The sequence below is a fragment of the Ligilactobacillus animalis genome (genome assembly GCF_009933595.1).
In the GTDB taxonomy this organism is placed as follows: domain Bacteria; phylum Bacillota; class Bacilli; order Lactobacillales; family Lactobacillaceae; genus Ligilactobacillus; species Ligilactobacillus animalis.
In genome coordinates, this window is sequence record NZ_CP047141.1 from 1863700 (window position 1) to 1906794 (window position 43095).

The following is a 43095-nucleotide window of genomic DNA, read 5'->3' on the forward strand; positions in this document are numbered from 1 at the left end:
CCGAGATCTTATCAGCTTTACCTTCGTGATATTCCTTCATCCCCATGATCGTCTCAAGAGCGTCACTGTAGTATTCAGATGTACTATCTTTATTAGCGATGATCTCATAGACAAATGCCATATCTCGGGCTGTCACTGGCTTGCCATCAGACCAGCGAGTTTTCGGTCCGATCGTGATCAAAGCTGTTTTACTACCGCGGTCAAATGAAACATCGGCTAACCCGCCTTTGACATACTTACCATTTTTATCTTTTCTGAACAATCCCGATTGGCCTAATTCTGCCAACCTATTTGTTTCAGAATCGGTCCCCAATTCTTGGATAAAGATGCCTTTAAAGTTCGTATTTGAAGGATAGCCGACTTTTAGCGTGCCACCTTTTAGTTCCTTTTTATGATTAACATGCGTTTGTTTCAACGTGACATCTTTGGCTAAGACAGTACTGGTCGGAACAGCTAGTGTTCCAGCTAAAACTGTTAATAAAGCTATTGTTTGCGTGAATAAATGTCTTCTCCCCATTTTAAATTCCTCCTCGCTTATCCTAAGCGCTGGCGTGCATCAAACGCACGTCGAATAACATTTCCAACATAACTAATGCCCACACACAACAACAATATCAACAACGATGCCGGCATCCAGACCCAAGGCGCCCCGATCATGACATCCGGATCTTGAGCTAATCCGATCATCAAACCTAAACTTGGCACTGATTCCGGCAAACCAAACCCTAAGAAACTTAAACCAACTTCGATCCCGATATTTGATGTCAAGCTCAAGATCAGATCAACAATGATAAGTGAACTGATATTTGGCAAAATATCGGTCAACATGATCTTCCAAGCATTACTCCCTGAAGTCACAGCCGCATAAACATATTCTTTATGCGCTTCAGCTAGCGTCTTAGAGCGGATCAACCTTGCCGTACCGACCCATAAAAAAGCCGAAACGACTAAAATAAAGTCCAACATATTATAATTTGGAATGATCGACACGATCACGATAACTAACATCAGCATCGGTAACAGCATCATAAAATCCAAAAAGCGCATCATGATATTATCGACGAGCCCACCGTAATAACCTGCGACCAAGCCAAAAACGATCCCGATCACTTCAACGATCAATGTGACCGCTAAACCAATATCTAATGAATTACGTGCTCCCAACACTAAATACTTCAAAACATCACGTCCACCTTGGTCGGTCCCCAACAAATGCCCACCTTTTCCGGGGTGGCCGTAGCCGTTTATGATGTCCACATGCATTACTTACTTAGTATTCAAAAAAGCTGCATAAATATAAATAAACAAAATCAGTGCTAACAGTAAAAACAAGAAAAATGTTGCTCCCTTGTCCTGTTTAAATTCGCGCACGATCATTGAGAAATTAGACGTATTCTTTTTCATAATCCTTCCCCCATTATTCGATCCGGACCCGTGGATCGACCAAACTCAAAATGATATCTGACAATAACGAGCCGATCAAAGTCATCGTGCCATATAACAGGACTAAGGCGGTGATCACTGAATAATCGCGGTTTAAGATCGAGTTCATAAATAATAGCCCCATGCCTGGATAGTTAAAGATCTGTTCGATAAAGATCGAGCCTCCCAGCAGACCTGTGATCGAATATCCTAAGAAAGCAGCGATCGGCAATAATGAATTTCTAAAGATATGATGGGTGAAGATCGTCTTTTCTGGTACACCTTTGGCCCGAGCTGTCTTGACATAATCTTGATTCTTATTGTCGATCACCTCACTCCGCAAATATTGCACGACCGCGGTCACACTAAGAACGGCCATCAAGCAAGCCGGTAAGATCATATGATCCAAACGACTCAAAATATAACCTAGCGTCCCGGTAACATCGACTGAGACGGAACCAGAAGTCGGAAACCAGCGTAATTTATACCCAAATAACCAAACCCCTAACAGGTAAAAGACAAAGGACGGGATCGCATATGCAACAAAGGTGTAGATCATGATCCCCTTATCCAATCTCGAATTCTCATACCGCCCTGCGATCAACCCCAATGGAATAGCTAATGAATAACTCAAGATCAAAGTCAATAAATGTAACCAGATCGTATTGCCCATCCGCGATAAGATCAGACTTCCAACGGGTGTCTTAAACTGATAACTCATCCCTAGATCCCCATGGACCATCCGAACGATCCAGTGTCAGTATTGCAGATACCACGGATCATAGACCCCAGCTTTAACACGCAAAGCTTCGATCTGGGCGGGTGAAGTCTGCGGTGTGATCATCCCCGTAAATGGATCTCCAGGCATTAATTTTGCGATCAAAAAAATCACGATACTCAGCAAGACTAATTCTGGGATCATCAGCAAAACACGTCTCAAAATAATTTTCCACATATATCGATTCCCCTTTCAGTGCTCATTCTTTTCTCAAAGCAACAGAATGTGTCCGCGTTACCTCTTCTAACGGATAGACCCGACCATTTTTATCATAATAATCCTCTTTTTGAGCATTATATTCGGCTTCGAGTGCTTGACGCTTTTTGCGATGACTTTCCCGATTTTCTACATCTGTCTGCGGAATAGCAGCCAAAAGACGTTTTGTATAAATATGCAGTGGATCTTGATAAATATCCTCACGTGTCCCAATTTCAACAAAGCGTCCTCGATGCATGATCGCCAAATTGTCACACATGTGATGGACGACCCCTAGATCATGTGAAATAAACAGAAAGGCTACACCATACTTTTTTTGGATCGCCTTCATGTAATTCAAGACTTGAGCCTGTACCGACAGATCCAAAGCCGAGACTGGTTCATCAGCAATGATCAATTTGGGTTTAGTCGCCACGGCTCGCGCAACTCCGATCCGTTGCCGTTGTCCCCCAGAAAATTGATGGGGATACTTATACAGTGATTCCTCATCCAAGCCCACAGTTTGTAGTAATTCAAGTACCAGCTGTTTTAAATCTTTACGTGACAATTTTTCAAAATTTCTGAGTGGCTCACCGATGATATCGATGACCTTTTTCTTTGGATTTAGACTGGAAAGTGAATCTTGAAAGATCATCTGTACGTCTTTGTTGTACTTTAGTTTCTTTTTGACCCGCTTGTCAGTCACATCTTTTCCACGGTAAGTGATCGTCCCCGAAGTCGCTTCGACCAAGCCAACAAGTGCTTGCCCGATCGTTGATTTCCCCGAGCCTGATTCACCGATCACACCGTAACTTTACCCCTTTTGGATCGTAAATGAGACCCCATCGACCGCATGGACATAATCTGTTACATGATTGAAAAAACCTGATCGTACGGGATAATGGACCCGCAAATTCTCTACTTTTAGCAATTCATCACCCATTATCAGCGCCCCCTACTTTAGTTTCATCGGGAAATTTGAAATCCCGCCAACAAATACATCTGACGTAATGGCCGACCGCAACTTGGTGCATTTGCGGTTCACTTTCATGTTCCCAGGTATCTAGCCATGGGACACACGTTTAGCAAAACGACAACCGCTATGTTCCATATTCTTCAAAGATGGCACCATCCCCTCGATCACGTATAATTCTTCTTGATCGCTGTCCGCTTGTGGCATTGAGCGTAAGAGTGATCGTGTATATGGATGTTTGGGATCGGTAAAAATTTGCTTAGCCGACCCTAACTCAACGACCTGCCCCGCATACATCACAGCAACTCGGTCGGCCATCTCTGCCACGACCCCTAGATCATGGGTGATCAAAATGATGCCCGCATGATTTTCAGCTTGGATCGCTAGCAATAAATCCAAGATCTGAGCTTGGATCGTAACATCTAAGGCTGTGGTCGGTTCATCAGCAATGATCAGATCGGGCTTGCAGGCGATCGCGATCGCAATAACGACACGTTGGCGCATCCCACCTGATAACTCATGTGGATATTGCCGTACCACTAGCTCGGGATGTTCTAGACCTACTTGCTGTAGTAATTCAAGCACACGAGCATGTTTTTGCTCATCTGTCATCTTAGTATGGAGGTCCAAGCTTTCTTTGATCTGATCTTCCACACGCATCAACGGATTAAGTGCAGAGAGCGGATCTTGAAAGATCATTCCGATCTGTTTGCCACGGATCTGTTCTAGTTGTTGGCGCCTCGTGCCGACCAATTCGGTCCCACGATATTTGATACTTCCAGTCACTTTGGCTTGCTTCTCATTGTGTAGACCCATAATACTCGTGGCTAAAGTACTCTTACCACAGCCAGATTCACCAACGATCGCTAGAACTTCATTTTCATTTACTTCTAAGCAAACATCATCAAGTGCGTTGTAAAATTGGCCCTCAACTTTGAATGCGGTACTGACATTTTTGATTTCCAGTAACAATATCTCGCCCCCCTAATTTAGCGTGAGCGAATTTTTTACCAATTATATTTATAATTTTTACTTTTGTCAACAACTAATTTACTAAAAGTTTTCACTTTTTAAAACCGCTATTTTTAGGGTCATAATTGCAATATGAAATAAAATTATCAAATCAAAACTAAAAACATTTACTTATCCCTTTATTATCTAGCACTAGCAACGAACATTAGAAAAAAATTATTTGAAAATGTTATTTCTATAAACTCATTTTTGGTGCTAACTTATTTTCTTCAAAAAAAGTGTTGACATTACCAAAAAAAGGTTGTAAATTTAGTTCAACAATAAATATCAGCGAACGCAATGAGAAAGACAAGTAATCGTATGTGCGCCTAAAAGCGAGCTCTGGTCGGTGAAAGAGAGCAGGTCAGCCTTACGATGAAAAATCACTTTCGAGCGTTGTATCGAACGAACTTCTAGTAGATACTCTGGGTACACCCATTACAGTGTTAGCATATCGCCCTTTATTCTAGGCACGGGCCGTATGTGAAAGGTGAACGTAGCGAGGCGTTCATGAAGCAAGGTGGTACCACGCTCTACAGGCGTCCTTGGACTAAGCAATTAGTCTAAGGACGCTTTTTCTTTTAGTTCTGATATTTTGTGCAACTAAAAAAGGAGAGTATGGATTATGAATAACACAGAAAAAAAGATGACATTTAAAGATTATGCTGTCGTCAGCTCATTACTATTTGGCCTGTTCTTTGGGGCTGGGAACTTGATCTTCCCCTTACATTTAGGTCAATTAGCCGGACATAACTGGGGACCAGCAGCCCTTGGATTTTTAGTTACTGGGGTCTTATTACCACTATTATCAGTTTTGGCCATCGCGATCACTCGGGCTAAAGGTGTCTATGATGTTGGTTTACCGCTTGGGACTGGCTTTGCATTGACATTTATGGTCTTGATCCACGCTACGATCGGACCACTCTTTGGAACACCACGGACGGCAACTGTTGCTTATACAGTTGGTTTGAAACCATTTTTAGGGGCTGATAACAGCTGGGGCTTGCTCTTATTTTCTGCTTTATTTTTCGGCGCTGCTTTTGTATTTTCTTACCGTGAAAACAACATCTTGTCTAATGTCGGTAAGGTTTTGAATCCTTTGTTCCTAGCACTTTTGACCTTAGTTTTTGTGGTAGCTTTTGCAAATCCATTAGGTTCGACTACAAGTGCACCTGTTACAGAAGCATACTCTAACTTCTCAAATGCTTTAACAAACGGCTTTTTGGAAGGTTACAACACGATGGATGCTTTAGCCGGTTTAGCCTTTGGGGTCACAGTGGTCACAGCTATCCAACAGATGGGGCAAAAAGATCCCAAGAGCGTTTCACTCGTTACGGCTAAATCAGGTTTCTTCTCCATGGGGGCAGTTGCTTTGATCTACTTGCTCTTGATCTTATTAGGTGCAATGTCTCTAGGACAATTCAAGTTATCGCCTGAAGGGGGCACAGCCTTTACTCAAATCGTCAATGCTTACGCTGGTCCAGTGGGTCAAGCTGTTTTAGCCGCACTTTTGACAGTGACCTGTTTAACGACTGCAGTTGGCTTAGTTGCTGCTTTTGCGCAAGATTTTCATAATCATTTTCCAAAGGTCAGCTACCATGTTTGGTTATTCTTAAGTTGCTTATCTTCATTCTTAACAGCTAACTTTGGGCTCGAAACGATCATCGCTTGGTCAACCCCAATGTTGATGTTCCTCTACCCACTCTCAATGGTTTTGATCTTACTCTCAGTTTTCTCACCACTTTTCAAACGAGAAGGGGTCGTTTATCTTACAGTCGTTGTTTGTACCGTTGTTCCAGCCTTCTTTGATATGATCGTTGCTTTTCCAAAAGTAGTCAGCCAAAGCCAAGTTGGGCTAGTCGTGGCTGATATGCGTTCATACCTACCGCTCGCAAGCATCGGAATGTCATGGGCGGTCCCAGCACTCGTCGGCCTTGTCGTGGGACTTGTTCTCCACTTCGTTCGCCGCGGTAGCTTACCTGAATTATCTGAAGAATAATTCCACCTTGCTTTAAGTGCCTCCACTATATAGATACGCAAAAACTCCTGCAATTATTTTTTATTGCAGGAGTTTTTTACATTATTTAAAACTAAGACCTAATAAACTGATGATCACAAAAGTCATCCCACTGGCGATCACAGGTCCAGCTGCGACCCCACGCAAGAAAACTACACCTAAGATAGTCCCAAAGACTAAGGCAACAGTAACTTGTGGAGTAGCCGCCAACTGATCAACGCCATACCGGGATAAGATCGCAACTAAGATACCACACCCGACTGCGATCCAGCCAGCCGGCATCTTAAAAGCATCTAGCAGATCGCGAAATGTGATCTGACCAGTCGCGATCGGGATCAAGATCGCAACTGAAATGATCGTGACCCCCCAATTGATCCCCCTTGCTTGGATCACTGGGAACCACTTTTCAGATAACGCCGGGATCAATTTGATCGCCATAACTACAAGTGTTGCAATGATCAAAGAATTGTTCTTACCAAAAAAAGAAACTGCCAGGATCAGCAGCAAAAATAACCATGTTTCCATAAATAAAATACCCCTTCTCTTTTTACAATACCTAAATCATAACAAATTTAGCCATAAAAAGCAGGGATATCATAATTTTTATTGAACTCACCTAGTATTCCGGTTTAGAAAAATACTTTACGAATACTATGTTAACTATACCTTCTATAAAAATTTCCATATATTTATTTTCCAAGCCAAGTTTTTGCCGTCATAAGATCATTGATTTTTGACCATATGCTTCTAGATCTTGAAAAATCGTCAATTTGCTTCAATAACCGTTCACTTTTAGGAGAAATTCTATTTTTTTCTGCCAAACTAGCTGTCATCAAATTCTGATAAACAACTCTTGCCTCAGTATAAATATGAACTTAACCTCCAAATTTCCGATCAGCAATACCTAACATAAAGATTTAGACGTTTACCATATTAAGACGATTCTAGCCGCTATCTATGAATTTGAACGCGGTCACTATTCTGCAGCTAAAGAACAAGCCAGTGTGGTTTGGCAAAGTCTGAAAAAAATCGATACTTGGACAAAATTTGACTTATTTTTGCTCAACAATATTCTCTATTTCTTTGATTTAGACACTGCTGCCTCAATTGCTCAAATGGCACTCCAAGCGATCAATACTAACTATCCTCACTTACTGCACTTAAAGTTCGCTCTTATCGAAAATTGTAGTCTTTTACTCATCACAAATAATGACTTTCCCCAAGCAAAGCTCTGGATAGAAAAGGGGAGCCCTCTGTATAAAGAACTATTTCAATTCGACTCTTTGAATACTGCCTATGCCTTCTTAGCACTTTGTGAACAAGATTTTTCTACCGCTGAAAAATATCGTGATATTCTCCAACAGATGGGCGATCCCAGTGGGGCCCAAGACATCACAAAGGAGATCGAGCGCATCCGCTCATTAGAAATTTAAACCAAAAAAGACGAATAACTCAGCAGGAACATTCTCCCGGAGTTATCCGTCTTTTCGCTTAATCTTTCACTTTAGCGATCTTGCCTTGTTCGATATACACCGCTAAGATCGACAAGTCAGCAGGATTGACACCACTGATCCGACTTGCTTGCGCCAAGGTCTCAGGCTGGATCTTGACTAATTTTTGTTTAGCTTCAGTAGCTAAGCCTTCGATCGCCATATAATCAATATTTTCTGGAATCTTCTTAGCTTCCATCCGCTTTAATTTTTCAACTTTCTCATAGGCTTTCTTGATGTAGCCTTCATATTTGTATTGGATCTCGATCTGCTCGATCACTCGCCGATCAAGGGCTTCTGGTGCAGCTGGAATAAATTGCATCAGATCGGCATAGGTCACATACGGACGACGCAAGAAATCACTTGCTAAGACCCCATCTTTCAAAGGACGATCGCCATGAGCTTCTAAATATGCATCTACTTCTGGTGATGGCTTGATGCGGATCTTGGATAACCGTTCTTTTTCAGCAGCGATCTCAGCTTTCTTAGCTTCAAAAGCTGCCAAACGTTCATCTGATATCAAGCCAATCTCGTGACCAAGTTCTGTTAAACGTAGATCGGCATTATCATGACGCAAGATCAAGCGATATTCTGCTCGACTCGTCAACAAACGGTATGGTTCATTTGTCCCCTTAGTTACTAAGTCATCGATCATGACCCCAATATAAGCATCACTACGCTTCAAGACGATCTCTTCTTTGCCTAAAGCATGACGACCCGCATTGATACCGGCGATCAACCCTTGGCCAGCCGCTTCTTCGTAACCTGAAGTCCCGTTAGTTTGTCCAGCAGTGTATAGCCCTTTGATCAACTTGGTCTCAAGGGTCGGACGTAACTGATATGGTGAAACGATATCGTATTCGATCGCATAACCAGGGCGCATCATCTCAGCTTGCTCTAAGCCTGGGATCGAATGGACCATTTGTTGTTGTACATCTTCTGGTAAAGAAGTTGACAGCCCTTGGATATAGTATTCATCGGTATCACGGCCTTCTGGTTCGATAAATAACTGATGGCGCGGTTTATCAGAAAAACGGACGATCTTGTCTTCGATCGAAGGACAATAGCGAGGGCCGACCCCTTCGATCACACCAGAAAACATCGGTGCCCGGTCGAGATTATCACGAATGATCTTGTGTGTCATCTCTTGTGTATAAGTCAACCAACAAGATAGCTGTTGTTTTACATCTAAATAGTTGGCATCGTCACTTTCATAACTGAATAGATGAGGCTCTACATCACCCGGTTGTTCCTCTGTCTTAGCATAATCGATCGTATTACCATCTACTCGTGGTGGTGTACCAGTCTTGAAACGCTTGAGTTCAAAGCCTAAACGTTCTAGATTTTTAGATAATTCGATCGCAGCTTGCGTATTGTTAGGGCCGGAAGAATACATCAATTCACCAATGATGATCTTACCGCGAGCTGAAGTCCCAGTTGTTAAGACAACTGCCTTCGCACCATAACAAGCTCCCGTGTTAGTCACAACCCCCTTGACTTCACCATCTTCAACGATCAGATCATCGACGATCCCTTGGCGTAAAGTCAAATGTGGTTGATTTTCCAACGTATGCTTCATTTCGATCGAATAGCGACTCTTATCTGCTTGAGCCCGTAAAGCTCGAACAGCTGGGCCTTTACCGGTGTTTAGCATCCGCATCTGCACGTAAGTTTTGTCAATATTTTTACCCATTTCACCGCCGAGTGCATCGACTTCACGCACAACGATCCCCTTAGCTGGACCACCGATCGAAGGATTACATGGCATAAATGCCACCATTTCTAAGTTGATCGTGATCAAAAGGGTCTCATTACCCATCCGTGCTGAAGCTAAAGCTGCCTCACAACCCGCATGGCCAGCACCTACTACGATCACATCATAATCTTTTGCCTTGTATTTTTCTCCAAATTGCATAAATACTCCCTTATTTTCCTAAACAGAATTGACTGAATAACTGATCTAATAACTCATCTTGGTAACTATCACCTGTGATCTCACCCAATAGTTCCCAAGCACGGGTCATATCGATCTGAACTAGATCAACTGGCAATTCTTGATCCAAACCAGTTAAAACTGATTCCAAAGCGGCCTTAGCTTGTTCTAACAAAGCAATATGGCGTGCATTGGTCACTAAAACTGTCGCCTGTGAATTTTCGATCCCGCCATAGAAAAGCGCAGCGATATGCTCTTCTAATTCGCTGATCCCTTCATTTTTTAGCACTGAGGTCTTGAGAACTTCAGCTTTATCAACGTATTGATATAATTCATTGAGATCGAGTTTTGGTTCGAGATCCGTCTTATTCAAGACAATGATCCGTTTTTTAGCTTGCGTCAGTTGCAATAACTCGATATCTTCAGTAGTCAAAGGCTCACTGGCATTTAACAATAACATCACCAGATCAGAGCGGTCGATCGCTTGTCGTGAACGCTCGACCCCGATTTTTTCGACCATATCATCGGTTTCGCGGATCCCGGCTGTATCGACCAATTTTAATGGTACACCGCGAACATTGACGTATTCTTCGATCACATCTCGCGTCGTCCCAGCAATATCCGTCACGATCGCCTTATCTTCATGTAACAAATGATTCAATAAGCTGGATTTCCCAACATTAGGCCGGCCAACCAAAGCAGTCGCTAACCCTTCACGCAAGATCTTGCCTTGGCGCGCGGTAACTAAAAGTTGTTCGATCTTTGCACGAACATCGATCGCTTTTTTACGCAACAGCTTAGAAGTCATCTCTTCCACATCATCATATTCAGGATAGTCAATATTGACTTCGACTTGAGCCAGTACATCCAAGATCTCTTGCCGTAAATTCTTGATCAATTGCGAAAGATTTCCATCAAGCTGGTTCAACGCAGCTTTCATCGAGCGGTCGGTCTTAGCGCGGATCAGATCCATCACTGATTCAGCTTGCGCCAAGTCGATCCGCCCATGTAAGAAAGCACGCTTAGTAAATTCACCCGGTTCAGCTAACCGCGCACCATTGGTCAATAAGACTTGTAAGATCTTATTGGTGGGCACGATCCCACCGTGGCAGTTGATCTCGATCGTATCTTCACGCGTAAACGTCTTAGGTGCTCGCAAAACAGAGACCATTACTTCATCGATTATTTCCCGGGTTTTAGGATCGATAAAATGACCATAATTGATCGTATGACTAGAAACTTTAGTCAGATCCTTGCCTTTAAATACTTGGTTAGCGATCGTCACTGCATCATCGCCACTCAAACGCACGATCGAGATCGCCCCTTCTCCAGGTGGGGTAGCGATCGCCGCGATCGTATCAAATTCAGTCACTGTATTTGCCATTATTTCCCTCCGTAAAATTTATCTTTAAGCATAAAAAAAGCGCCTACTCCACACAAAATAAACTTGTCCCCAAGACAAGCTTCTCATGTGGATAAAGCACTTTGACTACTTTATCAATTAAGATAAGAATGATTATCTATAATATAATGTTAAACTTTTGATTTGTCAATCAGAAAACACAGTGCTCCCCCAAGCGGGTCATCCGCTAGGCACTGCTTTGAGATGCACGACTATATACACGGATCAGCGCCGCGGAAATTCTTCAAAAAAGCCATAGAATTGGGATTTATCGCTATAATCAGCCCGATAGCGACTATTTAGCCCCGCTTTTTTGGCAACATCACTTAGCTCGACTAGAAGTTTCCCGTCCTGCCCTAAAAAGCGACTTTTGTTGTTAAAACCAACTGCATAAATGTATTTAACAAGCCGATCCACCAAATATTCTGGATATTCTTCTTGATCGATCTTCTTATAGACTTGTGCCAACACATCTAAAATATCCAATAACCGCGCACTTTGTTCTGGACGTTCAGCTAAGCTATTATACAATTCATGGATCACTTCTTTTACATGCCCCACATCAACTTTTTGGCCCATTTTACTCACCTTGTCTAGTTATTTGCTAAATATTCATCTAATTCTGCTAGATAAAAAGCTTTTTGTTGTTCGCTGATCCAGGAAGCGGCAAAGGAATTCTTAGCTAAGGCCACGATCTGTTCTTTAGTTAAGTCATACTTTTGAGCTAGTGCGTAGTAGTTATCACCAATATAGCCTCCAAAATAGGCCGGATCATCAGAATGGATCGAAACTTTAACGCCTTTTGCTAACAATTCGAGCACTTCTTTGCCCTTCATATCAGACGCGATAAAGTCATTTGAGAGTGGACATGAAGTAAAACCAACCCCTTGTTTAGCGGCAAATTCAACTAGATCTGGATCCTCAACAATATTAGTTCCGTGATCGATCCGTTCAACGCCGATAACCTCTAACAATTCACGAATATGCTCTAATGAGTTGACTTGATCGACATCGGCGTGGGCTGTAACGTGTAAGCCATGCTCTTGAGCGGTACAGAACTGATTGAAAAACTTCATCGGTGGGTTATTGTGTTCATCTGAATCGAGGCCGACCCCAATAAATTTATCCTTGTAAGGTAAGGCCTCAAGTAAAATCTTACGCGCCGATTCCCGGGACAGATCGCGCAAGAAACACATGATCAAACGCGCATCAATGTTTAACGCCCGTGCATCTACAGTTGCGCGATATAAACCATTGATGACTGTTTCAAATTTGACGCCACGACTAGTATGCGCTTGGGGATCAAAGAAGATTTCAGCATGTCGCACATTATTTTTAGCCGCTTTTTTGAGGTAGGCCATTGCCAATTCATAGAAATCCTCTTCGTGCACTAAAACTTCCATTGCTGGATAGTAGACCGCTAAAAATGACGCAAGATCATCATACTTTAAATTCTCCTCTACTTCAGCGATCGTCTTTTGACCGATATCAATGTTATTTTTCTGAGCTAATTTGAGTTTTAGTTCGGGTTCTAAGGTCCCTTCGATATGCACATGCAATTCAGCTTTGGGTAAGTTATGCGTAAAATCACGGGTCACTTCAGTCATGATACAGCCTCCATCGTTCGTTTTTGGTAAAATTTTATCTAATATAATACCATCAACAAGACAAAAGTCAACTAAATTCCGAATGAAAATTCATTCACTAAAGCAACGCATAACAAATAAGACAGCTTTCACCAAAAATGCCCATTCTGGTGAAGGCTGTCTTATCCGTACGGCGCTGACCGCTTTGGATCACACTCTAATCAAAGCGAAGGTGGACTGAACGCCCACTGATCTCAGCTAACCGCAATAATTCATCTGTTGTCGGCAAAGCTTCACCGGCTTCGATCGTTTTTAGCCGTTCCCAGCTAAAGCCTGCTTTATATGCAAAATGTGGCTGATCTAGCCCCATTTCTTGCCGTAATTTTCGGACTGCAAATTGATAATCTACTTGTAGATTACGAACTCGGTAGGCTTGTTTTTGTTCAGGGGTCAATTCGATCATTTTAGCATTGAAATTAGTATGTTGATCGCCCTGTTCCTCGGTGGTAAAAGCTTGTAACTGGCGCTTTTTTTGCGCTGCTTTGGCTAAGATCGCCTGTTTACTGGCAGCCATTTCGCGGATAAAGCCAGCTACATCCGGTAAAGTACCTACCATCAACTCGTTTGCTCGTTTGCCCACTGCATCACTTCATTTCCCTATTTTCACTTAATTATAGCAAAAATAACCCGGAAAATTGCTTAAATCGTCAGATCTTCACCATTTGAAGCAATAACTTTTTGATACCAGTAAAATGAATCTTTGGGGATCCGCTTCAAGCTACCATTACCAAAATCATCACGATCGACATAGACAAAGCCATAGCGCTTCTTCATCTCACCCGTCCCATTGGACACAAGGTCGATACAGCCCCACATCGTGTAGCCCATAAGATCGACGCCATCTAGCTCGACCGCATCTTTCATCGACCGGATGTTTGCATTTAAATATTTGATCCGATAATCATCGTGAACTTTACCATCACTTGTGAGCTCATCACTCCAACCAAGGCCATTTTCCACGACCCAAAGTGGTTTGTGGTATCGATCCCACAAAACGTTCAAAGCTAGTCGCAAACAATCAGGATCAGTGGCCCAGCCCCAAGCATTGGTCTCTAAGTAAGGATTTTTGATCCCATTGATCCCTAAATTCCCACTATCAACAGCTTCTTGTTCATGCGTCGTCAAGACATTTGAACCATAACAAGAAAAGCTCACAAAATCGACCGGATAGTCTTTGAGCAAAGCATGATCTTCTGGCGCAATATCAAGCTTGATACCTTCACGTTCATATTCTTTTAATTTATAGTCAGGATAGCGGCCACCGGCTTGAACATCAGCATAGAAAAGCATCTTTTGGTTGTATTCCATAACTTTGATCTGATCGGCGGGATCACAAGTATACGGATATACCGGCTGATAAGCTAACATCATGCCGACCTGCATATTTTCATCGATCTCATGGGCTAGCTTGACTGCCAAAGCACTAGCGACAAATTGATCATGCGCAGCTTGCGCCCGGCTTTGCAAACTCGAATCCAACAAGCCTGCTCCCATATATGGGGCTAGATCAACGGCATTGATCTCATTAAAGGTCAACCAATACTTCACTTTGCCTTTATAGTGTGTGAAGACAGTTCGCACATAATTTTCAAAGAACTTGATCAACTTGCGATTTTTCCAGCCACCATAGTCATTGATCAGACCAAGAGGCGTCTCGTAGTGCGAAAGAGTTACCAGCGGTTCCATCCCATACTGTTTGCATAGGTCAAAGATCTTATCATAAAAGACTAGCCCAGCTTCATTTGGCGTTTCTTCATCGCCATTTGGAAAGATCCGTGACCAATTGAGTGAGAGCCGATAACACTTAAATCCCATCTCTGCCATCAATTTAAGGTCTTCTTCATAGTGATGATAAAAATCTGTCGCTGTATGACTTGGATAGTAATACCCGTCGACTAACGCTGGTTTTGCACCTACTGGCAGTTCAAAATCGCTCCCCCATTCAAGTGGAGTTGCTCCCGTCGTGCCGTCAGATCTTTTCCACGTAACTTTACGTGGTTCAGTTGCTGAGCCGTTCGTTAAAACATCGACCGCATTTAGACCTTTACCATCTTCAGCAAAGCCACCTTCATATTGGTTGGCAGCCGTTGCGCCACCCCACAAAAAATCTTTCTTAAAAGCCAATCAGCTCACCCTTTCCTGTCTAAACCGTCAACTCTACCTGTTCTAACAGTTCAAACGTATCATTTTCTTTATCGAAGCCATATTTAAAGATCGCCCCATTTGGGATATTGGAGAGCTCGAGCTGGTCATCCCAGCGTTTGATAAATTGTAAACACGCATTAGCATGTGTGACTGCCAAAACGGTGTGACCGCTGGAACGGTGCATCAATTCAGTACAGGTCGTAACGATCCGATCTTGAACTTCAAAATCACTTTCGCCACCGTACTTAACAAAAAGATCACCATACGGGCGCAAGTGTTGTAGGTAATTATGCTCACCTTCAAGCAGACCGAAGTTTTGTTCCTTCAATCCCTTTAGACGCATATATGGTAATGACGTAACTTGACGCAAAGTATCACAACAGCGCTCAGAAGCTGAACAATAAGTCGCCGAAAGATCGACTTCTTTAAAATATTCGCTTGCTCGCTTGGCCTGCTTGATACCGTTTTCAGTAAGTGGTGAATCACTCCAACCTTCGATCTTACCCAATTGGTTGAATAATGTTTCACCATGTCGCATTAAATACAATGTTTGTTTCATAAGCCCTCCATAAAGTATACTCTTTTAAAAATATGACTTTACTTAATTAGTATAACGCTTTCTTTCTGACTAAGCAAAGAACAACTGCTACAATAATTCCTGATTATCATTATCCGTTTTTTTACTTAAATTAATAATAAAGCAGTGCTAAGAAAACCTTAAGATTTCTTAGCACTGCACTAGAATCGAAACGTGTTCGGCAAAGCAGCTCCTAGGAAATAACAATGTCCCAGCCATGAGGCAAAATACGCCTCATGGCTGGGATACCGTTATTTCTACGGCGCTAAACGCTTTGCCTCACACTCTGCCTTAGAATGCACCGCCGGTTCCGCCGCCACCGCCACCGGAACTACCACCGGAGAAACCACCTGAACTACCACTAGACGATGAATCAACATTGGCTGCCGCAATACTTTGTTCAAAACTTGAGGTGAAACTGTCATTCCAACTACCTGCAAAATACAATGCATAGTAAATACCAAAACCAGTCTCTAATTCAGCTACACTAAACTCGGCTTTCAAGGCCTTGATGACCTTCTTCGCTAATCCAAATGCAACTGCATACGGCATGATCTGCTCCCATAAAACAATGTCGCCTACTTCGCGCAGATCAAAACGCCCAACATCTTTTAACATCGATCTGAAACACCGTAATTCATAGATCTCTCTGTCTCCCGTTGGCGTATAACCCGAGTGCGTCATCAAATACTTGGCACTCAATAAAATGATCACGATCCCTAAACCTAAACAGACCCATCTGATCGTTCCACTAAAGATAACTCCCAATAACAATAAGATCCCTAAGTTGACAAAAGCACCTAGCATAACAGTAATACACCAAGTATGCGTCTTTTTATCGATATAGTTATAGGCATCAGCTTGACGTTTTACCCGCTTAGCCCATTGCTCAAATTTTTTACTAAGCGCCTTGGCTTTACTGCGCTTGTTTTTTACCTGCTTAAGGGTCTTTAGATCAAATTCAGTCCCATTTCCGATATTCTTAAAGAGAAAACGCAATAAGCTATCTTCTAAAATTGCCTTATCCTTCAACTTGATCACATAATTTTCTTTGCCTGAAGCTTCAACGATCTCCAACTTTCCTTGACCCGCAAGCTCCAATAAATGTGCACTGAATGCTTGATTATTCGGCTGCATTTGGTTTAATACCGCAAAAGCTACTTCAGGCGCATACTTAGGGATCTCATAACTATGCTTAAGTGGCGGTAATTTGGTCTTTTTATTTCCCGGGTTTGCCACCAAGATCCCGATAAAGCATAGTGAAAGGGTGAACACAAGCCCACTGAAAATATTTTTGATGATTCGTGCCTTTTTTTCCTCAGCTTTACGTTTTTGATTAGCTTCATTAGCCAACTTAGCCTCGGCTTGCTGGACCCTTTCTTTTGCCTTTTCGTTAGACACTTGCGGATTAATAGGTGTGACCGAGGTCGGGAAAAGCATATGTGTCTCCAACATCTCATCGGTATCAAGTTCATCAAGTGTCAGCGTCACTTTACCCTGCTTGCGATCAACATCGGTATAGCCGGTCAAAGGACCATGCGTCCAAGCTTGCAGATCATTGATCGGAGCTTGGGGCAATTGCACCGTCACCTTGACATTATGCAAGCGCACATCCCAACCAGCACCGAGGATCTTCCAATTCAACTCAGCCGTATCTTGATAGTTCGTGATCAAGCCACTCAAAACATAGTGATAGTTCACCGTCAACTTATCATCACTGACTTTATGATAGACTTTGAGCTTTAAATTATCTGCCGTCTTTGTTTGCGTAAATGTATTGTTCTCCCCTGTTGAGCTCTCAGTCAACTGAGTCGTTTGACCATTCTGGGTGATCGAGACCTCAATTCCACTGACATCAGTAACTTTAGTCAGGTTTTGGTCGTAATATACCCCATTAAAATCGCCATCAAATTCATAGGTTATTCGTTGGGTAAAAAATATTTCGCCACCTTCACGTACAATTGCCGTTGCATCATAGTCAGTTATTTGATAATCACCATCTGCTAAAGCCGTACTACTCGCAGTGAAGAATAAGCCTAGACCAACCAACAGACTTACGATCAATTTACCTATCCTGTTCATTTTCATTGCCCCCTTTGCCTGATACTGTCTCTTCTTAATTATCTCAAAATTGTTAACTTAAGACAAAGATTAGCATTAGATCTATAATTATAGGTATACAGATGAAATATTTTTGGGTAACTTAAATTTTTTGTTTACAAATTTAAATTCTACGGTAGAATATAGTTTAGAATCATTCTAAAAAAAGAGGTTATCAATTATGGATAGTAAATTGACTTTAGCTCAGCGCGTCAATATTTTACGTGCGAGTGTCATGGGTGCAAATGATGGGATCATCTCAGTTGCTGGGATCGTTGTCGGGGTAGCTGGGGCTTCTGCCAGTAACTATGGGATCTTTATCTCAGGGATCGCCGGAATGCTAGCGGGGACCGTTTCGATGGCAATGGGCGAATATGTTTCAGTTAGTACGCAAAAAGACTCTGAAAAGCAAGCCGTCGCTGAGGAAAAAGCACGCTTAAAATTGAACTATGAGCATGAATTTGAAATGGTCAAACAAAAATATTTAGCTCAAGGGATCAGACCCGATCTAGCACAAAAAGCAACGGAAGAAATGATGCAAAAAGATCCACTCGTGACCACAGTTCGCGAACGCTATGGCTTAAATATCAATGAGATCATCGACCCGTATGCCGCAGCGATCGCTTCAATGGTCTCATTTCCAACTGGTTCATTATTGCCGATGCTTGCGATCACGCTGTTTCCCGAAAAGATCAAGATCATTGCGACCTTCATCGCTGTTTTGATCGCTTTAGCTTTGACTGGCTGGGGCGCAGCTATTTTAAGTAAGGCTGATAAAAAGCAAGGTATCATCCGCAACGTCATCTCGGGGACACTGACGATGGCAGTTACATATTTGATCGGGAAAATTATTGGGGGGTAGACGCAGATGAAAAAGACAAGTTCAATGAGTGAACGGCTCAATACCTTACGGGCTGGGGTCTTAGGCTCAAATGATGGGATCTTGACCGTGGTCGGCGTATTGTTCAGTGTGGCGGTGGCAACGACTGATCAATTTACGATCTTTATCGCGGGGCTTTCTGATCTACTAGCCTGTGCTTTTTCGATGGCAGCTGGCGAGTACGCTTCGGTCAGCACGCAAAAAGATGCCGAAAAAGCGGCAGTCGCTAAAGAAAAGCAATTATTAAAGACTGATTTTTCAAGTGAATTAGCAACTGTCAAAATGTTTTACGTTGAACGGGGCGTAAGCGAACAAACTGCTGCTTTGATCGCCCAAGATCTGATGTCAAAAAAGCCACTTGAGACCATCATCAGCATCAAATACAACCTAAATCTCGGGCAATATATGAATCCGTGGAATGCGGCTCTCTCGTCTTTAGTCTCGGCTTCGATCGGTGGGATCTTCCCGTTAGCAGCCATGACTTTGAGTCCAGTTCAATATCAATGGCCGGCCACGATCTTAGCGGTCTGTGTCTCAGTCGCACTGACCGGCTATTTAAGTGCTAAATTGGGCAATGGCATGGTCAAGACTGCTATCCTACGCAACTTGATAGTAGGGATCATCACTATGATCATCCACTACACCGTCGGGATCATGCTATAAATACACAGTGCGAAGAATTGCGCTTAGCTCCGTAGAAATAACTGCAGCGCAACTTTGAGGCGCTTTTTGCCTCGGAGTTGTGATGGGGTTATTTCCTAGGAGCTGCAATTCGCAGCACGACTTCACAGTGCAAAGAAGTACAAATAAAGAATAAGCGATAAAGCAAACGCGGGCCCCACCAAGATATGGTGGAGCCCGCGTTATTCATACGGCACTAACCGCATTATCACATACTTATTAGTCCACTTGATATTTCTGTAAAAATTGCTGTTCACTGACAACACGATGGTCGGTCACATCTAAATAGTCACCTTAGTCGGCCATGACATACATCGTATAACCGCAAAAGCCACCACCTAAAGTCCCGATCATCTCCAACTTTAGGTTTACCATAGTCGAAGTATCTAGCGCTGGCATCACGATGCGTAAACGCTTACCGACCCAAGTCAAATAATGCTTAGCAAAAGCTTCTTTGACCCATTGGGGCTGTTCATTAGTCCGACTTACTTGCCAAACTTCCACTGTTTTTCCGTGTAATTTAGCTTGCATTTTGCTCACTTCCCAGCTCTAGTATACGCCAAAAATAATTATTTGTTTAAAAAAATTTGGTCCCTAATGTTATTCATTGTATCTTTCCCAGTTCATCGATCAAGTGCTTGACTTGCTTGAGCGAACGACGTGGAAAATACTCGAACTCACCGTTAACAAACAGGATCTTTCTTTCCTTAAGATCGATCGACTTGATATTTTTGGCGTTGACGATACACGATTGTGAGATCGGATGTAAAAACTCGGATTGCTCGACTAGCTCCTTTAAATTGCCATTAAATTCAGCGATCCCATCAACTTTATAGAGGCGTAGTCGATGTGGGCGCTCAGTCGTTACGATGCAGACGACATCATCAATATTTTCGTTATATATCTTGTGGCCGATCTTATAGGTAAAGGTGTATTTTTGTGCTGTATGACTTGTAGCGATATTTTCTAAAGCTAAGGCCAAGGCCTCTGTTATTCGACCTTGAAATTCCGAGCGCGTCGAATCTTTGATGATATAATCCAAAGCACCGATCCGCCGATGGAAAGTCATTAGTGCCAATTCATCATGCGTTGTTACAAAAATGATCTGCGCTTTAGGATCTTGTCGTTTGATCGCTTCGGCTAGATCCAAACCTGTCCTATCATACTGTTTAGGCGAAAGTTCGATATCTAAAAAATAGATTCCTCCCGTCACTTGATGGTCGGTGACCGCTTGTAGCGTCGCAGCATATGAGGTGTAGTACCCTAAAAATCCTAGTTTCCCCTGTCGCTCATCATCTTGGATCACGATCGCCCGCTCAAGCATCTCGGCTAGGCCTTGGACTTGCGCTAATTCATCATCACATACGAGCACTTGATGTTTCATCTCTCTCACCTTTCTTCCAAAACGACCTTCATCTCAAAGGTAAATTCATGCTTGGCTGACGTATACTCGATAAAAATATTGTTGTAGTCTGATACGATCTCACGCACAATCGTAAGTCCCACCCCATAATGTCCGGCTTTAGTCGAATAGCCCGCATTTTCGATCTGAGCTAATTCAACTTTTTCATGTCGGCAACGATTTTTCAGCATGATCTCTAACACGCCCTCTGTCTGATAGAGTGCCATTTGGACATAAGCACTTGCCCCTAAAAGACGACTTTCTTCGATCGCATTATCTAAAACGATCCCGATGATCCGCACTAGATCAAAGGTATCTAAATGCGCAGGCGTCTTGATCTCTTGCCGACATTCAAAATCGACTTTGATATCATAGCTGAATAAAATGTTTAACTTATTGATAAAGATACTCTTTAACTGTAGATCTTTGATATTATCTACATCATTAAAACGCCACAAAAGTTTATCCGTAAAATTTTTTTGCGAATATTTAGCTAACTGCTGTAAAGCTTGTGCACTCTTGCCCGCCCGAATGCTTTCTTCTAGACTGAGCAACATATTTTGATAATCATGCTTGAATTTGCGCAACTTACGCTGATTTAGCTCTAATTCACGCATATAGGCTTCCAGATCGCGCCGCTGTTCTTCGAGGTCTTTTTTATGCTGATACTGTTTGATCAAAGAGTAAATGATCCCGACAAAAATCAACTGGATCACGGTAAAACCAAATAAGATCCCCGTCACAAACTTACTTTAACTCACATCCCGGATAAAAAGAAACGAGTTCAAAGCAAGCCCCATGTAGCAAATAAGCAAAAAGAAGGGTTTTCCGGTCTCGCTATCCAGCTCACTATCAACTTTAAGATGCACTCCTATGTAAACAAAGATCGCACCACACAACGCCTCAACTGCTAAATGCCCTAAAGCAAAATAAATTGCAGAATAATAACGCCAGAGAATATCACTTGCTAAAACTGCAATGAATGTTAGGCAATTTGCCAGCACTAATCGCCCTAGTAGTGCATAATTACGTGGTTTGGTCCGATAAAAGAAGTAAAATGCGAGCATTTCTAACGCCAAGGAACAGTATTTCCCAACGATCCCCGCTTGATCTAAACTGACCAGGAGTGGCAAAGTAACTGCGATAAAAAGCACCGTCTGTGACCGACTCTTGTTAGGCTTGATCAAAAGGTAGATCGCACTATATTCAATAATCGTTGCGATCAGGCTAAAGCCCCATCGATACAGCATATCCGATCCCTTCTATCATCAAAATTCTTGATTTCATCTTAACATAAGACAATATTTGGACTATACTCAAATACTCGAAAAAAGTTGCCATACTAATACATTTCAGTTGAGCTCGTCTTTGCTTCCCGAATATGAGTAAAAATAGCCCAGTTATGATACTTTCAGTTAGCACCAGCATATTGATGCTATCCTTTATTAGGAAGGATCGAAGGTGCTCAATATGAAAAAATATTATTTCTTTGCTTCATTACTAAGTTTAATACTCTTAGCTTTTTTGACGTTGACGATGACAAAAGTAATTTTTCGTTTATCCTTTATCATCAATTCTCTGTTATTAGTTATTTGGGCCCTCGCTGTTATTCTATTTCATCGGACACTAGTGAGGCTCAAGAAGTTGCTTGCATCTAAAATTTTTTATCTTTTAGGCTATTTCTACGTCATGGTACAAGTTCTCTTAGCAATAGCGCTTGGCGCTTGGCGTTTATCGACTAGTAACTACCCCAAGGGATATAGTTACCGAAATTTGCTATTCGCTTCTATTATTGATCCTCGTCGGAATCATGATATACCTAATTATTCGAGCTATTTGGGTCTATAAGGGGAAAAGCCCTATTAAAAAAGCACAGGCTAGCCTATGCTCTTGTTAGATCAATAATCATGGCACAAAATACGACCAATACAAATGAAATGCCCATTTCAAGATTGATCCAAAATAATAAGATAGCTACAAATATTGCTACTAATACTTTAAGATTCAGAATATATTTATCCATCCAATACCACAGAGTCCAAAATATTCCTACCCCTGTTCCTACCGTGAACCAAAAAAATTCTGCGATCGAATCCAAGATCCCCTGCACGCTACTCACCCCATAATAACTATAATAATTCCAAAACTATTTTATGCTAAAAACTCAAAAAATAGTGCAAACACTCATAAGTGGTCCTTTGGCTAACATATTTATTCGATCTGTTGCCAAAAAGTCTTGCGATAGTACCCATGACACCAAATCGTTACCCCTAAAATAACGAGCGGTATTACAGTATTTGTTACCCAAGCAGGTAATACCGTAGCCAAGAAAATAGCGATTCCCATAATGATCCCTTCAACTAATAATAATACTGCCCCTTGCAAAAATAGTACGATCTGTCCGCCACCGCGTGTAAAAAGTTGTGAGATGTCGACCCATTCTAGATATCGTTTTCGCTAATCTCTAACGAAAAAATATATGGTACATACATAAGTTGCACTTAGGATCCCTATCAAAAAATATACCCACCCCCACCACGGAAAATGAGTGATTATCCCTAAACTAACAGCTACTACAAATGATAGACTCATTTGTAGCCAACAGACGATCTTAAACTTATTCTTGAGATATCGTTTCAAACTAAGTGGTAGACTCTCAATAAAATATAGATTTTCACGATCTAGTGAGATGATGATCGCTCCTAATGAAGTTATTCCATACATTAATGGTGTTAAACATACGCCCACTAGTAAAAAGATCCCATAGTATCTCCCCGTAATATTTTGTAGCGCCAGGTTTTGTCCCCATAAGCCAGGTAACATAAACATTAGTGGGATCATCAAACTCCCCAAGATCACCTGCAATAATAAAGTGGGATCACTCAATAATCTTATATTGTAATGCTGTAAAACCCGATCCAAATTATTAAACTCATGGTGCTTTTTGACGACTTTAGTAACTTTATCACTCATCAATTGAGCATTTAGATCCCTCAAGAAGAGCTTACTCAAGCCCCAGCCCAAGATTCCGATAACACCTAATATCTCTAGTAAACTAAAGATCACCGCTTGCCAACTTGGCATCACGATCAATTTGTAAAATGGTAATGCTATCGCTATCACTTTGACATGTTCAGCTACTTTAAAGACATCTTTGAAAAGAGCATAGCTAAATACGATTATCACCATTGAAAATCCCAACAAGACAAAAGTAATGATCTTTTTGTGGTGCTGAAAGAATTTACTTCTAGTCAAAGAAAAGACGAGTAAATTTCCCAAAAGGCACAACAAAATAACTAATAAAAGATACGCTAAACTCGCAGCCAAGACTCTTAACCAAAAGAAGCCTTGTGCTTGCCAAGCAGTCAATAACATCATGACATAAAGTGGCAAAGTTACTGGTAGTGTCGACCAAAATACCGTCAGCATTTTTGCCAAAAAAAGCTCACTCATCTTAAATGGTAACGGCAAATAAGCATTCAGATCGCGACTATCAAAAAAGATGTTGTAAATAAACATTATTTCCTGGGAAATAGTGACCACTCCAAACCACACGACCATCAGCGTAAATAGTCCCGGCGATCGTATAAAGTCACTTGCTAAAAATATCTACCCAAAGACGACAGCTAATAGGGCCCCACTACCTAGATCCATCAATAAAAACTTCTTGATCAGTTGGTCCCCACTCTTGTGATTCTTCCGCTCTCTTAGCGTCAGTTCAGGTTGACGGTAGATCAGACTTACCTTGATCAAAGCCCATAACCGATGCAGATCGATCATCTCATTCACCCTCTTTCCGGCCGGCTAACTCTAGATAGATCTGTTCTAAAGATTTCCCTGGTTCTTTGGCTAACAGTTCCGCCACGGTACCATTGTAGATCAGTGAACCCTTCTTCAAGATCGCTAGTTCATCACACAATTGTTGAGCCGTATCTAAGATATGTGTTGAAAAGATCACCGTCTTTCCCTTCGCAACGTGCTTTTTCATCATCTCTTTTAGATCATAAGCAGCTTGCGGGTCTAGTCCTTGTAGTGGTTCATCTAAGACCCAGATATCTGGCTCAGATAATAAAGCTCCCACGATGATTGCTTTTTGGCGCATCCCGTGTGAATAGCTCTCCATGACTTCATCTTGGCGTTCTAAGATCCCAAATGAGCCAGCTAATTCTTTGATCCTAGTAGCCTTTTCACTTGCCTTGATCTCATAAGCAGCCGCTAGCGTGTCCCAGTATTCAGCTGCCGTTAGCTGTAAAAAGATATCGGGTGAATCGGGAACATAGCCGATCATTTTCTTGACCAAAAAGCGTTGCTCGGCCAAATCTTTCCCATCAACTATGATCTGCCCCGCATCTGGATTTAAGATCGAGACTAAGCTCTTTATGGTCGTTGATTTTCCCGCTCCATTATGGCCTAAAAAGTCAAAGATCTTTCCCGCTGGGATCACCAAGTTCAAATTATTCAAAGCGATCACATTATCATATTTTTTAGTTACACCTTTGAATTCGATCATCTGTACCACCTCACTGTAAGTATAACTTATCTTTGGCGCAGAAATGGTATTTATCAGATGTGGTCTTTTTTATGACAAATATGTACACGCAAAAAAAAAGCAGCACATGTAGTACTGCCCAGATCGAAGACAAACCTTATTTTATTTAATGAGTGTTTGTCTTTTTTTATGTATATTGATATTATCTGCCCGATGTGTCCACAATGAAAAACCAACAATAATTCCCAACACAATGATCCCGACAAGCGCAAATTTTGCTTTTAGACCCTTTTCTTTTCCATTGTTATTCCTCCCTAACACTTCAAATCCTAAAGTATCGGTGATTTAAATTCCACCATCAACGATAGAGCATTTTACATCTTTGTCCAACACCTTAAATTCTTTCTTACGTATCTTTTAGCTCCTTTCTATAATCCGATCATGCTATCAAAAAAGTTGAAAAAGTATCTCCAAACAGTAAATGGTCCTATTTTTCAGTAAGTGGTCATTTTTCAAAAAAATTATTTTTTAGGGTTACATATCAGCAACTCATTTCGTTATTAGTAGTGTAAGGGCGATCGACTTACAGAATAAATCTAAGGAGGACTAACCAATGACTGAAGCAATCTGGGACAAAAATGCAATTCGCGTAAAACTTGTAAAAAAGGACGGGACAACACGACAACGTTCCTTTAACAATGTGATCCAAGGTGCAACTCCCGATCAACTCCATCAATTTGGACAACTCATCGCTATGTTGACTGGCGAACAGCTAAAAGAAGTTTATGTCATGACCACAAGCCACACTAATTAAGCACGGAGGTAACACATTATGAAAAAATTAGATCTCATCTTCTTATCCACTGCTAAGCATGCGACACACCACATGCAGCTAAACTTTGTCGATACCGATCTTGACACGGAAAAGGTCAAACAAGCGATGCAACAACTCGCTGATCTGAAGTTATTTGTCGACAAGGATAAGAATCCCATGTATGAGGTTCCCATGGGCGCACGGTATGTCACGACCACTGATCACGTTTTATTCGATAATAAACCCGCAAAATAACCCGGGTTAAAAGCCTTATGCCCCGTTAACACCAAAGCACGACCGAGTTGACCTCGGTCGTGCTTTTTACTTTGTCTGTTCGCTTTGAAAGCCCCGTTCAAAGCCATGTGTTATGTCATCTAAATGCAAGAGTCCAGATAGAAAAAGGGCCCCAACGACCAACAATAATAATACGCCACCTAAAATAGTTAGCTTATGTTTTTTCATTTTTATCGCCCTCTCGTACAACAAAGAAGATATATTGCTATTTTTGGTTCTGCGCCTCTCTCATACCATCTCTGATTCCTTGCATAAAGCCATCCCCGTTATCGTTACCACTCAAAGCCAGATAAGCAACTAGACCTAATACTACGAGTACACTACACAAGATGACCACATTACGTTTTTTATGCTTTTTCATCACGATCCTCCTAAATTTCTTAATTTTCACAATATTAAGATAACGCAAAAATGGGGCAAACCGCGAAAATCGTCGTATTTGGGTGTTCTTGTATCCAATTTGAGTAAAATAAAATATATAGGTCTAAATCTACAAGTTAAATTTATCATTAACTGCATAATATAATTCTTTTCTTGGTTCGCTATATGCTTTATTTCTATTAAGCACAAGCAAATTGTATATTTTTCCACTGACCTTAATTCAAAAACTAGCTAAGATGTTTCCTGCATTCTCTAGTCTAGGATAAAACATTTACACTACTCAACAACAACCTACCAAAATTCCAAACTTGTTATGTAAAGCAACATGAAAAAACTAGTATCGTATGTAACATTCTCTATTTTGAAAAAATCCTGCTACCAGTAGGCAAAATCCTGTAACCCAATTGATTTTAGTTAGTAAGGAGTTTATCTTTAGGTGCAAGGAAAGATCGCTCTTTCCTAAAAAACATTGGAGGTATGGTATATGAAAAATTTAGCAGAATATACAGCTTTACCCGAAAATGAACTCGAATCAATTTCAGGTGGGGCAACAATTTCCCCTAAGATCCGCGGTGATTGGGTTGTGGGGTCTGTGGGATTTGCAACAGAATTCGCTGTTGCTTACTATTATGAACATCGAAAGGAGAAGAAACGATATGGTAAGTAAATTAAATTTTCCAATTTTATCAATCGCTGAACTTCAAACCTCGATTGGCGGTTCCAGACCAATCTCCGATGAAGAGAATTCCGAAAATGCAGGAACTTTCTTTACTGCCTTAGGTGCTGGTGCATTTCTTGGTTCACTCGCTGCAGATGCCAATTATACTCCTAAAAAAAGACGTAAAAAGCGACGTTAAATCGCTAATTTTTAGGTAAAGGTCGGTGAATATACATGTTGGTTTTAAAAAAAGTTACTACTTCTGTATGGATCAAAAGTGGCGATTATGCTTGCTTATCACTTGTTAGCTTTTTAGCTAGATTAAACACATTTTCATCTTGGTTAGAACCTGGCTTACTAGTTCTTGTTTTTAGCGGTTTATCCAGCCTAGAATGTAAAAACAATAAATTATTTTTTTCGCAGCTCGAATTCTTAGAAGGGATCATCCTCGCGACTGCCGTCTATGCCATGTGTTTTTATTACCTAGCCGACAGAGAAGTTATGGTACTTTTTGCCTTTGTGATCACTTGCCGGCTATTCGATAAACTCGCTAAGCTCAAATAGTTCGCATAAGCAGTCCCTAAAATTATTTTGATGAGGGTCGGTGAATAGCAATGTCAGTTTTGAAAAAAGCCAGCATCTCTTGGTGGGGCAAAGCTAACTGCTATGTCTGCTTAACGTTCATTAGCACTTGGGCTAGCCTTGATCCAGTCTCATCTTGGCTATCTCCAGTCCTATCAACGCTTACCATCAGTATGCTGTGTGGTCTAGAGTATAGGCAACATAAGTGGACCTTCGCATGGCCAAAGTTTTTCAAAGGATGTATTCTGGCCTTTGCGATCTATGCTATGCTCACATTCTATGCAAGAGATCAACTGGTCTTTATGAGCTGTGTCTTCATTGCCACACTCCAACTGCTCAGTCACCCCGATCAATAGCTCCACACAATAATAGCCAAGAAAAGATCGTAGTTGTTCTTTTTCTTAGCTATTATTGTGTTAAGAATTGAGTGGTTTACGCAAAACGTTCGGCTAGTATCTTGAATTTTTGCCGTGAGACTGGGCATTTCAGTCCGTTAACAAATGTCGCAGTCGCGTTCAACTTATCTAACATGTAGACATTTCCCGGGTTAAGAAGATAACTCTGATGACTTCGCCAGAGACGCGGATTTTCTTTTTCCAAAACATGCAAATTCTTAGGTACTTGGATCGTTTGTTTATCTACGAGCCACAAAACAGCAGCATGCGTGTTAGAGCACTGCGACTCCACATAACAGATCTATTCAAGTTCGACCTTGATGATCTTTCCCCGACATTTAAAACAAAGATCCGTAGATTTTTCAAGCTCCTGCAAGGCGGCCATCAATTCTTGATACCACGTTTGGGCATAACAAAAAATAACTGCAGTTGCCTGTAATTGATAGCGATACATCCAAAAGCAAAGCTCTTTTTGATCAACTAAGAAAATAAATTTCTGACCTGGATTCAACTGCTGGCGCAACTTACAGGTCGCCAAAGTCTGTTGGCACAACTTCTGGGTCAAAACTACGATCCAGACTTGAGCTGACATCTTCTCTAACGCCTGAAGTTCGTCACAACAAGGAACCTTCGACAGATAATCCTTTAATTTAGCATTTGCATCTAACGACAATGCTGGCACAAAATACATAACCTCCATTTTTCATTCCCCCTTTAGCGTAATTTTAACGCAAAATCATCCCCGTGGGTAAAAATGTTTTGAATGAATTTTTCTAAGCCGCTGAAAAATACCGCTTCAAACCTAATTTCCACTGCCACCGTGAAACAATGTACAAAAACAACGTCAGTCCAGCTAATAGAGATAAACTTGTTAGTCCAGCATGCCTTTTGAGCAATAAAATCGGCAAATTGGTCACTGTAAGGATGGGAATGAGCCAAGTAAAAATGATCTGCAGGCTCACTGGGAAAAATGCGCGGGGACGACTAAAGATCCCGACTAGATCTTCAACTATCCCACTCAAGGCGCTGGTCCGCACGATCCAAAAGGCACAGCCGATACACAATTGATTCAATAAAAAAACGACACAAACACCTAATAAACACGCTAAAAAATACCATACTAACTCGAAAAACGCTGGCTGATACTTGCTCAAAAATAAACTTGCGATCACTAAGGAAAAGCCCAGGTCAAAAAGACTGGGAATATCAAACCCTCCAAACGCTGTAAGCCAATAAGGGTCTACCGGTCTAAGTAATATCTGGTCTAATGCCCCAGTTAAGATCTTTTCGCTCAACTGCTCATGCCCCAAAACAAAGAAGAAATTATACCACGCCATGATCAGCGAAGCGGTCGTCACCAACAACAGATAATCGGTGCGATCCCAGCCCTTGACCGTAACATCACTTGAAAAGTAAATATATCCCGTCAACAATTCGATCCCATAAAATACTAATGCTAAAGCTAGCGTTAAACATCCCGTCGCACGGTAGATCATGAATTGTTTCCAACTTCTACTCCAAACACATTGCAAGATCCGCATCAACTCTCGACCCCCTCATACCGCTTTGTTCCCCGTAAAAAAGTGAACTTATAGATCATGGTCAGTAACATGATCCACCCAAGCACAGCTAAAAAGTAAGGCTATGTCACAACAAACAGTTGATAAATAGCCATTTTTATAGGGGAGTATCAGAACTCCCCTACAAACTGTTATTTGCAGTTATCTATACTCATTTGGAATTTCGATATGAAGTGTCTCACACAATAACTTCACATCATGTGCATCATTTTCATCAAACTCGTATCCCAGATGGAACATTACTTGACTATATGGTTCAATACAGGAAACCTCTATTTCCTCAATTCTTCCTTTACCCGAAAAAGTTTCTACCGGAAAACAATCCCCATCATAAAGAATTTCACCTTCGTCCGTATATTCAAAACAATGCAAATCAATAATTCTGTTTTTCAAATCTTCCCATACAGTATGGTTCAATGTTGTATATTCCATCTTAATCTCATAAAAGCCATTAGCTTTCATTATTTCTATAAAGTTCTGATAATCGTTCTTTTCTACAAAAATGTCAATATCATTATGGGCTCTTGACTGATATCCAAGAAGAGCATCTACACCCCAGCCACCATCAAGAAAGACTTTAATCTCCGCATCTATTGCAAATTGAAGAATCTGTTTTACATCTGTTATATTGACCATCTTATCATCTCCACAAATTCTAATTAGGCGACCAGAGGAACTGCTGGTCTGTTTGATAAATCTCTGCATTTAGCAGTTTTCAATGTTGCCAAAACGAAAGTTAAGAAGATGTTCCTTTTCTCCATGTCGCTTTCTTTGGCGTAATTTACAAGGTTATTCCACACAAGATAGTTGTTCAGATACTTGGTAGAAACACCGTTAAAGCCACGCATAAACCTCTTTAGCTGGCTATGGTAGCTATTGATATGTTGGATATTATAAATGCCTTTCTTGGCTTTGCCAGTCTTTAACTGCACAAGGTCAATGCCATTGGCATTTGTAAATCTCACATAGGAGTTCATCTTGTCCGTAACAAGAGTGGAATTGGTCTTAATCCTACCATCATAAATATGATGTAAATCTCTTGTAGAAACTCTACCAGTATTCGTAATCTTGGAGATAGACAAGCCATTCCTATTAACCGCACAAGGAACACATACCTTTTCTTGGGACAAGCCTCTGATATGTGTAGAATGACCACGCTTATGAGCCTTGCGTGGCATAGCAAATGTCTTACTCTTGCTATGATTGCCCTTGTACGAGATGGCGAAAAAAGTTTCGTCAGCCTCAATAATGCCGTCAAGGGTAACATCGTCTGCCATATTCTGAAGTGCATCCAAAATCTTGTGTCTCCAAAGGAATGCGGTGTTTCTGTGAATCCCACAAGCAACAGCAGTCTTACGAATGGATAAGCCATTCATCATACAATCAATGTACTGCTCCCACACGGACAAGTCTTTTCTTGTACCAGACACAATGGAGTTCGTAGCAATCACGAAGGACTTGCCACAATCCTTACATACATATCGCTGTGTGCCATCTTTACGATGACCATTGCGAACCACATGGATACAGCCACAAAGAGGGCATACACGACCATTTGCAAAGCGTTCCTTTGCTACGAAATCTTCAATATTCAAAGACTTTACAAAGGCAGGACTTAAAAGCATTGTTTTAAGGCTTTCCTGCTCTGCGACAGTCAACTTACCGATAATATCTAATGCGTCTTTGATAGTAGGCATATCCAATTACCTCCTTCGGTGGTACTGTTTCTTACTATTATTATACGCTATTTCTCGTCAAAAATCAACCATTTGTTGTGACAGAGCCAAAAGTAATTACTTGATCTCTCTAGCGCTAGTTGGCCAGTCATGATCCGCGCCGGGACATCGGTCACCAGCGAAAAAGGATTGTACTGGAGAAACCTAAATATCGCTTCGGGTAAGCTGCTCAGTGGAAAATACCGCCCACCTAGCATAAGATAACAAGCCGTCACAAAAGCGCGCAGAGGCCACAATTCCAATAGCCAAAAGGCCAGCATCCCAAATAATAGCATCAAACCATAAAACATCAGCAGGGCTAGTGCCAAATAAACTAATAGCCACAGCAAGCGCCACAACGACAGCTCTAGTGTCCATAACAAATACCCGATCACACCTAATTCCAGTAATAGACTCGGCACTTGCGCCCCTAAAAAATGCACTAAACTCTCACCATATAGGGAAACTGGGCGCAATAACAGTGTTGATAAACGCCCGCTTTTGATCTGATCGGCCAATCTAAAAGCTGGCGCCACGCTAAATAACAACGCTAAAAGATTAGTACTCAAAAGATACAGACTCAACTGTTTGAGCGAATAGCCTTTGAGCATAAGAGCATCATTGGTGTATAGCGCCTGCCATACGGAAATATTGACTACTAGCTGTAACCCTAGCAAAATGTATTGCAACCAAAGATCTGTCCGGTACATCACTTTTTCTTTTAAACTCGTCCAAAAAATAACCGCATACTTCATCTTGCTTCCTCGATCAATTGACTGATCAGTTCTTCTAAGCTGACCCCACGTTGCTTGATCGTTAAAATATTTTCGGGCTCAAGCTCAGCTACCTTTGAAAAAAGTTCAGCTGCACTCCAAGTCACTTTAACGATCTGTCCTTTAGCCAAATACTCTACATCAAAGAGTTTTCTAGTCACCAAGTTGTTCACTAACTGATCACAGTCATCATCAAAGATCAGCGCTCCTTGATTTAAGATCAAGAGACGATCAGCTAGCTGTTCCATATCTTTGACATAGTGAGAAGTCGTCACGATCGTCGTCTTATTTTGCTGATTTTCGGCACGCAAGATCTTGTAGATTGCCTTTTGGGTCACTAGACCAAGGCCCAATGTCGGTTCATCTAAAAAAGATACTTGGGTTCATGTAGCAAAACCGCGATCAGCTCACACTTGACCCTTTGTCCTAAAGATAGCTTTCTGACCGGCAGATAGATCAGGTCGGTCGCAGCCAGCTGTTCACTCAACCAGTTGAGCCGTGCATGGTATTGCTCAGCCCCAAGTTCATACAGCGCTGCCAACATATCGTATGTATCGATCGGTGGTAGATCCCAGATCAATTGCGAGCGTTGGCCTAATAAGACCCCGATCTGTTTTAAAAAATGGGGTCTGCGTTCATTAGGGAGCGCCTGGTCGATCACGATCGTTCCTTGGGCCAAGGGTAAGATCCCCGTCAGCAATTTGACTAGAGTCGTCTTGCCTGCACCGTTGCGCCCGATCAAGCCGACCATCTCGCCTTCTCTGATCGTAAATGAGACATCAGCTACTGCCGTGACTTGTTGCTTTCTCCGTTTGAAAAAATCACGGATGACGCCATTTACACCTTGAGCCCGCGTAAATGTGGTGTATTGTAACGTTGCATGTTTGACCTCGATCATGTGCCCAGCCCCCTTTTTTTGTCACTAAGCTTAATGCAACAAAAAAAGCTCCGTAAGTGCAATACAGGATTTAGCACTTACAGAGCAGGATTTAGTTAATCAGCATTTCCAAATAAGGCTACGAGCTTGGCTGCCATTTCTGGATCGAGTTGATCAGCTAATGAAGCTTTATCACTATTATTTTGTTTAGCAACATCAGCATTTAGCGTGGAGCGTTGGCGCATCGATTCGATCACCGCTTGTTCGGCAACTTTAAGGGGTTCAACTTCTAATTTTCCACCAGCGGAATCGGCATGCCCACCACCACCAAAATATTCAGCGGCAAATTTAGCCACATCGAGCCGTCCATTAGAGCGTAAAGAAACACTGTGGCCATCGATCACTAAGGCTGCATCGACATCGTAACGTTTCAACAACGCATGCGCGATCTCCGACTTATAATCACTGGCATAGACAACGCCAAAGCTGTGCCCATCCAACTCACAGGTCTCAACATTTTTAAGGTGTTTTTCCAAATAACGCGTCCGTCTGCCAGCTAAGGTGTGGATCAACAGTTCGTTTGCTTGCCGGTAATCTTCCCAGCCTGTAGCAAAGACACTTTCGACAAAATTGCACGATTTACTCAACGGATAGAACCAAAATAGTTGATTCAATTCATCAGCTGCTTGTCTTTCTTCGACCGACATCAATGGATCATTTTGCCAATCCCAAGTATCATACGCCCGGATCAACTCTACCAATTCCGCCACTTGCGCCCGTTTCTTTTCCGGGATCTTCATAAAATCAGGCTTTTGGCTCAACCAATCATAGACCAAGCTGACCGCACTCGGATTTTTCCCCTCATCTAGTGGTTTGATGCAGTTTAGCGCATAGTTGTTCCGTAATTCTTCTTCGCTTTCATGATGGTCAAAGATCAACCAATGATTAGCGAAGCGTTGCTCGAGCTGTTGGAACGAATAATCGCTATCCGGTGTCATATCCATAATGTAGACATCGGTAAAGCGAGAAATATCGGGTTGTCGGAACCAATAGGATAATTCGCGATCAAGATTGCCTGCCGAACAAGTCGTTAGGTCAAATTCAACGTCCTTAAAAAGGTAAGGCGCTAGCGTCGTGATCAAGACGGGAGCTCCAAATCCGTCTAAGTCGTTATGCGAAAAAAGCTTGATATGTCGTGTCTTTTTCAAATGTAATTTCCTTTCTAAGATTACGCTCATTTTTTACTCTAGCCTAATTATACCCGTAACAACGCTTTAAAAGCTAGTCTGTGCATGTTATTATTTAAAGTATCGAAAAAACAGTGAGGAATATTACAATGACATTTACACTTTATATGGTGCGCCATGGGCAAACGATCTTGAATAGTTATAACCGTCTCCAAGGCTGGTGTGACTCACCTTTAACGCAAAAAGGGGTCAACGATGCCAAAAGTGCGGGTAAGCATTTAGCCGACATCAAGTTCGACAAAGCTTATCATTCCGATACGACACGTGCCATGCGTACCTGCCATTTCATCTTAGAAAATAACCAACACTCCCAAGATATCGTGCCAAGTGAGCTCAAAAACTTCCGCGAACAAAGCTTTGGCTATTTCGAAGGTAACGACGCAGCTCAAACTTGGCTCATGGTCGGAGCATTACACGGTTGTCGCACATATAACGATATTTTAGAAAAATATAACCTAGGAAAAACGCGCGATCTCTTGCATGAGACCGATCCTTTCAAGGATGCCGAAAATGATGAACAGTATTGGGCCCGAATCAATGCCGGTTTTGAGCACCTACGTAAAAATACAGCGGACGGTCAAAAAGTGCTCTTAGTCAGCCACAGCATCACGATCAGAAGTATTGTCGATCATTTTGCCCCTGATCTAGGCGCTGAAAAATTAGGTCCTAAAAACGGTGCTGTCACAAAATTGACTGTGACTGACGATGATGTCAAAGTCGAATACTACAACCACTACTTAGATAGTGAAACTTATTAGCTAAAAAAGACCGAGTTTTGCGGTCTTTTTTTGTTGCATTCATTTTTATGTAAGCGTATTCTCCTAAGTGTAAATAAAATTCATAGTAAAGGTGGCAATCTATTATGAGTACAAAAGAAAATATCGTCGCAACTTTAGAAAAATTCGTTACCGAACTCAAACAGACCCAACCCGGTACCAAATTTACCGAATACATCGAAGAGACCGTTACAGCCTTTAAGAACAGTTCCGACGAAGCCTTTAAAGCTGAATTACATAAATTCACCAATATGGCGCCAGTCATCAAACGTTCAACCCCAAAATTGAGTGAAAAAGCTAATGAATTGTTCGATAAACTGCAAACTTTAGCGCAAAAATAAGCCGGTCAGCGCTAAATAAATAAACGCGGGATCCATCCATCGTGGGTCCCGCGTTTATTTATCTAAAAATGCGTACTGCCCGCATAGCCTAACATCACAAACATGATCAGCCAAAGCGAAAAGACTAGTAAAAAGATATTATAACTCAGATTGAATAGGCGATTCAGTCTAAAAGGCTTTGCCATATCTAAACGCCAACTAAAATACAACTGAAAGAGCGTAAAGATCACTAATAAGCTTAAGATCCAATATTTCATCGTCTGATCATTGGCTTGGATCGGCACCAACAAATACGCTAAGATCAAAAGCAACAAAGTATTGATACTTACCCCTAGCAAATACTTGTTCTTACGCCGTCTGATGGCCAACATCAAGGCTAGGCCAGCTGTTATCAAAGTCAAAATAACCAGGGAAATACCCAGATATATATCACTTTTGTTAAAAGTTTTAGCGATCACATGACTGATATTATGGTGTTTTTCGATCGCCTGTGGACTAAAATACACTGCGAGTTGTTGTTTGACTTGCGCAGGTGCTACTCTTTGCGCCAGCAGACTGGCAGCCGTCCCGCTGACAAACGCCGTACTATACGCATCACCAGTGACCTTCTGGATCCGATTATCCATTCCCAATGCTAGTTGTTCAGCTGGAGCATAGTAGGTCCGCCCCCTGTCCAGTAGCTCGAAATACTCGTTAAACGTTCCGACCGTGGCAACTCCTCTTATCTGCCCCAAACGCTTGTCCGCAGTAAAAAATAAGCCTCCCTGCGCGAGATACTTATTTACCAGTGCTTTTATCTGTGGCGTTATTTGGTCGACTTTAAAACTGAGATCTAAAACTTCAACGCGATCACTTAAAGCCTGTTGCAAAGCGGCTTGTAGCGCGTGACTAGTGGTATCTACTTTATATGAATAGAGTTTAACATTAGGCGCTAAACCGATCATTTTATAGTGGTTATCTTTAGCTCCGATAATACTCGCGATCTTAGTTCCCTGACCGGTCTGATCAAATGGCTCATTTTGCCCCGAAAGATCGTAAGCAGCTGCGATATTTAATTCATGTCCTACTTTAGGTGAAATCCCTGAGTCAATGATACCGACGCTGACATTTTTTTGGTGCGCTTTAGTTAGATCGATCTTAGGGTAATACAAAGAAACAGCATACCCAGCCTGTTCATGCTTCAACGCAAATTCGCCCGTATGTCCGATCGGTTTACTCACTAAGCCATTACGATAATAAAAACAAATAACTAATGCCAAAAGCAACATTACACAACTGAGCTTTTGGAAAAATTTCACCTAACTCACCACCCTCAATTTAGACCATTTTCATCCCTAAGTATAGCAAGTCTTCACATCTAAAAACAATACTTTTTTAATAAAAAAAAGTTTTAAACAGAATGCTCTGCTTAAAACCTAATTTTACTATAGTAAGACTGCTTCACAGATCAACTGCAAAATAAATAAGACACTCAATAAACATAATAATGGATTTAATTTATCCATTTTACGTGCCGCAAATTTTACCAATGGATAAGCTGCAAACCCAAAGGCTAAACCAACTGAGATCGAGCCGGTCAACGGGATCAACACGATGATCAAAAAGGCCGGGAACCATTCTGAAAAATCGTCAAAATCCAAGACTTTCAACTGTTGCATCATGATCGCTCCTGTAATGATGATCACCGGTGCGATCGCCGCTTGCGGAACATAGCTGAGCAGTGGGATAAAGAATAATGACAAGACAAACATTGCGCCACTGACGAGCGTCATCAAGCCCGTCTTGCCACCAGATTCGATCCCGGCGGCACTTTCAGCTGCGGCAACGGTCGGACTTGTGCCTAAGAAGCCTGAACAAAATGTCGCTACCGAGCTAGCTTCAAACGTCTTTTTAAATTTCTTCGCATCTGGTAATAAACCTTCTAAGATCCCCATCGATTCGAAGATCAAGATCATCGACATCGAAAAAACTGCCAAGAGGAATTTCAAAGAAAACAAGCTACTAAAATCACCTTGAAATAAGAGTGCACTGTACTTACCCAGATCAGCTAAACTGACCTTAGGCGGATCTTGAAGTCCAACCTTAAAGACCACACCCAAGGCACTCGTTACAACGATCCCGATCATAAAACTTCCCTTAGTTCTCTTTAGATATAAAACTAGGGTCAAAGCTAAACCAAATAAGGCTAAAAGCGCTTCTGGATCAGTTAGGTGTCCTACAGCTAAGAGTGAGCGGGAGCCACCTTGTTGGATCAATTTGGCTTTCTCTAGGCCTAAAGTAACTAAAAACAGCCCGATCCCCGCTGTGATCCCGATCTTTAACTCTTGGGGGATCGCTTCAGATAGTTTCTCGCTCGCCTTGCTGAAGGCTACCAGCATGTACAATACACTACTGATGATCGAGATCGCGATCGCTTGTTGCCAATTTAAGTGCATTCCGACCACTAAAGTATAGGTGAAGAAGGCATTGATCCCCATTCCTGGAGTGATGATGATCGGAGCATTTGCCCAAAGCCCCATGATCAAACACCCTAGCGCCGAAGAAAAGATCGTCGCAAACACACTCAAAGTTGCTGGGATATGGGCATCAGCCAAGATCAGTGGATTTACGATGATGATATATGAGATCGCAAAAAAGCCCGTTAGCCCCGCAATGATCTCCGTCTTTTTTGCTTGCTTAGTCAAATTTTTAAAATTAGCTAACACTTTCGCCCCTCGTTTCTATTATTTTTTAACACATTATTCAATTCTAGCAAAAATTTTAGCCAACTACCAAAATTGATTTTTTCGATCTACTTCATATTAAAAAAAGTAATATCGTCCTTTGAAACAAATTCTAATCATCTTATCATAAAACAAGGACCACTATGCTGAGTCCTCGTTATTTGCTTATTTATTACCAAAAATAGCGCAGGATCGAAAATAACATTACTCCAGCCAAGACCAATTTCATCACTAAGACGATCACTCGCCGGCGCCAATTAGGCTTTTTTTCGACGGGAATGTCTTTTCTGACCTTTTCCATTCGTTTTGCGATCCCTTCTCTTAACGGATCTTCACTCATCAGCTTAGCTCCCTAACACTTCTTGATACATTGCCACCGATCCCATCTCAGCTTGCTGTCTTTGGGCTGCCAAGAGGGTATCTAAATATGCTCGGTCACTTGCTGCTCGTTTTAGCTTTTGGACCATCTGCTTGAGTTGATCGCTGTTAGTCAGGATAAAGATCTGCTTTCGTTGCTCATTTTCACGTTTCTTTTCATACCCGAATTGTCAAATTAAGTTAGAAAAGAGATAAGTGTTCATTTGTAAATTTAATTAAAATAAACTTTTATTATTTTGCGTTCAATGTATATCATCTAAATAAATTTACGTTTATCGACCTGTAAATAAATTGCGATAAATCTATAAAAGACTTGCTCTTACTGGCAAATATCCTTATCTTTATATATAGGTAATTATAAAAAGTCGGGTCACAGAAAGTTAAAATGTAAGAGACCACAATGACAATTATTTTCATTACGAAAGGAAAAGCTATATTTCTCTCTCAAACACGTGTTGTTTGCTTACATTCTATATAGCAGGCTAATTATGAAATTCATCGCTATCGTTGGTACTAACGCTACAAAATCCTACAACCGTAAGCTCCTTCAGTTCATGAGTTCACATTTTGCTACGCAAGCGCAGATCGAAGTGACTGAGATAAAAGACATCCCACTCTTTTGCGAAGATTACGAACAGACGCCCCAAAGTGTTTTAGATTTAGCTCAAAAGATCGAAGCTTCTGATGGAGTGATCTTTGGAACCCCTGAATATGACCATGATATTCCAGCAGCTTTAAAATCAGTGATCGAATGGCTCTCTTGGAAAGTCCACCCGCTAACAAAACGTCCGGTAATGATCGTCGGTGCTTCCCTAGGTAATTTGGGTACCGTCCAAGCCCAAGAGAGTTTGCGGCGGATCCTTGATTCTCCTGGTCTGGGTTCTTTTGTATTGCCAGGCTTCCAATTTTTACTTGGCCGTGCGGAAAATGCCTTTGATGAAAAAGGATGTTTGATCGATCAAGGGACGATTTCCTGGTTAGAACAATGCTTTAATGGCTTCATCCACTATGCAACTGCGCTTGAAAAATTGCAACATGCTCAACAAGCACAGGCCAAAAACGAACACATCCCGACCACTCCAGCACTTAAACAGCAAGAAGCTAAAAGTGCCTTACAAGCACTTGATCGGATCGATACTACTACTGGCGCTTCAGAAACTGCCGATATGAGTTTTGAAGAAGCTAATGGGATCAATTTTGTCCTAGACGACGATACCGAGTTTAGTTTCCCAGATGAACAAACGGGCGCCTCAGAAACAGCTACAAAACCAGAAACGGTCACCGAAGAACCGCCATCTTTGATCTATACTGAAGATGCCTTGACTAGCGCTTCAGAATCGACTCCAGCGCCAAAAGAAGAGCCAGTTCTCGCTCCTGCCCAAGTTGACACAACAACGGGGGCATCTGAAGGCTGATGGAAGATCTAGCACATAAAACTATCCACAAAACTTATCGTGGCTTGGGGACAAACATCTACTTAACTGCTTTTGGGAGTGCTAAAGTAAGTGACCTTGATGATAGTTACGCTCTTCTCCAAGCCTACGAGACTGCCTTGACTGTTAATCGCTCTACTTCAGAACTGATGGACGTCAATGATGCAGCTGGGATCAAGCCCGTTGCTGTCAGTGACTCAACTTATCAGCTGACTAAACTTGCGATCAAGACCAGCCAAGAAAATTTTGGGTTTAACGCCTTGATCGGACCACTCGTCAAATTGTGGAAGATCGGTTTTAGTGGGGCCAATGTTCCACCTAAAGAAGCGATCGCCTCACAGCTTTCTTTGATCGATCCTACCCAAGTCGAATTAGATGATGATAAATTCACGATCTTTTTAAAACAAGCAGGCATGCAACTTGACCTTGGTGCGATCGCTAAGGGCTATATCGCTGATCGGATCCAAGATCTCTGGGCTGCCAAAGGGATCAGCAGTGGGATGATCAATCTTGGTGGCAATCTATTGCTCAAAGGACTGGCACCACATCATCCAGATGGGTTATGGCGGATCGGTATCCAAGATCCATTCACTAAACGGGGCAATTCGATCCTCTCAGTCAAATACGGTCCCTGTTCAGCTGTCACCAGTGGCATCTATGAACGCCTGTTGAAAACTAACGGCAAAACTTATCATCACATTCTTGACCCTAAAACAGGTTATCCACATGAGAATAACTTAGCTAGTGTCACTGTTTTTACTAAAACATCGGTCCAAGCCGAGATCGAAACGACGCGGCTTTTCTTTGCCGACGGTCCGCAACCCGATTGGCAACCGACCTCCGAAGTCTATGGTGCTATTTTTATTACTAAAGATAGAACGATCCAGATCTGTGGGCTTGAGCCAGCCGATGTTTTTCTATTAGATGATTCTTTTAAGTTAGAATTCAAATAAAATATCACTGAATAAACAATAAGGAAGCTACCACGATGTAAATTCATCGTAGTAGCTCCCTTGTTTGCTTTATACAAAAAACCGAGCCCCTCGCACTTGCGAGCAACTCGGTTATGATACTACTATTTTTTCTTTTTACTCTTGAGAGCTTTGCGTTTAGCTTTTTCAAGTTTACGTTGACGGGCTTTTTCAGCTCGTTTCTTTTCTTCACGTTCACGTTGGATCTTAAACGGATTATTGATCACAAGTGTTTGAACAACTGAAAAGGCGTTTGTGATCACCCAGTACAATGAAAGGGCTGCAGGCACGTTTAACGCGGTAAAGAAGATGATCAGTGGCATCCCATAAGTCATCATCGTTGTCATCATGTTTTGCTCTGGTTGAGATTTAACACTTAACCAAGACGTTGCAAACGTAAATAACGCTGCTAACACTGGCAAGATGAAGTATGGGTCACGCCCACCTAATTGCATCCACAAGAAATGCCCCGTCTTCAAAGTTTCTGACCGGTAGATCGCTTGATACAAGGCGATCAAGATCGGCATTTGAACTAAGATCGGTAAACATCCAGCGACTGGATTGACTCCAGCCTCAGCATAGAGCTTTTGTTGTTCTTCCCGCATCTTTTGCATGGATTCAACATCTCTATCTGGATATTTAGCTTGCAATTCCTTTAATTTTGGTTGCAATTCACTTGTTTTACGCATACTGCGCATTTGATAGATCATCAACGGTAAGATCACGATCCGTACGATGATCGTAAAGACCACGATCCCCCAGCCATAATTATGGCCAAAAATGTTGCTCAAGGCTTCGATCGCCCGAATAAAGTTCCATACGATGTAATGATCCCAGATCCCAGTACTTTGGGCATTGACTGGATCAGTACTACAGCCGCTCAAAAAGAGCATTAAACCTAAAACGCTAATGACAGCGGCTAGTCTTTTCCCTTGCTTCATTTGCATTTACCTCACTTCGCAAATTGGTCATCCGACAATACTCTTGCCAAGTGCAAGACATGGATCAAATTCTTCTTTGCATCAGCTGTTGAAATTCCAGCAGCACTTGGGCGCGCGATCACGATAAAATCGCAATCTTGTTTTAGCTGCGGCTTTAATTCGGTCAAGCTCTGACGAATCCGACGCTTGACCCAGTTACGTGCGACAGCATTCCCAATTTTCTTGCCGACGGAAATTCCGACGCGAAAATGCTTTTGCTCGGGCTTTTCGATCATGTAGACCACAAACATGCGGTTCGCACATGACTTACCCTGGGTAAAGACTTCTTGGAACTCCGCTTCCTTCTTGACGCGGTATGATTTTTTCATAACCCATCTCCAAATGATTTGAAAAGTCCGCATACACTAAAAAAGACCACTGACGGTCCAGTGGCCTATGCAGACAATACTTTTCTACCTTTACGGCGTCTACGTGCTAACACATTACGACCGTTGCTTGTACTCATGCGTTTACGGAAACCGTGTACGCGTTGGCGATGGCGTTTCTTAGGTTGGTAAGTTCTTTTCACAACAGAACACCTCCTTTTATACAATGTTACTTAATATCCTACAAAAAAAGTAGCTTGATGTCAAGTTCAGACTTACTTTGTAATACTACCATATCTTAGCTAAAATTCAAAGTTTTTTTTCAGTTTTCTCGGCAAAAAAGTAGCTGATTTTTATGCACATTTTATCCACTTTTGCGTTTTTTGGCTGTCGATAAAATTTTTACATCCACAGCGTAATCCCCAAAAGCATCCACAAATCACAGCCTGTCAATTTCTCCCTGTCAATTTGTAAATAACCCTATGTGTATAACTCATATATCTCTTTGATACCAAGGTTTATAGCTTTTGAAATTTTCTGTGCATAACTTTTTAAAATAATTTAACTATCCACACTTTTTTACAACTTGTGGATAACTTAATTAACAACCTGTGATTTATTTTTTACTTTTTTTACCCAACCTGTGGAAAACATTTTTTTTTAATGCTACAATAGGAGCATGCAAAATTTATCAAAAAGGAGGTATCTTA

General features: G+C 41.7%; 48 protein-coding genes, 5 pseudogenes and 1 other annotated feature (1 of these 54 only partly in view). Of the genes and pseudogenes, 13 read left to right on the top strand and 40 right to left on the bottom strand.

Translation table 11 applies throughout. The features are described 5' to 3' along the window. From GSR62_RS09185 to GSR62_RS09205, 5 genes and pseudogenes are all read right to left on the bottom strand, one after another. Window positions 1-517, bottom strand: partial view of an ABC transporter substrate-binding protein gene (locus GSR62_RS09185; RefSeq protein ID WP_066024267.1) — the beginning only. 1232 nt of this gene lie to the left of the window's left edge; the window shows 517 of its 1749 coding nt (coding positions 1-517); it begins with the start codon at window positions 515-517; the stop codon falls past the left edge of the window. Window positions 518-534: 17 nt separating this feature from the next. Then, window positions 535-1404 (bottom strand): annotated as a pseudogene (locus GSR62_RS09190) (ABC transporter permease). A gap of 13 nt (window positions 1405-1417) precedes the next feature. Beyond that, window positions 1418-2377, bottom strand: a pseudogene (gene opp4B / locus GSR62_RS09195) (oligopeptide ABC transporter permease). A 22-nt stretch (window positions 2378-2399) separates the two neighbouring features. After that, window positions 2400-3338, bottom strand: a pseudogene (locus GSR62_RS09200) (ATP-binding cassette domain-containing protein). Beyond that, a pseudogene (locus GSR62_RS09205) lies at window positions 3331-4340 on the bottom strand (ABC transporter ATP-binding protein). The pseudogenes GSR62_RS09200 and GSR62_RS09205 overlap by 8 nt, the downstream one beginning before the upstream one ends. Window positions 4341-4670: 330 nt before the next feature. Beyond that, window positions 4671-4929, top strand: a binding site (T-box leader). 75 nt (window positions 4930-5004) lie between these two features. On the opposite strand from GSR62_RS09205, the gene brnQ reads away from it, so the two are divergent. After that, complete coding sequence (gene brnQ / locus GSR62_RS09210; protein ID WP_136344720.1) at window positions 5005-6378, top strand: branched-chain amino acid transport system II carrier protein; 1374 nt, start codon at window positions 5005-5007, stop codon at window positions 6376-6378. A gap of 81 nt (window positions 6379-6459) precedes the next feature. On the opposite strand, the gene GSR62_RS09215 is transcribed toward brnQ, so the two are convergent. Next, entirely contained in the window at window positions 6460-6921 is a 462-nt protein-coding gene (locus tag GSR62_RS09215; protein WP_010690008.1) for a DUF441 domain-containing protein, read from the bottom strand. 428 nt (window positions 6922-7349) lie between these two features. Here GSR62_RS09215 and GSR62_RS09220 point away from each other — a divergent pair, with 428 nt between their 5' ends. Beyond that, on the top strand, window positions 7350-7829 hold the full coding sequence (locus GSR62_RS09220) for an Rgg family transcriptional regulator (protein ID WP_337692699.1): 480 nt from the start codon (window positions 7350-7352) through the stop codon (window positions 7827-7829). A 58-nt stretch (window positions 7830-7887) separates the two neighbouring features. Here GSR62_RS09220 and mnmG read toward each other — a convergent pair whose 3' ends face one another. From mnmG to GSR62_RS09260, 8 genes are all read right to left on the bottom strand, one after another. Further along, complete coding sequence (gene mnmG / locus GSR62_RS09225) at window positions 7888-9801, bottom strand: tRNA uridine-5-carboxymethylaminomethyl(34) synthesis enzyme MnmG (protein WP_010690010.1); 1914 nt, start codon at window positions 9799-9801, stop codon at window positions 7888-7890. Window positions 9802-9811: 10 nt separating this feature from the next. Next, window positions 9812-11203, bottom strand: a complete 1392-nt coding sequence (gene mnmE, locus GSR62_RS09230; protein WP_066024270.1) for a tRNA uridine-5-carboxymethylaminomethyl(34) synthesis GTPase MnmE — start codon at window positions 11201-11203, stop codon at window positions 9812-9814. A gap of 243 nt (window positions 11204-11446) precedes the next feature. Continuing rightward, on the bottom strand, window positions 11447-11800 hold the full coding sequence (locus tag GSR62_RS09235; protein ID WP_066024271.1) for a bacteriocin immunity family protein: 354 nt from the start codon (window positions 11798-11800) through the stop codon (window positions 11447-11449). A 14-nt stretch (window positions 11801-11814) separates the two neighbouring features. Beyond that, on the bottom strand, window positions 11815-12828 hold the full coding sequence (gene add, locus GSR62_RS09240; protein ID WP_035447061.1) for an adenosine deaminase: 1014 nt from the start codon (window positions 12826-12828) through the stop codon (window positions 11815-11817). A gap of 196 nt (window positions 12829-13024) precedes the next feature. Further along, window positions 13025-13447 (bottom strand): helix-turn-helix domain-containing protein, encoded by a 423-nt coding sequence (locus tag GSR62_RS09245; protein WP_010690019.1) that lies wholly within the window; start codon window positions 13445-13447, stop codon window positions 13025-13027. Between the two features lie 59 nt (window positions 13448-13506). Next, window positions 13507-14991: a family 1 glycosylhydrolase gene (locus GSR62_RS09250; RefSeq protein WP_066024272.1), complete on the bottom strand. Its 1485-nt coding sequence runs from the start codon at window positions 14989-14991 to the stop codon at window positions 13507-13509. A gap of 19 nt (window positions 14992-15010) precedes the next feature. Next, window positions 15011-15571: a histidine phosphatase family protein gene (locus GSR62_RS09255; protein ID WP_066024273.1), complete on the bottom strand. Its 561-nt coding sequence runs from the start codon at window positions 15569-15571 to the stop codon at window positions 15011-15013. A 309-nt stretch (window positions 15572-15880) separates the two neighbouring features. Continuing rightward, the gene (locus GSR62_RS09260) at window positions 15881-17671 is read right to left on the bottom strand and encodes a DUF2207 family protein (RefSeq protein WP_066024274.1); all 1791 of its coding nucleotides are present in this window, start codon (window positions 17669-17671) and stop codon (window positions 15881-15883) included. A 199-nt stretch (window positions 17672-17870) separates the two neighbouring features. Between GSR62_RS09260 and GSR62_RS09265 the strand changes: the two genes are divergently transcribed. Continuing rightward, window positions 17871-18551 (top strand): VIT1/CCC1 transporter family protein, encoded by a 681-nt coding sequence (locus GSR62_RS09265; RefSeq protein ID WP_010690025.1) that lies wholly within the window; start codon window positions 17871-17873, stop codon window positions 18549-18551. 6 nt (window positions 18552-18557) lie between these two features. Next, window positions 18558-19232 carry a VIT1/CCC1 transporter family protein gene (locus GSR62_RS09270; protein ID WP_010690026.1) on the top strand — a complete coding sequence of 225 codons (675 nt, stop codon included), beginning with the start codon at window positions 18558-18560 and terminating at the stop codon, window positions 19230-19232. 237 nt (window positions 19233-19469) lie between these two features. Here the strand turns inward: GSR62_RS09270 and GSR62_RS09275 are convergent. From GSR62_RS09275 to GSR62_RS09305, 8 genes and pseudogenes are all read right to left on the bottom strand, one after another. Continuing rightward, window positions 19470-19781 (bottom strand): annotated as a pseudogene (locus GSR62_RS09275) (hypothetical protein). 73 nt (window positions 19782-19854) lie between these two features. Beyond that, window positions 19855-20634, bottom strand: a complete 780-nt coding sequence (locus GSR62_RS09280; RefSeq protein ID WP_066024275.1) for a LytR/AlgR family response regulator transcription factor — start codon at window positions 20632-20634, stop codon at window positions 19855-19857. 5 nt (window positions 20635-20639) lie between these two features. Beyond that, complete coding sequence (locus tag GSR62_RS09285) at window positions 20640-21395, bottom strand: GHKL domain-containing protein (RefSeq protein WP_066024276.1); 756 nt, start codon at window positions 21393-21395, stop codon at window positions 20640-20642. Window positions 21396-21404: 9 nt separating this feature from the next. Continuing rightward, window positions 21405-21902 (bottom strand): hypothetical protein, encoded by a 498-nt coding sequence (locus GSR62_RS09290; RefSeq protein WP_066024277.1) that lies wholly within the window; start codon window positions 21900-21902, stop codon window positions 21405-21407. Between the two features lie 961 nt (window positions 21903-22863). Next, window positions 22864-22998 (bottom strand): hypothetical protein, encoded by a 135-nt coding sequence (locus tag GSR62_RS09630; RefSeq protein WP_263850653.1) that lies wholly within the window; start codon window positions 22996-22998, stop codon window positions 22864-22866. A gap of 111 nt (window positions 22999-23109) precedes the next feature. After that, complete coding sequence (locus tag GSR62_RS09295; RefSeq protein WP_066024279.1) at window positions 23110-24171, bottom strand: hypothetical protein; 1062 nt, start codon at window positions 24169-24171, stop codon at window positions 23110-23112. A gap of 90 nt (window positions 24172-24261) precedes the next feature. Continuing rightward, window positions 24262-24432 (bottom strand): hypothetical protein, encoded by a 171-nt coding sequence (locus tag GSR62_RS09300; RefSeq protein WP_161517668.1) that lies wholly within the window; start codon window positions 24430-24432, stop codon window positions 24262-24264. 1 nt (window position 24433) lies between these two features. Continuing rightward, window positions 24434-25162: an ABC transporter ATP-binding protein gene (locus GSR62_RS09305; RefSeq protein ID WP_066024280.1), complete on the bottom strand. Its 729-nt coding sequence runs from the start codon at window positions 25160-25162 to the stop codon at window positions 24434-24436. 592 nt (window positions 25163-25754) lie between these two features. Between GSR62_RS09305 and GSR62_RS09310 the strand changes: the two genes are divergently transcribed. Further along, window positions 25755-25955, top strand: a complete 201-nt coding sequence (locus GSR62_RS09310; protein WP_035447045.1) for a DUF1659 domain-containing protein — start codon at window positions 25755-25757, stop codon at window positions 25953-25955. A gap of 18 nt (window positions 25956-25973) precedes the next feature. Next, complete coding sequence (locus tag GSR62_RS09315) at window positions 25974-26210, top strand: DUF2922 domain-containing protein (protein WP_035447043.1); 237 nt, start codon at window positions 25974-25976, stop codon at window positions 26208-26210. 66 nt (window positions 26211-26276) lie between these two features. On the opposite strand, the gene GSR62_RS09320 is transcribed toward GSR62_RS09315, so the two are convergent. Continuing rightward, the gene (locus GSR62_RS09320; protein ID WP_010690040.1) at window positions 26277-26417 is read right to left on the bottom strand and encodes a hypothetical protein; all 141 of its coding nucleotides are present in this window, start codon (window positions 26415-26417) and stop codon (window positions 26277-26279) included. 37 nt (window positions 26418-26454) lie between these two features. Continuing rightward, window positions 26455-26610 carry a hypothetical protein gene (locus tag GSR62_RS09325; protein ID WP_010690041.1) on the bottom strand — a complete coding sequence of 52 codons (156 nt, stop codon included), beginning with the start codon at window positions 26608-26610 and terminating at the stop codon, window positions 26455-26457. A 504-nt stretch (window positions 26611-27114) separates the two neighbouring features. On the opposite strand from GSR62_RS09325, the gene GSR62_RS09330 reads away from it, so the two are divergent. Genes GSR62_RS09330 through GSR62_RS09340 form a run of 3 tightly spaced genes read left to right on the top strand, consistent with a single transcriptional unit; the run spans window position 27115 to window position 27852 of the window. Next, window positions 27115-27297 carry a hypothetical protein gene (locus GSR62_RS09330; RefSeq protein ID WP_010690042.1) on the top strand — a complete coding sequence of 61 codons (183 nt, stop codon included), beginning with the start codon at window positions 27115-27117 and terminating at the stop codon, window positions 27295-27297. Further along, window positions 27287-27487 carry a hypothetical protein gene (locus GSR62_RS09335; RefSeq protein ID WP_066024281.1) on the top strand — a complete coding sequence of 67 codons (201 nt, stop codon included), beginning with the start codon at window positions 27287-27289 and terminating at the stop codon, window positions 27485-27487. Before GSR62_RS09330 ends, GSR62_RS09335 begins: the two co-directional genes overlap by 11 nt. 35 nt (window positions 27488-27522) lie before the next feature. Further along, on the top strand, window positions 27523-27852 hold the full coding sequence (locus tag GSR62_RS09340; RefSeq protein ID WP_066024282.1) for a hypothetical protein: 330 nt from the start codon (window positions 27523-27525) through the stop codon (window positions 27850-27852). Window positions 27853-28302: 450 nt separating this feature from the next. Here GSR62_RS09340 and GSR62_RS09590 read toward each other — a convergent pair whose 3' ends face one another. The 9 genes from GSR62_RS09590 to GSR62_RS09375 all read right to left on the bottom strand — a co-directional run bounded on the left by GSR62_RS09590 (window position 28303) and on the right by GSR62_RS09375 (window position 34418). Next, entirely contained in the window at window positions 28303-28521 is a 219-nt protein-coding gene (locus GSR62_RS09590) for a LytTR family DNA-binding domain-containing protein (RefSeq protein ID WP_225361383.1), read from the bottom strand. Between the two features lie 45 nt (window positions 28522-28566). Further along, window positions 28567-28965 (bottom strand): hypothetical protein, encoded by a 399-nt coding sequence (locus GSR62_RS09595; protein WP_225362252.1) that lies wholly within the window; start codon window positions 28963-28965, stop codon window positions 28567-28569. A gap of 73 nt (window positions 28966-29038) precedes the next feature. Next, window positions 29039-29806, bottom strand: a complete 768-nt coding sequence (locus GSR62_RS09350) for an ABC-2 family transporter protein (RefSeq protein WP_066024283.1) — start codon at window positions 29804-29806, stop codon at window positions 29039-29041. Between the two features lie 180 nt (window positions 29807-29986). Next, on the bottom strand, window positions 29987-30481 hold the full coding sequence (gene lnu(C), locus GSR62_RS09355; RefSeq protein ID WP_019543803.1) for a lincosamide nucleotidyltransferase Lnu(C): 495 nt from the start codon (window positions 30479-30481) through the stop codon (window positions 29987-29989). A 23-nt stretch (window positions 30482-30504) separates the two neighbouring features. Next, the gene (locus GSR62_RS09360) at window positions 30505-31542 is read right to left on the bottom strand and encodes an IS1595-like element ISSag10 family transposase (RefSeq protein WP_002837184.1); all 1038 of its coding nucleotides are present in this window, start codon (window positions 31540-31542) and stop codon (window positions 30505-30507) included. Between the two features lie 47 nt (window positions 31543-31589). Beyond that, the gene (locus GSR62_RS09365; protein ID WP_066023746.1) at window positions 31590-32315 is read right to left on the bottom strand and encodes an ABC-2 family transporter protein; all 726 of its coding nucleotides are present in this window, start codon (window positions 32313-32315) and stop codon (window positions 31590-31592) included. Further along, complete coding sequence (locus tag GSR62_RS09600; RefSeq protein ID WP_052006314.1) at window positions 32312-32686, bottom strand: hypothetical protein; 375 nt, start codon at window positions 32684-32686, stop codon at window positions 32312-32314. The genes GSR62_RS09365 and GSR62_RS09600 overlap by 4 nt, the downstream gene beginning before the upstream one ends. A gap of 11 nt (window positions 32687-32697) precedes the next feature. Then, window positions 32698-33231, bottom strand: coding sequence for an ATP-binding cassette domain-containing protein (locus GSR62_RS09605; RefSeq protein ID WP_168731139.1), 534 nt, complete (start codon window positions 33229-33231; stop codon window positions 32698-32700). Window positions 33232-33326: 95 nt separating this feature from the next. Continuing rightward, a complete protein-coding gene (locus GSR62_RS09375; RefSeq protein ID WP_066023745.1) occupies window positions 33327-34418 on the bottom strand; it encodes a DHHA1 domain-containing protein in 1092 nt (363 codons plus the stop codon). A 128-nt stretch (window positions 34419-34546) separates the two neighbouring features. On the opposite strand from GSR62_RS09375, the gene GSR62_RS09380 reads away from it, so the two are divergent. Next, window positions 34547-35215, top strand: a complete 669-nt coding sequence (locus GSR62_RS09380) for a histidine phosphatase family protein (protein WP_010690057.1) — start codon at window positions 34547-34549, stop codon at window positions 35213-35215. A 104-nt stretch (window positions 35216-35319) separates the two neighbouring features. Continuing rightward, window positions 35320-35574, top strand: a complete 255-nt coding sequence (locus GSR62_RS09385; protein WP_010690069.1) for a hypothetical protein — start codon at window positions 35320-35322, stop codon at window positions 35572-35574. Between the two features lie 62 nt (window positions 35575-35636). Here GSR62_RS09385 and GSR62_RS09390 read toward each other — a convergent pair whose 3' ends face one another. The 4 genes from GSR62_RS09390 to GSR62_RS09635 all read right to left on the bottom strand — a co-directional run bounded on the left by GSR62_RS09390 (window position 35637) and on the right by GSR62_RS09635 (window position 38764). Beyond that, window positions 35637-36872 carry a S8 family serine peptidase gene (locus GSR62_RS09390; RefSeq protein WP_066023744.1) on the bottom strand — a complete coding sequence of 412 codons (1236 nt, stop codon included), beginning with the start codon at window positions 36870-36872 and terminating at the stop codon, window positions 35637-35639. A gap of 126 nt (window positions 36873-36998) precedes the next feature. Then, window positions 36999-38279 (bottom strand): NCS2 family permease, encoded by a 1281-nt coding sequence (locus GSR62_RS09395; RefSeq protein WP_066023743.1) that lies wholly within the window; start codon window positions 38277-38279, stop codon window positions 36999-37001. 190 nt (window positions 38280-38469) lie between these two features. Continuing rightward, complete coding sequence (locus GSR62_RS09460; protein WP_168731138.1) at window positions 38470-38637, bottom strand: hypothetical protein; 168 nt, start codon at window positions 38635-38637, stop codon at window positions 38470-38472. Between the two features lie 4 nt (window positions 38638-38641). Beyond that, window positions 38642-38764, bottom strand: coding sequence for a hypothetical protein (locus GSR62_RS09635; protein ID WP_010690077.1), 123 nt, complete (start codon window positions 38762-38764; stop codon window positions 38642-38644). A 399-nt stretch (window positions 38765-39163) separates the two neighbouring features. On the opposite strand from GSR62_RS09635, the gene GSR62_RS09400 reads away from it, so the two are divergent. Together GSR62_RS09400 and GSR62_RS09405 are read left to right on the top strand one after the other, a co-directional pair. Next, window positions 39164-40090: an NADPH-dependent FMN reductase gene (locus GSR62_RS09400; RefSeq protein ID WP_066023742.1), complete on the top strand. Its 927-nt coding sequence runs from the start codon at window positions 39164-39166 to the stop codon at window positions 40088-40090. Beyond that, window positions 40090-41061 carry an FAD:protein FMN transferase gene (locus GSR62_RS09405; RefSeq protein ID WP_010690080.1) on the top strand — a complete coding sequence of 324 codons (972 nt, stop codon included), beginning with the start codon at window positions 40090-40092 and terminating at the stop codon, window positions 41059-41061. Before GSR62_RS09400 ends, GSR62_RS09405 begins: the two co-directional genes overlap by 1 nt. Before the next feature lie 122 nt (window positions 41062-41183). On the opposite strand, the gene GSR62_RS09410 is transcribed toward GSR62_RS09405, so the two are convergent. From GSR62_RS09410 to rpmH, 3 genes are all read right to left on the bottom strand, one after another. Beyond that, on the bottom strand, window positions 41184-42020 hold the full coding sequence (locus GSR62_RS09410; protein WP_010690081.1) for a YidC/Oxa1 family membrane protein insertase: 837 nt from the start codon (window positions 42018-42020) through the stop codon (window positions 41184-41186). A gap of 11 nt (window positions 42021-42031) precedes the next feature. Continuing rightward, a complete protein-coding gene (gene rnpA / locus GSR62_RS09415) occupies window positions 42032-42388 on the bottom strand; it encodes a ribonuclease P protein component (protein ID WP_004049716.1) in 357 nt (118 codons plus the stop codon). 65 nt (window positions 42389-42453) lie between these two features. Next, window positions 42454-42588 (bottom strand): 50S ribosomal protein L34, encoded by a 135-nt coding sequence (gene rpmH / locus GSR62_RS09420; RefSeq protein WP_003701411.1) that lies wholly within the window; start codon window positions 42586-42588, stop codon window positions 42454-42456. Window positions 42589-43095 lie beyond the last annotated feature (507 nt).

Excerpts from the sequence above, each read along its gene's own strand:
- brnQ (WP_136344720.1), top strand. The coding sequence starts at position 5,005 with ATGAATAACACAGAAAAAAAGATGACATTTAAAGATTATGCTGTCGTC.
- GSR62_RS09215 (WP_010690008.1), bottom strand. The coding sequence starts at position 6,921 with ATGGAAACATGGTTATTTTTGCTGCTGATCCTGGCAGTTTCTTTTTTT.
- mnmG (WP_010690010.1), bottom strand. The coding sequence starts at position 9,801 with ATGCAATTTGGAGAAAAATACAAGGCAAAAGATTATGATGTGATCGTA.
- mnmE (WP_066024270.1), bottom strand. The coding sequence starts at position 11,203 with ATGGCAAATACAGTGACTGAATTTGATACGATCGCGGCGATCGCTACC.
- GSR62_RS09235 (WP_066024271.1), bottom strand. The coding sequence starts at position 11,800 with ATGGGCCAAAAAGTTGATGTGGGGCATGTAAAAGAAGTGATCCATGAA.
- add (WP_035447061.1), bottom strand. The coding sequence starts at position 12,828 with ATGACTGAAGTGACCCGTGATTTTACGCATAACTTACCCAAAGCTGAA.
- GSR62_RS09255 (WP_066024273.1), bottom strand. The coding sequence starts at position 15,571 with ATGAAACAAACATTGTATTTAATGCGACATGGTGAAACATTATTCAAC.
- GSR62_RS09260 (WP_066024274.1), bottom strand. The coding sequence starts at position 17,671 with ATGAACAGGATAGGTAAATTGATCGTAAGTCTGTTGGTTGGTCTAGGC.
- GSR62_RS09265 (WP_010690025.1), top strand. The coding sequence starts at position 17,871 with ATGGATAGTAAATTGACTTTAGCTCAGCGCGTCAATATTTTACGTGCG.
- GSR62_RS09270 (WP_010690026.1), top strand. The coding sequence starts at position 18,558 with ATGAAAAAGACAAGTTCAATGAGTGAACGGCTCAATACCTTACGGGCT.
- GSR62_RS09280 (WP_066024275.1), bottom strand. The coding sequence starts at position 20,634 with ATGAAACATCAAGTGCTCGTATGTGATGATGAATTAGCGCAAGTCCAA.
- GSR62_RS09290 (WP_066024277.1), bottom strand. The coding sequence starts at position 21,902 with ATGCTGTATCGATGGGGCTTTAGCCTGATCGCAACGATTATTGAATAT.
- GSR62_RS09630 (WP_263850653.1), bottom strand. The coding sequence starts at position 22,998 with ATGGGAATCGCTATTTTCTTGGCTACGGTATTACCTGCTTGGGTAACA.
- GSR62_RS09295 (WP_066024279.1), bottom strand. The coding sequence starts at position 24,171 with ATGTTTATTTACAACATCTTTTTTGATAGTCGCGATCTGAATGCTTAT.
- GSR62_RS09300 (WP_161517668.1), bottom strand. The coding sequence starts at position 24,432 with ATGATCGATCTGCATCGGTTATGGGCTTTGATCAAGGTAAGTCTGATC.
- GSR62_RS09305 (WP_066024280.1), bottom strand. The coding sequence starts at position 25,162 with ATGATCGAATTCAAAGGTGTAACTAAAAAATATGATAATGTGATCGCT.
- GSR62_RS09310 (WP_035447045.1), top strand. The coding sequence starts at position 25,755 with ATGACTGAAGCAATCTGGGACAAAAATGCAATTCGCGTAAAACTTGTA.
- GSR62_RS09315 (WP_035447043.1), top strand. The coding sequence starts at position 25,974 with ATGAAAAAATTAGATCTCATCTTCTTATCCACTGCTAAGCATGCGACA.
- GSR62_RS09320 (WP_010690040.1), bottom strand. The coding sequence starts at position 26,417 with ATGAAAAAACATAAGCTAACTATTTTAGGTGGCGTATTATTATTGTTG.
- GSR62_RS09325 (WP_010690041.1), bottom strand. The coding sequence starts at position 26,610 with ATGAAAAAGCATAAAAAACGTAATGTGGTCATCTTGTGTAGTGTACTC.
- GSR62_RS09330 (WP_010690042.1), top strand. The coding sequence starts at position 27,115 with ATGAAAAATTTAGCAGAATATACAGCTTTACCCGAAAATGAACTCGAA.
- GSR62_RS09335 (WP_066024281.1), top strand. The coding sequence starts at position 27,287 with ATGGTAAGTAAATTAAATTTTCCAATTTTATCAATCGCTGAACTTCAA.
- GSR62_RS09340 (WP_066024282.1), top strand. The coding sequence starts at position 27,523 with ATGTTGGTTTTAAAAAAAGTTACTACTTCTGTATGGATCAAAAGTGGC.
- GSR62_RS09595 (WP_225362252.1), bottom strand. The coding sequence starts at position 28,965 with ATGGAGGTTATGTATTTTGTGCCAGCATTGTCGTTAGATGCAAATGCT.
- GSR62_RS09350 (WP_066024283.1), bottom strand. The coding sequence starts at position 29,806 with ATGCGGATCTTGCAATGTGTTTGGAGTAGAAGTTGGAAACAATTCATG.
- GSR62_RS09360 (WP_002837184.1), bottom strand. The coding sequence starts at position 31,542 with ATGCCTACTATCAAAGACGCATTAGATATTATCGGTAAGTTGACTGTC.
- GSR62_RS09365 (WP_066023746.1), bottom strand. The coding sequence starts at position 32,315 with ATGAAGTATGCGGTTATTTTTTGGACGAGTTTAAAAGAAAAAGTGATG.
- GSR62_RS09605 (WP_168731139.1), bottom strand. The coding sequence starts at position 33,231 with ATGATCGAGGTCAAACATGCAACGTTACAATACACCACATTTACGCGG.
- GSR62_RS09380 (WP_010690057.1), top strand. The coding sequence starts at position 34,547 with ATGACATTTACACTTTATATGGTGCGCCATGGGCAAACGATCTTGAAT.
- GSR62_RS09385 (WP_010690069.1), top strand. The coding sequence starts at position 35,320 with ATGAGTACAAAAGAAAATATCGTCGCAACTTTAGAAAAATTCGTTACC.
- GSR62_RS09460 (WP_168731138.1), bottom strand. The coding sequence starts at position 38,637 with ATGAGTGAAGATCCGTTAAGAGAAGGGATCGCAAAACGAATGGAAAAG.
- GSR62_RS09635 (WP_010690077.1), bottom strand. The coding sequence starts at position 38,764 with ATGGTCCAAAAGCTAAAACGAGCAGCAAGTGACCGAGCATATTTAGAT.
- GSR62_RS09400 (WP_066023742.1), top strand. The coding sequence starts at position 39,164 with ATGAAATTCATCGCTATCGTTGGTACTAACGCTACAAAATCCTACAAC.
- GSR62_RS09405 (WP_010690080.1), top strand. The coding sequence starts at position 40,090 with ATGGAAGATCTAGCACATAAAACTATCCACAAAACTTATCGTGGCTTG.
- GSR62_RS09410 (WP_010690081.1), bottom strand. The coding sequence starts at position 42,020 with ATGAAGCAAGGGAAAAGACTAGCCGCTGTCATTAGCGTTTTAGGTTTA.
- rnpA (WP_004049716.1), bottom strand. The coding sequence starts at position 42,388 with ATGAAAAAATCATACCGCGTCAAGAAGGAAGCGGAGTTCCAAGAAGTC.